58 protein-coding genes, 2 tRNA genes and 2 rRNA genes (1 of these 62 only partly in view) are annotated in these 44,412 nt (G+C 59.6%); 14 read left to right on the forward strand and 48 right to left on the reverse strand.

The window, feature by feature from the left end; genetic code table 11:
* The first annotated feature begins 396 nt into the window (after positions 1 to 396).
* Positions 397 to 1,017 (forward strand): DUF2939 domain-containing protein, encoded by a 621-nt coding sequence (locus QB905_RS07120; protein ID WP_282973960.1) that lies wholly within the window; start codon positions 397 to 399, stop codon positions 1,015 to 1,017.
* A 54-nt stretch (positions 1,018 to 1,071) separates the two neighbouring features.
* On the opposite strand, the gene QB905_RS07125 is transcribed toward QB905_RS07120, so the two are convergent.
* A complete protein-coding gene (locus QB905_RS07125) occupies positions 1,072 to 1,800 on the reverse strand; it encodes a glycine zipper 2TM domain-containing protein (protein ID WP_282973961.1) in 729 nt (242 codons plus the stop codon).
* 182 nt (positions 1,801 to 1,982) lie between these two features.
* Between QB905_RS07125 and QB905_RS07130 the strand changes: the two genes are divergently transcribed.
* Positions 1,983 to 2,600, forward strand: a complete 618-nt coding sequence (locus QB905_RS07130; RefSeq protein ID WP_282973963.1) for a hypothetical protein — start codon at positions 1,983 to 1,985, stop codon at positions 2,598 to 2,600.
* A 54-nt stretch (positions 2,601 to 2,654) separates the two neighbouring features.
* Positions 2,655 to 4,463: a diguanylate cyclase gene (locus tag QB905_RS07135; protein WP_282973965.1), complete on the forward strand. Its 1,809-nt coding sequence runs from the start codon at positions 2,655 to 2,657 to the stop codon at positions 4,461 to 4,463.
* A 128-nt stretch (positions 4,464 to 4,591) separates the two neighbouring features.
* Here the strand turns inward: QB905_RS07135 and QB905_RS07140 are convergent, their stop codons facing one another.
* The 4 genes from QB905_RS07140 to QB905_RS07155 all read right to left on the reverse strand — a co-directional run bounded on the left by QB905_RS07140 (position 4,592) and on the right by QB905_RS07155 (position 8,126).
* Complete coding sequence (locus QB905_RS07140; RefSeq protein WP_282973966.1) at positions 4,592 to 5,179, reverse strand: urea carboxylase-associated family protein; 588 nt, start codon at positions 5,177 to 5,179, stop codon at positions 4,592 to 4,594.
* Positions 5,180 to 5,293: 114 nt separating this feature from the next.
* Complete coding sequence (gene gntA / locus QB905_RS07145; protein ID WP_282973967.1) at positions 5,294 to 5,986, reverse strand: guanitoxin biosynthesis heme-dependent pre-guanitoxin N-hydroxylase GntA; 693 nt, start codon at positions 5,984 to 5,986, stop codon at positions 5,294 to 5,296.
* A gap of 105 nt (positions 5,987 to 6,091) precedes the next feature.
* Positions 6,092 to 7,060, reverse strand: coding sequence for an ATP-grasp domain-containing protein (locus tag QB905_RS07150; protein WP_282973968.1), 969 nt, complete (start codon positions 7,058 to 7,060; stop codon positions 6,092 to 6,094).
* Positions 7,061 to 7,181: 121 nt separating this feature from the next.
* Entirely contained in the window at positions 7,182 to 8,126 is a 945-nt protein-coding gene (locus tag QB905_RS07155) for a glucokinase (protein ID WP_282973969.1), read from the reverse strand.
* 102 nt (positions 8,127 to 8,228) lie between these two features.
* Between QB905_RS07155 and QB905_RS07160 the strand changes: the two genes are divergently transcribed.
* Complete coding sequence (locus QB905_RS07160) at positions 8,229 to 9,035, forward strand: NAD(P)H-hydrate dehydratase (protein ID WP_282973971.1); 807 nt, start codon at positions 8,229 to 8,231, stop codon at positions 9,033 to 9,035.
* Here QB905_RS07160 and msrA read toward each other — a convergent pair.
* The gene (gene msrA, locus QB905_RS07165; protein ID WP_282973972.1) at positions 9,028 to 9,666 is read right to left on the reverse strand and encodes a peptide-methionine (S)-S-oxide reductase MsrA; all 639 of its coding nucleotides are present in this window, start codon (positions 9,664 to 9,666) and stop codon (positions 9,028 to 9,030) included. The genes QB905_RS07160 and msrA overlap by 8 nt on opposite strands.
* A 165-nt stretch (positions 9,667 to 9,831) precedes the next feature.
* Here msrA and QB905_RS07170 point away from each other — a divergent pair.
* Positions 9,832 to 9,921: transfer RNA gene (locus QB905_RS07170), tRNA-Ser, on the forward strand.
* Positions 9,922 to 10,139: 218 nt separating this feature from the next.
* Entirely contained in the window at positions 10,140 to 10,949 is an 810-nt protein-coding gene (locus QB905_RS07175) for a hypothetical protein (protein ID WP_282973973.1), read from the forward strand.
* Here QB905_RS07175 and QB905_RS07180 read toward each other — a convergent pair.
* The gene (locus tag QB905_RS07180; RefSeq protein WP_282973974.1) at positions 10,946 to 12,094 is read right to left on the reverse strand and encodes a BaiN/RdsA family NAD(P)/FAD-dependent oxidoreductase; all 1,149 of its coding nucleotides are present in this window, start codon (positions 12,092 to 12,094) and stop codon (positions 10,946 to 10,948) included. The genes QB905_RS07175 and QB905_RS07180 overlap by 4 nt on opposite strands.
* 143 nt (positions 12,095 to 12,237) lie before the next feature.
* Between QB905_RS07180 and QB905_RS07185 the strand changes: the two genes are divergently transcribed.
* The 5 genes from QB905_RS07185 to QB905_RS07205 all read left to right on the forward strand — a co-directional run bounded on the left by QB905_RS07185 (position 12,238) and on the right by QB905_RS07205 (position 13,551).
* Positions 12,238 to 12,366 (forward strand): entericidin A/B family lipoprotein, encoded by a 129-nt coding sequence (locus QB905_RS07185; protein ID WP_282973975.1) that lies wholly within the window; start codon positions 12,238 to 12,240, stop codon positions 12,364 to 12,366.
* A gap of 141 nt (positions 12,367 to 12,507) precedes the next feature.
* On the forward strand, positions 12,508 to 12,633 hold the full coding sequence (locus QB905_RS07190) for an entericidin A/B family lipoprotein (RefSeq protein WP_282973977.1): 126 nt from the start codon (positions 12,508 to 12,510) through the stop codon (positions 12,631 to 12,633).
* A 44-nt stretch (positions 12,634 to 12,677) separates the two neighbouring features.
* Positions 12,678 to 12,935 (forward strand): hypothetical protein, encoded by a 258-nt coding sequence (locus QB905_RS07195; protein WP_282973978.1) that lies wholly within the window; start codon positions 12,678 to 12,680, stop codon positions 12,933 to 12,935.
* Positions 12,929 to 13,255 (forward strand): hypothetical protein, encoded by a 327-nt coding sequence (locus QB905_RS07200; protein ID WP_282973979.1) that lies wholly within the window; start codon positions 12,929 to 12,931, stop codon positions 13,253 to 13,255. Before QB905_RS07195 ends, QB905_RS07200 begins: the two co-directional genes overlap by 7 nt.
* Positions 13,256 to 13,380: 125 nt before the next feature.
* Positions 13,381 to 13,551, forward strand: a complete 171-nt coding sequence (locus QB905_RS07205) for a hypothetical protein (protein WP_282973980.1) — start codon at positions 13,381 to 13,383, stop codon at positions 13,549 to 13,551.
* 29 nt (positions 13,552 to 13,580) lie between these two features.
* Here the strand turns inward: QB905_RS07205 and QB905_RS07210 are convergent.
* The 32 genes from QB905_RS07210 to QB905_RS07365 form a co-directional block, all read right to left on the reverse strand.
* Positions 13,581 to 14,523 (reverse strand): IS630 family transposase gene (locus QB905_RS07210; RefSeq protein ID WP_282973982.1). Its coding sequence is split into 2 segments (ribosomal slippage): positions 13,581 to 14,180 and positions 14,182 to 14,523, totalling 942 coding nucleotides; the frame shifts between segments, so codons are not numbered across the junction.
* 91 nt (positions 14,524 to 14,614) lie between these two features.
* Positions 14,615 to 16,039: a Do family serine endopeptidase gene (locus tag QB905_RS07215; protein WP_282973984.1), complete on the reverse strand. Its 1,425-nt coding sequence runs from the start codon at positions 16,037 to 16,039 to the stop codon at positions 14,615 to 14,617.
* 165 nt (positions 16,040 to 16,204) lie between these two features.
* Positions 16,205 to 16,360: a hypothetical protein gene (locus QB905_RS07220; protein ID WP_282973987.1), complete on the reverse strand. Its 156-nt coding sequence runs from the start codon at positions 16,358 to 16,360 to the stop codon at positions 16,205 to 16,207.
* Between the two features lie 207 nt (positions 16,361 to 16,567).
* A complete protein-coding gene (gene rplQ, locus QB905_RS07225; RefSeq protein WP_282973989.1) occupies positions 16,568 to 16,981 on the reverse strand; it encodes a 50S ribosomal protein L17 in 414 nt (137 codons plus the stop codon).
* A 370-nt stretch (positions 16,982 to 17,351) separates the two neighbouring features.
* Entirely contained in the window at positions 17,352 to 18,368 is a 1,017-nt protein-coding gene (locus QB905_RS07230; RefSeq protein ID WP_282973991.1) for a DNA-directed RNA polymerase subunit alpha, read from the reverse strand.
* 69 nt (positions 18,369 to 18,437) lie between these two features.
* The gene (gene rpsK, locus QB905_RS07235) at positions 18,438 to 18,827 is read right to left on the reverse strand and encodes a 30S ribosomal protein S11 (protein WP_282973993.1); all 390 of its coding nucleotides are present in this window, start codon (positions 18,825 to 18,827) and stop codon (positions 18,438 to 18,440) included.
* Positions 18,828 to 18,839: 12 nt separating this feature from the next.
* Positions 18,840 to 19,208, reverse strand: a complete 369-nt coding sequence (gene rpsM, locus QB905_RS07240; RefSeq protein WP_282973994.1) for a 30S ribosomal protein S13 — start codon at positions 19,206 to 19,208, stop codon at positions 18,840 to 18,842.
* A 319-nt stretch (positions 19,209 to 19,527) separates the two neighbouring features.
* Positions 19,528 to 20,097 (reverse strand): adenylate kinase, encoded by a 570-nt coding sequence (locus tag QB905_RS07245; protein ID WP_282973996.1) that lies wholly within the window; start codon positions 20,095 to 20,097, stop codon positions 19,528 to 19,530.
* Positions 20,094 to 21,467, reverse strand: coding sequence for a preprotein translocase subunit SecY (secY, locus tag QB905_RS07250; RefSeq protein ID WP_282973998.1), 1,374 nt, complete (start codon positions 21,465 to 21,467; stop codon positions 20,094 to 20,096). The genes QB905_RS07245 and secY overlap by 4 nt, the downstream gene beginning before the upstream one ends.
* Before the next feature lie 173 nt (positions 21,468 to 21,640).
* On the reverse strand, positions 21,641 to 22,120 hold the full coding sequence (gene rplO, locus QB905_RS07255) for a 50S ribosomal protein L15 (protein WP_282974000.1): 480 nt from the start codon (positions 22,118 to 22,120) through the stop codon (positions 21,641 to 21,643).
* 219 nt (positions 22,121 to 22,339) lie between these two features.
* Complete coding sequence (gene rpmD / locus QB905_RS07260) at positions 22,340 to 22,543, reverse strand: 50S ribosomal protein L30 (RefSeq protein WP_282974002.1); 204 nt, start codon at positions 22,541 to 22,543, stop codon at positions 22,340 to 22,342.
* Positions 22,544 to 22,546: 3 nt separating this feature from the next.
* Positions 22,547 to 23,116 carry a 30S ribosomal protein S5 gene (gene rpsE / locus QB905_RS07265; RefSeq protein ID WP_282974004.1) on the reverse strand — a complete coding sequence of 190 codons (570 nt, stop codon included), beginning with the start codon at positions 23,114 to 23,116 and terminating at the stop codon, positions 22,547 to 22,549.
* Positions 23,117 to 23,127: 11 nt separating this feature from the next.
* A complete protein-coding gene (gene rplR / locus QB905_RS07270) occupies positions 23,128 to 23,484 on the reverse strand; it encodes a 50S ribosomal protein L18 (RefSeq protein ID WP_282974005.1) in 357 nt (118 codons plus the stop codon).
* A gap of 21 nt (positions 23,485 to 23,505) precedes the next feature.
* Entirely contained in the window at positions 23,506 to 24,039 is a 534-nt protein-coding gene (gene rplF / locus QB905_RS07275) for a 50S ribosomal protein L6 (RefSeq protein ID WP_282974007.1), read from the reverse strand.
* A gap of 43 nt (positions 24,040 to 24,082) precedes the next feature.
* Positions 24,083 to 24,481 (reverse strand): 30S ribosomal protein S8, encoded by a 399-nt coding sequence (gene rpsH, locus QB905_RS07280; protein WP_282974008.1) that lies wholly within the window; start codon positions 24,479 to 24,481, stop codon positions 24,083 to 24,085.
* A gap of 15 nt (positions 24,482 to 24,496) precedes the next feature.
* Positions 24,497 to 24,802: a 30S ribosomal protein S14 gene (gene rpsN / locus QB905_RS07285; protein ID WP_282974010.1), complete on the reverse strand. Its 306-nt coding sequence runs from the start codon at positions 24,800 to 24,802 to the stop codon at positions 24,497 to 24,499.
* 19 nt (positions 24,803 to 24,821) lie between these two features.
* Entirely contained in the window at positions 24,822 to 25,379 is a 558-nt protein-coding gene (gene rplE / locus QB905_RS07290; RefSeq protein ID WP_282974012.1) for a 50S ribosomal protein L5, read from the reverse strand.
* Positions 25,379 to 25,687: a 50S ribosomal protein L24 gene (gene rplX, locus QB905_RS07295; protein WP_282974013.1), complete on the reverse strand. Its 309-nt coding sequence runs from the start codon at positions 25,685 to 25,687 to the stop codon at positions 25,379 to 25,381. Before rplX ends, rplE begins: the two co-directional genes overlap by 1 nt.
* Positions 25,688 to 25,723: 36 nt before the next feature.
* A complete protein-coding gene (gene rplN / locus QB905_RS07300; RefSeq protein ID WP_006273901.1) occupies positions 25,724 to 26,092 on the reverse strand; it encodes a 50S ribosomal protein L14 in 369 nt (122 codons plus the stop codon).
* Between the two features lie 15 nt (positions 26,093 to 26,107).
* Entirely contained in the window at positions 26,108 to 26,350 is a 243-nt protein-coding gene (gene rpsQ / locus QB905_RS07305) for a 30S ribosomal protein S17 (protein WP_282974016.1), read from the reverse strand.
* A gap of 13 nt (positions 26,351 to 26,363) precedes the next feature.
* A complete protein-coding gene (rpmC, locus tag QB905_RS07310; protein WP_282974017.1) occupies positions 26,364 to 26,573 on the reverse strand; it encodes a 50S ribosomal protein L29 in 210 nt (69 codons plus the stop codon).
* A 5-nt stretch (positions 26,574 to 26,578) separates the two neighbouring features.
* Complete coding sequence (gene rplP / locus QB905_RS07315; RefSeq protein WP_282974019.1) at positions 26,579 to 27,013, reverse strand: 50S ribosomal protein L16; 435 nt, start codon at positions 27,011 to 27,013, stop codon at positions 26,579 to 26,581.
* A gap of 3 nt (positions 27,014 to 27,016) precedes the next feature.
* Positions 27,017 to 27,772: a 30S ribosomal protein S3 gene (rpsC, locus tag QB905_RS07320; RefSeq protein ID WP_282974020.1), complete on the reverse strand. Its 756-nt coding sequence runs from the start codon at positions 27,770 to 27,772 to the stop codon at positions 27,017 to 27,019.
* A complete protein-coding gene (gene rplV, locus QB905_RS07325; RefSeq protein ID WP_282974023.1) occupies positions 27,772 to 28,173 on the reverse strand; it encodes a 50S ribosomal protein L22 in 402 nt (133 codons plus the stop codon). The genes rpsC and rplV overlap by 1 nt, the downstream gene beginning before the upstream one ends.
* Positions 28,174 to 28,175: 2 nt before the next feature.
* On the reverse strand, positions 28,176 to 28,454 hold the full coding sequence (gene rpsS / locus QB905_RS07330; protein WP_282974025.1) for a 30S ribosomal protein S19: 279 nt from the start codon (positions 28,452 to 28,454) through the stop codon (positions 28,176 to 28,178).
* Between the two features lie 2 nt (positions 28,455 to 28,456).
* Complete coding sequence (gene rplB / locus QB905_RS07335) at positions 28,457 to 29,293, reverse strand: 50S ribosomal protein L2 (RefSeq protein ID WP_282974027.1); 837 nt, start codon at positions 29,291 to 29,293, stop codon at positions 28,457 to 28,459.
* A gap of 15 nt (positions 29,294 to 29,308) precedes the next feature.
* Positions 29,309 to 29,605 carry a 50S ribosomal protein L23 gene (locus QB905_RS07340; RefSeq protein WP_282974029.1) on the reverse strand — a complete coding sequence of 99 codons (297 nt, stop codon included), beginning with the start codon at positions 29,603 to 29,605 and terminating at the stop codon, positions 29,309 to 29,311.
* 7 nt (positions 29,606 to 29,612) lie between these two features.
* Positions 29,613 to 30,245, reverse strand: a complete 633-nt coding sequence (gene rplD, locus QB905_RS07345; protein ID WP_282974030.1) for a 50S ribosomal protein L4 — start codon at positions 30,243 to 30,245, stop codon at positions 29,613 to 29,615.
* A 2-nt stretch (positions 30,246 to 30,247) separates the two neighbouring features.
* The gene (gene rplC / locus QB905_RS07350) at positions 30,248 to 30,976 is read right to left on the reverse strand and encodes a 50S ribosomal protein L3 (RefSeq protein ID WP_282974031.1); all 729 of its coding nucleotides are present in this window, start codon (positions 30,974 to 30,976) and stop codon (positions 30,248 to 30,250) included.
* Positions 30,977 to 30,987: 11 nt separating this feature from the next.
* Positions 30,988 to 31,296 carry a 30S ribosomal protein S10 gene (gene rpsJ, locus QB905_RS07355; RefSeq protein WP_006273890.1) on the reverse strand — a complete coding sequence of 103 codons (309 nt, stop codon included), beginning with the start codon at positions 31,294 to 31,296 and terminating at the stop codon, positions 30,988 to 30,990.
* Between the two features lie 406 nt (positions 31,297 to 31,702).
* Positions 31,703 to 32,878 carry a GNAT family N-acetyltransferase gene (locus QB905_RS07360; RefSeq protein ID WP_282974035.1) on the reverse strand — a complete coding sequence of 392 codons (1,176 nt, stop codon included), beginning with the start codon at positions 32,876 to 32,878 and terminating at the stop codon, positions 31,703 to 31,705.
* 57 nt (positions 32,879 to 32,935) lie between these two features.
* The gene (locus QB905_RS07365) at positions 32,936 to 33,682 is read right to left on the reverse strand and encodes a glutathione S-transferase family protein (protein ID WP_282974036.1); all 747 of its coding nucleotides are present in this window, start codon (positions 33,680 to 33,682) and stop codon (positions 32,936 to 32,938) included.
* Between the two features lie 158 nt (positions 33,683 to 33,840).
* Here QB905_RS07365 and relB point away from each other — a divergent pair, with 158 nt between their 5' ends.
* Both relB and QB905_RS07375 read left to right on the forward strand, forming a co-directional pair.
* Positions 33,841 to 34,065, forward strand: coding sequence for a type II toxin-antitoxin system RelB family antitoxin (gene relB, locus QB905_RS07370; protein WP_282974037.1), 225 nt, complete (start codon positions 33,841 to 33,843; stop codon positions 34,063 to 34,065).
* Entirely contained in the window at positions 34,058 to 34,330 is a 273-nt protein-coding gene (locus tag QB905_RS07375; RefSeq protein ID WP_282974039.1) for a type II toxin-antitoxin system RelE family toxin, read from the forward strand. The genes relB and QB905_RS07375 overlap by 8 nt, the downstream gene beginning before the upstream one ends.
* 47 nt (positions 34,331 to 34,377) lie before the next feature.
* Here QB905_RS07375 and QB905_RS07380 read toward each other — a convergent pair whose 3' ends face one another.
* The 5 genes from QB905_RS07380 to rpsL form a co-directional block, all read right to left on the reverse strand.
* On the reverse strand, positions 34,378 to 34,836 hold the full coding sequence (locus QB905_RS07380; RefSeq protein WP_282974041.1) for a hypothetical protein: 459 nt from the start codon (positions 34,834 to 34,836) through the stop codon (positions 34,378 to 34,380).
* A 146-nt stretch (positions 34,837 to 34,982) separates the two neighbouring features.
* A complete protein-coding gene (tuf, locus tag QB905_RS07385) occupies positions 34,983 to 36,173 on the reverse strand; it encodes an elongation factor Tu (RefSeq protein ID WP_282973376.1) in 1,191 nt (396 codons plus the stop codon).
* A 107-nt stretch (positions 36,174 to 36,280) separates the two neighbouring features.
* Positions 36,281 to 38,359: an elongation factor G gene (gene fusA, locus QB905_RS07390; protein WP_282974043.1), complete on the reverse strand. Its 2,079-nt coding sequence runs from the start codon at positions 38,357 to 38,359 to the stop codon at positions 36,281 to 36,283.
* 131 nt (positions 38,360 to 38,490) lie between these two features.
* A complete protein-coding gene (gene rpsG, locus QB905_RS07395) occupies positions 38,491 to 38,964 on the reverse strand; it encodes a 30S ribosomal protein S7 (RefSeq protein WP_282974044.1) in 474 nt (157 codons plus the stop codon).
* A gap of 87 nt (positions 38,965 to 39,051) precedes the next feature.
* Positions 39,052 to 39,423, reverse strand: a complete 372-nt coding sequence (gene rpsL, locus QB905_RS07400; RefSeq protein ID WP_282974046.1) for a 30S ribosomal protein S12 — start codon at positions 39,421 to 39,423, stop codon at positions 39,052 to 39,054.
* Between the two features lie 308 nt (positions 39,424 to 39,731).
* Between rpsL and QB905_RS07405 the strand changes: the two genes are divergently transcribed.
* Positions 39,732 to 40,499 carry an SDR family oxidoreductase gene (locus tag QB905_RS07405; protein WP_282974048.1) on the forward strand — a complete coding sequence of 256 codons (768 nt, stop codon included), beginning with the start codon at positions 39,732 to 39,734 and terminating at the stop codon, positions 40,497 to 40,499.
* Here QB905_RS07405 and QB905_RS07410 read toward each other — a convergent pair.
* From QB905_RS07410 to QB905_RS07425, 4 genes are all read right to left on the reverse strand, one after another.
* On the reverse strand, positions 40,466 to 41,272 hold the full coding sequence (locus QB905_RS07410) for an SDR family NAD(P)-dependent oxidoreductase (RefSeq protein ID WP_282974050.1): 807 nt from the start codon (positions 41,270 to 41,272) through the stop codon (positions 40,466 to 40,468). The genes QB905_RS07405 and QB905_RS07410 overlap by 34 nt on opposite strands.
* Before the next feature lie 120 nt (positions 41,273 to 41,392).
* A tRNA-Met gene (locus QB905_RS07415) sits at positions 41,393 to 41,469 on the reverse strand.
* A gap of 148 nt (positions 41,470 to 41,617) precedes the next feature.
* Positions 41,618 to 41,732: ribosomal RNA gene (gene rrf, locus QB905_RS07420) — 5S ribosomal RNA — on the reverse strand.
* 221 nt (positions 41,733 to 41,953) lie between these two features.
* Positions 41,954 to 44,412: ribosomal RNA gene (locus QB905_RS07425) — 23S ribosomal RNA — on the reverse strand; it runs 421 nt beyond the window's last position.

A 44,412-nucleotide genomic window follows, 5' to 3' on the forward strand; every position in this document is an offset into this window, starting at 1 on the left:
CGATAAAAGAGTGCCAAAACAAAAAACCGGGCCGCGCATTTGCAGACCGATGGCTTTACCCGCGCCCTGTGCCATCACAATGCGGCCAAGCTGCGGCCATCAATGACAGAATACGCAACACACCGCAATTTCAGGCTGTGCACGCAGGAAAAGCCACCGGGCCGTTTGCTTCACGACCATGCTGGCAACTTAACGCGCGCCTCAGGCCATTCCGTCGCGGCATTTGCAAATCCGCTTTTGTGCGGCGCAAATACCACTCTTATATAGCCGACTTTGCCTGTGCGGACGCCTGTTTCACTGCCCGGCAGCACGGATGGCGCGCCCGACTTTGAAGGCGACAGAAGCGGCCCCGTCTGCTAGAACAGGGTTAACCGATAGGATGCGAGGGGTAGATCCGTGTCGAGACTATTGAGTTTTCTGCTGGTGGTGATCGTGGCGGGGGCGGCGGCGCTGTTCTATTTTGCTCCCACACTGGCTTTTTACGACATCCGCAGCGCCTGCAAGAGCCAGGACATTGGCTCCCTGGCCGAACTGGTCGATTTCGACGCCGTCCGCACCAGTCTGCGCATCCAGTTGGAGGCCGGACGCCAGGGCGTGGCCGCCCCTGCGCCCGATGCGCTTAATGATCCGGTCGGCGCCACCGGCAGCGCGCTGAAAAACGTCGCCGATTCCGTGGGCCGCGCCTTCAGCGACCTTGTCCATCCCGAAACGGCCAAGCCTGCGCCGCCGCCCATCGATCCCAATGCCTATCTGACGCCGCGCGCCCTGCTGGGCCTGACCTATGGCCAGGCTGAGGATGCCGACCGGTTCGATCCCGCCGGTTATGAGGCCAAACCCCCACGCCCGCATGTCGTTTTTTTCTCTCTCGAACACGTCCGGCTGACCGTCAGCGACGAGATACACGGCACCACCACCTTCACCTTCGAGCGCCACGGCCTCACCCACTGGCGGCTGGTGCATATCGGCCTGCCCCTGCCCGGCACGGACAGCGAAACCAGCGGATCACCCGCGGGCTGATCTATGGCTGAAATACGAAAGCGGGCGCTTCGTGGGAAGCGCCCGCTTTAAGCGTCAGTTATTGGGGGAATAGCCGGTATTCTGGTTGTTGTTTTCGACGTGCCAGGTGCCGCGTGAATCACGCCAGCCATAGGTGATATTGCCCGTGTGCCAGACGCCGTTATCGTCCTGCCAGCCAAAGGCGCGCGGCGCGCCGTAGTGCCACTGGCCCCGCGCGTCCTGAAAGCCTTCCTGACGCTGCCCGGGACGCTGATCACCATAGCGGCCGTTATTGTCATATTGGCTGTTATTGTTGCGATTCTGATAGTCGCTGTTGTCATTATAAGGCTGACTATTATAGGGCTGGCTGTGATCGCCATAGCCGCCGCTCGGCGCGGTGGGTGCCGAATTATAGACATGGTCATAATAGCCGGTGGTCGGGCGATCCTTGAAGTACAGAACCTCATAGCCATCGGGCGCGGCGGGCGGCGTATAGTAGCGGCCACTATAGCTGTAATAGGCACCGTTGTAGCACTTGACCGACGACTTGCCGATCTGCGAACCGACCACCCCGCCCAGCACAGCGCCACCGATCGCGCCCAGACCGCGTTCGTGCTTCGACACCTGCGATCCGGCCAGTCCACCGACCACGGCACCAAGCACCGCGCCATTGGTCTTGGCGTCAGACTTGCGTGCGTAACAATAGCCGTCATAGGCCTGGGTGGAATATTGGGCATGGGCCGCCAGCGGCGCGCCCAGGGCCAGAGCAGCCGTGGCGGCCATTAAAATTAGTTTCGAGGACATAGAGCGTCTCCTTCATGTGGCGTTTTCGCGCGTGACCGACAGGATGGGCAAGCGGGTATAAAATAGCAATGCGGGGGTAGTATGGTGCATCCGCCATGAACGCCTGATGAATGCAATATGGCGAAGGCTCGCCATAATTCGGTTACATCAAGGGTGCAGTCTTGACCTGCGGAGGTAGGGCCATGATTGCAACTCATCAGACTTTGGCAGCAAAGCTGGCGGCCATGATCGTGGCAGCGGGCCTGATATCCCTGCCCGCCATAGCTGCTGACGAAGAAGTGGTGTCCACGGCCCGGACGGCACCACCCGCCGTCCTTTCCGGCGATGCGGCGTCGTCGGGCACCACGTCCGCCAATGGCGGGACTGCGGGCAGTGCCTCTTATGTCCCGCTGCAAAAAGCCCCCACCGCGCTGAGCCTTGTGCATGGATCGGCAGGCGTCAGCATCGGCACGGGCGGCTATCGCAGCGCCTATGCCACCGCCGTCATGCCGGTGGGCGACAATGGCATACTGGGTCTGGCCGTCAGCCAGACCGATTACGGCAAAAACAGTGGTTATGGTTATGGGGGCTATGGCTATGGCGATTATGGCTATGGCGGCTATGGGCGCTATGGTTATGGCCGTCGCACAGGCACCTCCACCTCGGCGGCGGTGATGCTCGATCTGAGCCACAACCGCAATTCCGCCACCACGCCCGAAGGCTGCGCGCCCGGTTTCCGCGATGGTGATCGCTATATCGAACCCTTATGGGTCACGCGCCTGCGCGGCTCCGATAGCTGCGAAAGCACTAACGGACACTGAGTCTTTTCTCCGCCACTTAACGGGACGGAAAACATATCTCTGTAAGAGGGAGATATGAAACTCGCCACCATCACCAACTGGGCCTACGGGGCCACCCTTATCCTCACCCTGATGTCGGGCGGCACCATGCTGTTCGCCGCCAACGCCCAGGATAATGAACGGGCCGCCGTCGCCCAGCGTTACCAACTGGACGCCCTGACCGCGCAACTCGACGAAGACATGTACGCCCAGACCGGGCTGGCGCGCCAATATGTGATTACGGGCGCGCCCAATACGCTCATCGTCTATGATCAACAGGCGAAAGCCCTGCAATCGCTGGATGACAGAACCCGCCGCGTCAGGGATGCCGGTGCCAGTTTCAGCGAGTTGGCGGCTCTGAAGGACGCCATGCGCTGGAGCGACACTCTGCACGATGAGCAGATGGCCGCCATCGAAGCCTGGAAGCAGGGCGACCGCGATCGCGCCCGCACCCTTCTGTTCGGCCCGGAATATGAACGCGAGCTTGATCGCGTCAAGAACCAGTTCGAGCAGTTTCAAACCCAGCTCGACCAGCGCACCTCTGCCGAGGTCGATGCCGCCACGCGCATCGCCAAGGTCTGGCGCACGGTGTCCGAACTGACACTCGCCATCACCGCCCTGCTGTTTTTGTGCGTGCTCTATTTCGTGTTCAAACGGCGGGTTCTGCGCCCGGTTATCCGACTAAGCGACGTGATCGCCCGGCTGGCGGTGCAGGACTATGCCGCCGTGCCGCCTTCGCTGGGTCAGGTCGATGAAATCGGTGATATGGCCCAGGCTATCGGCATTTTCCGCGAAAACGGACTCGAACGGCAAAGGCTCGAACGCGAGCGCGACCTGGAATTTTCGATGCGCGACCTGATTGCGCGCATGACGCAGCGTATGCAGGGCTGCGACAGCCGCAAGGATCTGGAAGACGTGATCCAGCGCTTCGTGCCGGAAATTGCCCCCGCCCTCGCCGGTCGCCTCTATCTGATGGACGAAAAACGCGGTGCGATGGTGGAGGCCTGTTCGTGGCAGTCGCCCGTCCATTCGCGCAGCGAGTTTTCCCCGCTTGGCTGCTGGGCCCTGCGTCGCGGGGTTCCACACCGGCCATCGGGCCAGCAGATCGATATTCCGTGCGAACATGTTCAGTCTCAGGATGGCATACCCGTCGATTCAATCTGCCTGCCCCTGACCGCGCAACGCGAAACCCTCGGCCTGCTCTATCTGGAACCGCTGACGGAATCGGCGCTGGACGGCATACCCGAAACCTATCTTGTCATGCTGGCGGAAAATATCGGCCTGGCCTTCAGCAATCTGAAACTGCGCGAAACCCTGCGCGAAATGGCGATGGTCGATCCGCTGACAGGGCTGGCCAACCGGCGCTCGCTGGAAAACCGTCTGGCGGCGGCCGTGGCCGAAGCCGAACGGCTGGACAAGCCGCTGAGCTGCCTGATGGTCGATGTCGATCATTTCAAGCGCTTCAATGACGAGCATGGCCATGACGCCGGTGACGCCGTGCTGCGCGCGGTCGGCGAATCCCTGCTGGGCATTACCCGCGAACACGGCATGGCCTTCCGCTATGGCGGTGAGGAATTTGCCCTGCTGATGCCCGGCCTGACCAGCGCCCAGGCGCAGGAGCGTGCCGAAACCATCCGCCGGAGGATCGCCGCCCTCGCGGTTCGGCACGACAACAAAAATCTCGACGCCATATCGGTATCGCTGGGCCTTGCCACCACGCCCGAGCACGGCCCGCCGAACCGCCTGATCAAGCTGGCCGACGAAGCCCTGATCCGCGCCAAGGCCACCGGTCGCAATCGGGTTGTGGTATCGGATGGCAAGGATCGCAGGGAAAGTGCGGCATAAGCGCATCCCCAAAAGTGGAACCTATCGATGTGCAGGTTGGCATTATGCACTATTTGCAGCTCAAACGCCGCATGGCTCGTCGCATCCGCGACGACGGGCAGTCGCCCTTGGAATAGGACAGCGGCGCGTCAGCCGCCCTCGATCTCATAGTGAATCGGCTTGAAAGCGTAGTTGTTGGATTGCAGGGCCGAACAGGCGGTCAGGGCCACGATCAGATCCATATCGGCCTCGAACAGGATATGATCCCCGGCCTTGCTGAGCGGCGGATCCACCGTCAGAGCGCCGCTTTGCCCGTTGACCTGAACGTTCATGAAGATATTGAAAGCCACCGGAATCTGATCGGGCGTGATGCCGTAAGGCTGCAAGGCGTGCGACAGATTGCCGAAACAGCCCTGATGCGGATGGGTATCGCCATAGATGATGCGGAACGTATCTTTTGAGCACGGCGTCAGCAGGAAATCATGCCGTCCGACCGTATCTTCGACAATGCGCAGCATAATACGACTGCGGTTGGAATAGAGCGGATCGCCCGTCGTCAGAAACAGTTTCGAGGCATAGTCGAGCGTGCGGCCCGATGAAATTACCTCGGCGGTATCATCGGCGTTGAAGGCCAGCATATCGGATACCTGTTCGCCCTGCGGATCGATCACGCGCAGCCTCTGCCCCTTGTTCAAACGAAAGGCCGTCCCGCTGCGCGGCGCGATAATATGGGTCATAAGTCTGTTTTCCGATCAGGGTTTAGAGCATCATGCCAAAAAGTGGATGCCACTTTTTGGAAAAACATGATGCGTAAGCAAAGACTTAGAGCGAGATGACGAGTCTATCTAAAGTCATCTTGCTCTAAACGGGCATTGCCAGTCGGAACCGACATGACGGCCACTGTATTGGGCGGCTTCGGAAGTATCGCCAAACCGCGACAGCATGGGATTGGGCGCTCCGGCCAGGGCGATGTCACGGCCGATAATGCTGGCGCGCAACGTCTCATAACGGCCATCAGCGCGCAATTGCTGAAACTGGTCGTGGGCGTTGAAGACGACAGCGGGTGCCGAAAAGCGCCGCGCCGGACGGCTGGCGCCCGGATGAAGGCCTACCAGATAAAAGGCCTCGCCAGCGAAGCTCAATGAAAAATCGGATCTTGCCGGATCGCTGCCGACACGCCGGTCATAGGCATAGCCACGCGCCACATCCAGATCGTGCAGCGCCTGAATGCGCGCCCACAGGGCCTGCTCGAAAGCCTCTTCCGACAAGGCGTCGCCTGTAGCGAAGATCACGACGAAGGATTGAAACAGGTCGGGGCTGGCAGCAAAATCGGCAGCAAAACCGGCCAGTCTGTCGAAGATGGCGGCGTCGTCACGCGGACACCTTATATCTCCGGCTTCCATAATGTGCATGTGATGACGGGCCAGAGCCGATCTGGCTCCGACGCACGGAAAACTTTTCTCACGGATGAAGGCCCGGAACAGCTCGCTTACGCCTTCAACCGGCTTTGACAGGCTCTGCGGCCCGTCGATTGCGTCAAACATAGGGACTCCCTTGTATGGACAGGCACCATAACCATTCACGGATAAGAGTGCTGTCCGGAAGCCGTGGATGTCCGGCAAGCAGACGATAAGCCTTATGCCCCCGCCTCAGCGCGCCACCAACCGCCGCAAGGCGCGCGCCAGCCGGTTCATCGAACGGATTTTGTCACCCCAGGACAAGGCGATCAGCGGGCCCAGATCGGTCTTGTTGACATCAACGATATAGATGCGGCCGTCGGAGCGGTCGCGCAATATGTCGAGCCCGCCCCAGTCCAGCCCCATGCGTGCGGTAAATTGCCGGATCAGGGCCTGTTCCTTCGGCGTATAGGTCTGGGCCATATCGGCCAGATAGGCGCGGCGATTATGGATCGAAAACCGGCCCTGCGGCGTTTTCACTTTGACCCAGACCAACACGGCCTCGCCACCGGCGCAGGGCGTGCGCAGATCATGGCAGCAACCTTCGTCATCGCGTGTATCGATGAGGCGCTGATACACAAAACCGGGACGCGGCGCACAGGGCGCCGTGATAACGCGCCCGCCATGAACGCCGTTTGTCTCAGGCTTCTCGACAATCTCGCCCTGCGCTGTCAGCGGATCGAGCGCCAGCGGATAGCCGAACACATCTTTGAAAACCTGAGCGACATGGCTCTTGGAGATATTGGTACATGTGGCATTGAGGCTGGTCATGGCGGGAAAGGCCTGAGGCCCGCCTATCGTGCTGTCATCAAAATAGACGCAAGCATCGGCATTCCCGGCGCTTGTCGCCAGATCAATGCCACCCCACATAGCTGCCCCGCGTAACAGATACCAGGCGCGCGGACGATCAGGCGCAAACCACAGACGCGGGCGCGGGCGACCGTTCAGGCGCGTGGCGAAGGACATGATATTCAGCAGTCCCAGATAGATGGCCCAATTGAAAATTTCATTCAGAACCGGGCCATTCAGGCGAACTTCGATTCCGGTCTTGCGGATCACAATGCGTCCGTCGCGCCATATGAAGTCATTCAGCCAGGTTTTATGCGGCGCGGATGGGGCTTCAGGCGGCGCATCACGCATCAGGGCTTCAGCAGGCGGCATCGCCTCTCCAACTGTCGCCTTATGTCCGCGACCGGAAGGACATTATCCACATTGCCATAAGTGACGGATGGCGAATGCGCCGCCCAATATCAGGGCATGGTAAAGACCTGCCGCCTGCTGTCTACTCGAACAAGGTGGCCAGACCCGACAATTCCATATCGGCTGCCAGGGTGCGAAACACCGGAATTTCGCGCACATAGGCGGCGCGCGGCCCCTTATCGAGATAGTGGCGGCAGAACAGCTCGGTATCGAACTGATCACCGATCATATCCAGCAAAGCGCCGGTCAGATACACCCCGCCGCTGGCCCCCATGATCAGGGCGACATCTCCGGCCATGCCCGCCAGAAAGCCGGTCATGATATCGAGGGTTTCACGCGCCGTGGCCTCACCTCTGCGGGCGGCATCAAGGATGGCGGCGGGCGTCATATCGGGCGCGGGCCGCCCTTCCAGACGGTGCAGGGCCTGCCAGATGGCTTTCAGCCCGGCCACTGAAATGCACGATTCGCGCGACACATAACCTGTCTGCGCACGAACCGCCTCGATAATGCGCCATTCGCGCTCGGTCTTAACCGGCATATCGGAATGGCCGCCTTCACCATGCAGGGCCGTCCAGCCGCCGAAGCCGTCCGATACCAGAGCCGCCAGACCCAGACCGTGATGCGGCCCCATCACGACGAGCGCATGTTCATCATTGACCTCGCCGCCGCTGATCTGCTGTCTTTCATCACGGCGCAGGCGCGGCACGGCCAGGGCGCGCGCCACAAAATTATTGAGAAAATTAACGCGCTGTATGCCCAGCAGTTCGCGCATCATATCGCGGTCGATACGAAAATCGACCCCGACCAGATGCAGATCGCCTTTCTGTTCCCAGCCGCGCGCCGAAACGGCCGCCGCCATCAGTTCAGGATCGCCCTGCCCGGCGAGCCATGCCTTGACGGCGCTGGCGAAATCCGCCCAATTGGCGGCTTGAAAACGTTCTACGGTTTCCGGTCGCCGCCCCGGCACCGCCAGCGCCAAAGCTATATCCGGCGCTTGTGACAGGTCGCACAAAAGTGCCAATGTCATGGTTCACTCCCAACACGCGGCTTTTGTTTTATGTGCCGCTTGCCATCATCCTCCCCCGATTGTCATAATAATTTGCAAATCAAATATCGTTTCAGGCCCTCTATGGACAATTCCCCCGCCCTCTGGCGTCTGCCTGCCCACGGCCGCGACGGCAGCAAATACGACCGCGGCCATTGCGTGGTGCTGGGCGGTTCGGTGAGCCACACCGGCGCGGCGCGGCTGGCGGCGCGCGCGGCCTTACGCATCGGGGCGGGCCTCGTCACTGTGGCCTGTGATCCGGCCAGCCTGATCGTTTACGCCACGGCGCTGGAAGCGGTGATGACGAAGGTGGTGAAGGATGCTGCGGCCTTTGCCGCCCTGCTGGAGGACGCGCGCATCACCTCGCTGGTGCTGGGCCCGGCGGCGGGCGTCAATGACCGCACGAAGGCGATGGTGCTGGCGGCGCTGCAAACAGGCAAGGCCTGTGTGCTCGACGCCGACGCCCTGACGGTTTTCCGCGAGGCGCCGCAGGCGCTTTTCGCGGCCATAGAGGGTGAAGTCTTGCTCACCCCCCACGAAGGTGAGTTCAAACGGCTGTTCGGTGAGGTGACGGACCGTGAGGCCGATGCGATGCGCGCCGCGAAAACATCCGGCGCGGTGGTGTTGCTGAAGGGGGCCGACACGGTGATCGCCGCCCCCGATGGCCGACTGGTGATCAACCGCGACGCACCGTCAAGCCTGGCCACAGCCGGTTCGGGCGATGTGCTGTCGGGGCTGGCGGGCGGGCTGCTGGCCCAGGGCATGACGGCCTTCGACGCGGCCTGCGCCGCCGCCTTCATTCACGCCGAAGCGGCCCGCCTGTTCGGCCCCGGCCTGATCTCCGAAGATTTGAGTGAAAAGGTGCCCGAAGTCCTGCGCAAACTCAGATAACGCAGACCGCGCCCGTGCCCTTCATAGCGCAATATCCGCCAGGATTCTTGTCGAGATAGCCCTGATGATAGCCCTCGGCAAAGTAAAACAGCGGCTGGCTGGCGGCGGGGACGATCTCGGTGGTGATCGGCCCCATGCCTTTTGCGCTGAGCGCCTTCTGGAATTCGGCGGCACTGGTCATGGCGGCCTCATACTGCGCATCGGTGGATGGATAGATGGCCGAGCGGTATTGTGTGCCGATGTCATTGCCCTGACGATGGCCCTGCGTGGGATCGTGATTCTCCCAAAACACCTTCAGGAGTTGGCCAAAGCTGATTTTCTGCGGATCATGGACCACCAGCACGCCTTCGGTGTGGCCGGTGCGGCCGGAGCAAACCTCCTCATAGGTCGGGTTGGGCGTATAACCGCCCACATAACCGGCGGCGGTGACATAAACCCCTGGCTGCTGCCAGAACTTGCGCTCCACGCCCCAGAAACAGCCCATAGCGAAGACCACGCTCTCCATACCCGCCGGATAAGGCCCTTTCAGCGGCCTGTGCAGCACCGTATGTTGCGCATCGGTGGCGAGCGGGTCGGGCCGTCCCGGCAGGGCGTCGGCAGGGGCAATCATCTCGGCTTTGCGACCAAACATGGTTTTGACCTTATCAATCTGGCGGATGGGAAGCGTAACTACGCCTTTGCCCCTCATATGGTTACAAAAAAAGCGTGTTGAAGAGGCCGATGAGGGATTGCGTCTTCGTGCGGCATGGGTATAAAGACCGCCTTCCGACAGGCGGCCAGTACGCCCGTAGTGAATGGACAGGTGGCGGAGTGGTCGATCGCGCACGCTTGGAAAGCGTGTGTACGTGCAAGCGTACCGAGGGTTCGAATCCCTCCCTGTCCGCCACTTTATAGCCCTCAAACCCGTTTTACACAAGGCGATGGCGATTTCCGAATCGCTTCGTACCCCCAAACTGACCCCAGAATAATATTCTAGCCAGTCTGGCTGGTCATGCACGAAGAAGTGCGCAGCCATGCCCGCATCCGCCGCGTTGCCGATGCTTTGTCCGAACGCCTGTCCGACTGGCTGAACACGCATTGACCTGGCCGCCGGAAGTGTCCACCATGACGGACGCGGCTGGGATCAGCACACCGGAGATCATGATGAACCTGCACAGGACATGGGCCGCGAACACTCTTGCCGGACTGGCCATGTTCGGGCTGTCCGCCTGCCAGGCCGCCAAGACAGATGCGCCACAAAACGCCGCTTCCAGCGCAAGTCCTGAGGCCAGCGAGGTTACATCCGCCCCCGCTAGCCTGTCGGCATCCTCCTCCAGCCTGTCCGCCCTGTCCCTGTCGCCGTCCGCCGGGCCCATTTCCTGTGCGGCCGAGATCGGTAAGGCCGCCGCCGAAAAGCGTGCGCACATCTGCCGCTCGGTGTCGCCCGCCACCCATCCGCCGTGCAATGCCGCCAATAGCTGCGCGATGATCGATAACGAAATCGCCCGTAGCTGCGCCCTGTTCGCTGATAAGGCCCCGGCCGATTGCCAGCCTGCGCCCAAGAGCCAGGCCGCCGCCGTGGCGGTGGTGAAACGTTATTATGCCGCCCTCAATGCCCGCGATTACGCCACGGCCTGGCAGCAATGGGGCGATAATGGCCCGCCCAACCAGAGCCTCAGCAAATTCGCCGCAGGCTTTGCCCATACGCGCTCCACCCAGGTCACCATCGGCCAGCTCGAACCCGCCGAGGGCGGCGCGGGTTCGATCTACCAGACGGTGCCCGTGACGGTCGAGGCCACACTCGACAACGGCCAGAGCCAGCGTTTTACCGGCGACTATATCGTGCGGCGCGTCAATGGCGTCGATGGTGCCACGCCTGCACAACTGCGCTGGCATATTGACATGGCCCATCTGAAGGCCGCGCCCACTGGCTAGGCCAGTATGGCGCGGGCGGCCACCACGGCGGTCGAGAAACAGGCCTGCAACAGATAGCCGCCGGTGGGGGCTTCCCAGTCGAGCATTTCGCCGACGCAATAGACGCCGGGCAGGGCGTTCAGCTCGAAATGGTTCGTCAGGCTGTCGAAAGCCACGCCGCCCGCGCTCGAAATGGCGCGCTCCAGCCCCTGCATAGCGGTCAGGCGCACCGTGACGGCCTTGGCATCAGTAGCGCCGGTTTCAAACATCAGGGCGATGGCGGCGGGGCTCAGGCCCAGCGCCTTGCGCAGGCGATTGCTGTGGCTGTCCTTGGGCGAGGCGCGGCCCAGCTTCGAGATCACCTGACCGGCACTGAGATCAGGCTTGAGATCGATCAGCAGGTCGGCGTGGCCGTGACGCGCGATGGCCTCACGCAAAGACCCGCTCAAGGCATAGACGGCCCCGCCTTCCAGTCCAAAGCGCGTCAGCATCAATTCGCCCCTGAGGGTGCGCCCGTCAAAGGTGACGGCGATGGTTTTGAGCGGCTGACCGGCGAAACGCTGCATCCCCTCAGACCAGCCGACCGAAAAACCGGCATTGGCGGGCTGAAAAGGCGCGACCATCACGCCGCGATCACGCAGCAGCCCCGCCCAGCCGCCATCGCCGCCCAAGCGCGGCCAACTGGCCCCGCCGAGCGCCAGTACGGTGGCATCTGCCACCACAGCCGCGCCATTGATCAGCAGGCGGCCCTGATCGTCCCAGCCCTGCCAGTCGCTGCGCATCTTAAGCCTGACGCCTTGCGCCTCCAGCCGCTGCAACCAGGCGCGCAACAGGGGTGAGGCCTTCATCGCCTTTGGGAAGACGCGCCCCGAACTGCCGGTGAAGGTCTGCGCGCCTAAGCCATCGGCCCAGGCGCGCAGGGCTGAGGGCGGGAAGGCTTCGAGGGCCGGACGCAGATGGGGCTTGCGTTTGCCATAGCGCGTGACGAAGCGCTCAAAGGCTTCGGAATGGGTCAGGTTAAGCCCGCCGCGCCCGGCCATCAGGAACTTGCGCGCCGGTGACGGCATTCGGTCATAGACCGTGACCCGGCAGCCAGAGGCGCTTAAAATCTCGGCCGCCATGAGCCCAGAAGGCCCGGCACCGATAATAGCGATGGTCTTGTTCATGCCGCGCTCAATAACCTTTTCAAGGTGTCATGACTACAGGCCCTGATGTTTTTGACCCTTGCGCCTCATTGAATCCTTATGCGGTATCACGGAAGCTGTGAACTCATGGCGAGCGGACGCCATTTCCACGAAAGGGATAAAACATGAAGCGCATCATTCTCGTTTCCATCATGGCCATGCTGCCTTTGCTCGCTGCCTGCCACACGGTTCAGGGCGCAGGCAAGGACATCAGCGCTGTTGGTCATGGCGTGACCGAAACCGGCGAACAATAGATTTTTCTTCGCTGACAAAAAGACGCCGTGGCCACAGGCTGCGGCGTCTTTTTGCTGTCTTGCCACAGGCCGGGCTTAAGCCTAGACATACCGTCATCGGAGATGAGTCTCCGCTCATTGTCTTCGTCCGGGAAAGCCACCATGAAACGCATCGTCATCGTCTCGCTTCTGGCCATGATTCCGCTGCTCGCCGCCTGCCATACCGTGCAGGGCGTGGGGCAGGACATCACCGCCGTCGGCAAGGGCATGGAACGCGCCACGCATTAAAAACCCGGACAGGGCGGGGCCGGGGGATCGCTTAAAGGATCGCCATGAGCTTTACGCGCTTCATAAGCTGGGTCGCTGAAAAGCTGATCGAACTGGTGCTGGCGGCGGCCCTGCTGCTGGTCGTGAAGTTTGCGCTGCCGCAGGAGGGGACCAGCTATGGCTCGCCCGCCGCCTTTCTGGCCGGGCTGCGTGACGCCTGGGCGGCCAATAGCGATGAGGCGGCCTTTCTGACCCACAGCTTTTTCGGCGGCCAGTGGTGGCGCTATGGCCTGCATGTCATGGCGGCGCGCTATGGGTGGTGATCGATTATTTTTACGTGGCGGCGCTGTATGGCCTGTTATCGCTATGGGCGCGGCTGGTCAGCGGTGCCGATTACCGTCGCCATGCCCTGATGGCCTTTGCGGCGGCCTTCATCCTGTTTTGTTTGAGATTTATCCCCGTTTATGACGCGCAAAATCTGCGTCTGGCCGTGGCCCTGCTGGCGGGTGGACTGCTGGTGTCTGCATTAAGCGCGGCGCTCGGCCAGGCGATCTGGCGCGGCCTGCGACCCGATGAGCCACCGCCACGCCCACGCAAGAGCGCTGCGTCAACCGGCCGTACACGGCTGCATTTCAGCGAATAAACGGGTTGCGTCGCCACAAAAGCATGGAATCGCAATGGGTATGACCTGACCGGACAATGGCTTTCTTATCATAGCCACGTTTTTATAGGCCTTCATCCGGTCTATGACATGAAAAGGACAGCGATATGCCGACAACACACGATCCGAGGGGCGGTTCCAGGGGACGCCGCCGTCTTCTGCTCATCGTGGTGACGATTGCGGTATTGGCCGTGATCGGTGGTCTGGCGATCATGATCGTCACGCCTGCCGCCATGCATGGCGAAAGGGTCAATTCCGCCGTCATCCAGAGTCAATGATTGCGCTCTAGACTCTTTTGTGATTAGGTTTACGCATACCCTGAGTTTCTGAGATAATTGGCACATTCTTGTTGAGAGAAGAGGTCGAGCAACTTGCCGATCCTGTTCCACAGTGTTTCGACCGTGCGTTCGGCGGCTTTTCGCAAGAGGGTTTTGAGCTTGGCGAAGACCTGTTCGATAGGGTTGAGATCAGGCGAGTAAGGCGGCAGGAACAGCAGGTGGACTTTGGCCTTGCGGAAGGCGCTTCGCACCGCCTTGCCTTTATGGCTTCCCAGATTGTCGAGGATAACAATGTCACCAGGTGAAAGCGTCGGGATCAAAACCTGCTCGACATAGGCTTTGAAGATGTCGCCATTGATGGCGCCATCGACGACGAAAGGTGCGTCGATGCGGTTGTGGCGCAAGGCGGCAAGGAAAGTGGTGGTTTTCCAGTGACCGAAGGGCGCTTTGGCCCGTAGCCGCCGACCTTTGCGGCATCGGCCGTGGGTGCGGGTCATGTTGGTCTTGGCCCAGGTTTCATCGATGAAGACAAGCCGCCTGGGATCAAGCCGGTTCTGATACTTGCGCCAACGTTCCCGTTTGCGCGCCACATCCGGCCGATCCTGCTCGCTGGGCAGCACGCTTTTTTTTGAAGCTGATCCCTTCTTCACGAAAGAAACGCGACAGCATACCGGTGTCCACCTTCACGCCGCGCTCGGCCAAAAGCTGGTCGCACAGCGCCTGTAAGGTAAGGTCAGCCACCTCGTCGATCCGGCGCAAAAGCCAGACACGTTCCGGCTTTACCTTCGAGGGACGGTGCCCGCCCGTGCCAGCAGGGCGACGGTCAGCCAAACGCTCATAACGCTGCAACCATTTAACAGCCGAAGCGTCACTCACGCCAAAATGTCGGGCGGCGGCACGCCGGCTCAAACCTTTATGCAAAACAGCGTTGATTACACGGTCACGCAAATCCTGAGAATAAGCCTTCGCCATCGGAACCGGCCTCCTAAATCCGGTCCCTATCTTGAATCATTATTCGACCGATTTGGGAATCCCCCGCGATTCAACCTCATCGCGGAACGCTCTAGCCGAAACTCGCCGTAATCGTCTGGTCGCCGCGCTGAATCGTCACCTGCCAGCGATGCGCCCTGCCTTGCGTGGCGGCCTGCACATCGGCGGTGGTGTTGATCGTCTTGCCGTTGATCGAACGGATGATGTCGCCGGGACGCAGGCCCACATTGGCGGCGTAACCGCCATCGACCTGGGAAATCATCACCCCCTTCGGCGCATCGAACGGATCAATGCCCAGATCATCAGCCACGGCGGGCGACAGATTGACGACATGGGCGCCGGCAAACGGGTTTTCGCCCTTCAGCACAATCTCATCGCGCGGCGGATTGCCGGAAGGCACCTCCGCCTTGAGATGCACATCGATCGGCTTGCCAGAGCGCAGCCCCTTGACCTCGACCGTATCGCCCGGTGACATCAGATTGATGCGGTATTTCAGCGAGGCCTCGTCATTGACTGCCTGACCGTCAAGCGAGATGATCACATCGCCGGTTTTCAGACCCGCCTTATCGGCGGGGCCTCCCGGATAGACATCGGACACCAGAACGCCTTCGGGACGATCCATGCCCAGACTGCTGGCAATATCGCCGGTGATGGTATTGCCCTTCAGGCCCAGCCACGGATGCGACAAATGGGTGGCCCCGCCCACCGCCGAATCGATCACCCGCTTGACCAGAGGGGCGGGAATGGCAAAACCGACGCCGGAGGATTGCCCCGCGCCAGACAGAATCATCGAATTGATACCGATCAGCCGTCCGTTCATATCGACCAGCGCCCCGCCCGAATTGCCGGGATTGATGGCGGCGTCGGTCTGGATATAGCTGCCGTCGCCCTGCCCCACATCGGTGCGGTCGAGCGCCGAAATAATGCCGTTGGTGACGGTCTGGCCGACGCCGAACGGATTGCCGATGGCCAGAACCAGATCGCCGACCTCCAGGTCGCGGTCGTTATCGAGCGCGATGGTCGGCAGGTTTTCGCCCTTGGTGTCAATCTGCAAAATGGCCAGATCGGTGCGCGGATCGGCCAGCAGCACCTTGGCCGGAAATTGTCTGCGGTCATTGAGCACCACCATAAAGGAGGTGCCACCGGCGATGACGTGATTATTGGTGACGATAATGCCGTCTTTACGCACAATCACGCCGGAACCGAGCGATTCCTGGGCGCGTGCCTGCGGCTGCATCCCCGAAAACATCTGCCAGAACGGATCGACCTGCTGGCGCACCACGCTCTTGGCATAGACATTGACGACGGCGGGCGCCACGGCCTTGACCACCGGCGCGAACGACGCCTTCATGCCGAGTGCACTCGACGGCACCTGACGCGGCTGGCCGGTATTGAAGGCGTCGCTGGAAAACTTATTCGCGTTTTGCGAATGGCTGGGCGAACAGGCCACCAGCAGGGCGGCAACAGAAAGATAAAGCGGGGCGCGCAGTCTGATCATGGCAATTTCCCTGAAGCGTATCGTTTCGCAGGGTTTCACCTTAAAAATCAATGCGGCCTTATCATGACGAGGGCCGATTATGTGGCAGGGAAATTATGCTGCCACGCATAAAAAAACCTCCGGCAGAGGCCCGGAGGTTTTCAATATAAAAAGCAACCCGGCTGATCAGTCGCTGGTGCGGATGCGATCCAGCACGGGGGCCGCGTAAACATCATGGTCTTCAAAGGCCATTTCGCCCGTGAAATCCATAGTTTCGGCAGGCTGTTCGGAAGACGCATTGCGCGCCATCTCGGCGGGGTCAATAAGGCTGGTATCAGTCATGTGGACCTCCTGTTTGCGAATGGAAGACGACGACCTGGGCACACAGGGCCTGTCACCGTCAGCTTAACCTAAACGCAGCCGCGCCAAACAGGAAATAACGCTTGATACCTTTTTGATCACACCTGCGTTAACAGAGGTAAAGAACAGGTAAAGAAAAAGGCCCCCGCACAGCAGGAGCCTTTGTCCGTACAGGCTTGGAAACCCGTCCTATTCTTCGCCTGCAGCTTCGAACACCGGGCCCGAATCCTTGCCCTTTTCGTTTTCGTCGCGGTCAACGAACTCGATAATGGCCATAGGGGCATTGTCGCCGTGGCGGAAACCGGCCTTCATGATGCGGATATAGCCACCGTTACGCTCGGCATAGCGCGGGCCAAGCACGGCGAACAGCTTGCCGACCTGCGGAATGTCGCGGACGCGCGAAAGGGCGATGCGGCGGTCGTGCAGCGTGCCCGACTTGGCCAGCGTGACCAGCTTTTCGACGAAGGGACGCAGTTCCTTGGCCTTCGGCAGGGTGGTGACGATCTGTTCGTGCTTGATGAGCGAGGCCGACATGTTGGCGAACATGGCGATACGGTGCGAAGTGGTGCGACCGAGTTTGCGATAGCCGGAGCCGTGACGCATGATAAATTCTCCAAAAGACCGGCGCCACGCAGGCGTCACGATCTCCCAAAAACGAGCCCGAAAACAAAGGTCAAAGGCCGACCGGCCCGTGCCCGCTCCGAACGTCCGCCTCAAAAAAGAAGCGGAAATTACCGGGACAAGGTTTTGGTCTTTCCCGGTAAGTTGAAGAAGCCTTCAGTATGCCCCCTCCCCCGCTTCGCGGTCCCCCTCCCCCGTGAACGGGGGAGGAGAAGGAAGGAAAATCCTGAATATCTTCTCCTATAAAAAGGGAAAGCCGGAAGCGAATTCACTTCGCTTCCGGCTTTCTCGATCTTCATACACATAAAAAGTACACTGAGGCGACAGCCGAAGGACTTTTTATGTGAGACTCTTAGATCTGGTCTTCGAACTTCTTGGCCAGATCTTCGACGTTTTCCGGCGGCCAGTTCGGCACATCCATGCCGAGCGACAGGCCCATAGATTGCAGAACTTCCTTGATTTCGTTGAGCGACTTGCGGCCGAAGTTCGGTGTGCGCAGCATTTCGCTTTCGGTCTTCAGGATCAGGTCGCCGATATAGACGATATTGTCGTTCTTCAGGCAGTTGGCCGAACGGACGCTGAGTTCCAGTTCGTCAACCTTCTTGAGCAGGGCCGGGTTGAACGGCAGCTCAGGCTTGCCTTCTTCAACAACCGGTGCCTTTGGCTCTTCGAAGGTGATGAAGATTTGCAACTGGTCTTGCAGGATACGCGCCGCGAAAGCGACGGCGTCCACCGGCGTGACGGCGGCATTGGTTTCAACATCGAGGATCAGCTTGTCGTAATCGAGCGATTGACCCTGACGGGTCGGCTCGACGCGGTAAGCCACCTTCTTGACCGGCGAATAGAGCGCATCGACGGCGATCAGGCCGATCGGGGCGTCTTCGGGACGCAGGCGGTCGGCGGGCACATAGCCCTTGCCGTTCTGGATGGTGAATTCCATACGCACCGAAGCGCCTTCGTCCAGCGTACAGATGACGTGGTCGGGATTGAGCACTTCGATGTCGGCCGGAGCGTCGATCTGGCCAGCGGTGACCGGGCCAGCGCCCGTGGCGCGCAACACCATGCGCTTCGGGCCTTCCGCGTGCATACGCAGGGCCAGTTGCTTGATGTTGAGGATGATGTCGACGACGTCTTCGCGGACGCCTTCGATGGACGAGAATTCATGCACAACGCCGTCGATCTGTACCGATGTGACAGCGGCGCCTTGCAGCGAGGAGAGGAGCACGCGGCGCAGGGCATTACCCAGCGTCACGCCGAAACCGCGTTCCAGCGGCTCGGCGACGAGACGCATCTTACGCGAGGGGTCGGAACCCGCTTCGACTTGTGGCTTCTCAGGACGAATAAGCTGTTGCCAGTTTCTTTCGATCATTGCGTCCCTCAAGACAGGAATGGTCGCCCCGCCAGGAGCGGAGCGACTGAAAATTTAGGGAAAAATATATTAAACGCGACGACGCTTAGGCGGACGGCAGCCATTGTGCGGGATCGGCGTCACATCACGGATCGTGGTGATGGTGAAACCGACCGCTTGCAAGGCGCGCAGAGCCGATTCACGTCCGGAACCGGGGCCAGCCACGCTGACTTCCAGAGTCTTGACGCCATGCTCGATGGCCTTTTTACCGGCGTCTTCAGCCGCCACCTGGGCCGCATAAGGAGTCGACTTACGCGAACCCTTGAAGCCCATAGCACCGGCCGACGACCACGACACGGCATTACCCTGCGCGTCGGTGATCGTGATCATGGTGTTGTTGAACGAGGCGTTGACGTGCGCCACGCCCGACGTGATATTCTTGCGCTCGCGCTTTTTGACGCGGGAAGCTTCCTTGGCCATCAGTGCCTATCCTTACTTCTTCTTGCCGGCGATCGGCTTGGCCGGGCCCTTGCGGGTGCGGGCATTGGTGTGTGTGCGCTGGCCGCGAACGGGCAGGCCCTTACGGTGACGCAGGCCGCGATAGCAGGCCAGATCCATCAGGCGCTTGATGTTCATCGAAACTTCGCGGCGCAGATCGCCCTCAACCGTATAGTCGCGGTCGATGGTTTCGCGGATCTGCAAGACTTCAGCGTCGGTCAGTTGATTGACGCGGCGTGCGTCTTCGATGCCGACTTTCTGAACGATTTCTTCGGCGTGTTTCGCGCCGATGCCGTGAATATACTGGAGCGCGATGATCACGCGCTTATTGGTCGGGATGTTGACGCCTGCAATACGGGCCACGGTAGTCTCCTGCAACGCGCCACTTCAGAGCGCATCTCTTAAAACGAAAGATGACACGTATACGACTCCAGTCACACCGAATCCGATCGGCTGGAGGCCCATACGCGTGATTTCGCGGAAGCTGCCCCTTATAGAAGGGTTTTAGCTCCCGTCAATGGCTAAGTTTCAAAAAAAGCAAGGCCAAATCGCTTTGGTCACGCTTTCTTAACGATAGTCCGGGGCTTCGGCGTTTGATACCGCCTCGCCCGTCGTGGTAGCAGGGCCGAAACCCTTGCCGTGAAAGCCTTTCAGCCCCACGGCGAATAGTCTTGCCAAAGCCTCAGGCCGTTTCGGTCAGGGCTTCGTCGATACGTTCGGCGATGGCGTCCACCGCCCCCATGCCGTCAACCTCGAACAACTTGCCCTGCGCCGCGTAATAGGGCAGCAGAGGCGCTGTCTGGGCATTATAGGCGGCGAGGCGCACCTTATAGGATTCAGGATTGTCGTCGGGACGGCCTTCTTCGACGAAGCGCTTTTCGATGCGCGCCACAAGCGCCGCCTCATCGACCTTCAGCCGCACCACCTTGTCGATGCGCGCGCCCCGCTCGGCCAGCATTTTGTCGAGCGCCTCGGCCTGGGCCACGGTGCGCGGAAATCCGTCGAAAATCGCGCCGCCAGCCTTCTCCGCCGCCGGCAGATTGGCCCTGATCAGGTCGATGACGATCTCGTCCGAAACAAGTGCGCCTTGCGCCAGTATGTCCTTGACCTTCAGGCCCAGCTCCGTGCCCGCCGCAATGGCGGCGCGCAGCATATCACCGGTTGAAAGCTGCACCATGCCGCGCCCGGCCACCAGGCGCTTGGCCTGGGTGCCCTTGCCCGCCGCCGGCGGGCCAAACAGAATAATATTCATCGCAGCGCCCCCCGGGTGGCGGCACCGCGGCCGCCTTTCATTTTCGATTTCTTGATCAGTCCGTCATACTGGTGCGCCAGCAGATGTGACTGAATCTGGGCCACGGTGTCCATCGTCACGGTAACGACGATCAGGATCGAGGTGCCGCCGAAATAGAAGCTGTTGCCGAGGTCGGAAATCAGGAATTCCGGCAGCAGACAGACGATGGTGATATAGGCCGCGCCGATGACGGTGATGCGCGACAGCACATAGTCGAGATATTCCGCCGTGCGCTTGCCTGGCCGGATGCCGGGCAGAAAGCCGCCGTATTTACGCAGGTTTTCGGCAGTTTCATCCGGGTTGAACACGAGCGAGGTGTACAGGAAGGTGAAGAAGATGATCATGACCGCATAGAGGGCCATGAAGACCGGCTGGCCGTGCTGGAGCATGGCCGTCAGATTGGGCAGCCAGCCCATCCAGGTCGGGATCTTGTCGGGATTCTTACCCACGAACGTCAGGATCGAGGTCGGCATCAGCAGCAGGGAAGAGGCAAAGATCGGCGGAATAACGCCCGCCGTATTGACCTTCAGCGGCATGAAGGACGATTCGCCGCCCATGATCTTGTTGCCGACCTGGCGCTTCGGATACTGCACCAGCAGGCGGCGCTGGGCGCGCTCCATGAAAACGATGAAGATCACCGCGCCGATCAGCACGGCCAGGATCAGCACGAGCACCGCCGGATTGATGTCGCCGGTCGACGACATCGACATCAGATTGCCGAGCGTATTCGGCAACACGGCCACGATACCGGCGAAAATGATCAGCGACGAGCCATTGCCAACGCCGCGCGACGTCACCTGCTCACCGAGCCACATCAGAAACAAGGTGCCGCCGGTCAGGGTCACCATAGCCGTGATAATAAAGAAGGGGCCGGGATTGATGGCCATGCCGCCCGCCTGCATGGCGGCGGCGATACCAAACGACTGGATCAGGCCCAGGATCACAGTCAGATAGCGCGTATATTGGTTAAGCTGCTTGCGACCGGCTTCGCCACCCTCTTTGCGCAACTTTTCCCAAGGCGCATAGACTGAGCCCATCAACTGGATGATGATCGAGGCCGAAATATAGGGCATCAGGTTGAGCGCGAACACCGCCATACGCTGCACAGCACCGCCGGAGAACATGTTCATCATGCCGAAAATGCCTTTCGACTGATCGGCGAAGGCATGATCGAAGGCCACCATATTGATACCCGGCAGCGGGATATAGGTGCCCAGCCGGTACACGATCAGCGCGCCCAGCGTAAACAGCAGGCGCTTGTGCAGGTCGGTGGCCTTGGCGAAGGCCCCGAAATTCATATTGGCGGCGAGTTGTTCTGCGGCTGAAGCCATTACTGTCCTCGAAAGCGCGGGCGTTTCATGCCCTTATTATGACATCCCTGCGGGCCGATGGCCCGGTGGAACGGAAGCGCGACTCTGCCGTCGCAACCCCTGCCCGCACCATATGGGACACATCAACCAAAAGGTCAAATCCGCAGGCGGCAAAACCGCCTGCGAAAACGGGATTACGCTTCGGTCTTCACCGGACGCTTTTGCGTCAGCTTGCCACCGGCGGCTTCAACGGCCTTGACCGCCGAGGCGCTGGCCGAATAGACGCTCAGCTCAACCTTGGCCTTCAGTTCGCCTTCGCCGAGCAGGCGCACGCCGTCCAGTTCGCGGCGGATGACACCGGCGGCCTTCAGGGCAGCCGCGTCGATCGGTTGTTTGGCATCGAGCTTGCCAGCGTCGATGGCGTCTTGCAGACGCCACAGATTCACTTCGGCGAATTTCAGAGCGAACGGATTGTTGAAGCCGCGCTTAGGCATACGCATATACAGCGGCATCTGGCCGCCTTCGAAGCCCAGCAGGCTGACGCCGCTGCGCGACTTCTGGCCCTTGACGCCGCGACCGGCGGTCTTGCCCTTGCCCGAACCGGGGCCGCGGCCAACACGCATACGGCCCTTGGTGGCGCCTTCATTATCGCGGATTTCATTCAACTTGGTCATTTTGCCTGTTCCTTTTTGGCTTTGCCCTAACGCTTCGCGTCAGGGCTGACATGCGCAAGGCGCGCTCACGCGCCCTACTCGGCTTTAAATTTGAGCGGCCTCTTTACAGAGGAAATGCTCATTGCACAAGCCCCGCCTGAAGACAGACACGACTCATAAAAAGCAGAAATGCCCGAAACCTTCCAGTTTCGGGCATTTCCATATAACCGGAAAGATCGACTATTCGACGATCGCCAGCAAGTGGGCGACCTTGGCGATCATGCCGCGCACCGAAGGCGTATCTTCGAGCGTGGAGACGCGGCCCATCTTGTTGAGGCCGAGGCCAGCGAGCGTGGCGCGCTGATCCTTGGTGCGGCGGATCGGCGAACCGGTCTGCTTGACGGTGACAGTCGCCTTTTCAGCGGCCTTAGGAGCTTTCGCCATGACTTAGCCCTCCAGAGATTCAGGCGACGAGGCGCCATCGGCACGTGACTTCAGCAGATCGCCGACCTTCTTACCGCGCTTGGCAGCAATCTGGCGGGGCGAGGACTGAACCTTCAGGGCCTCAAAAGTGGCGCGCACCATGTTATAGGGGTTCGAAGAGCCCAGCGACTTGGCGACAACGTCCGAAACACCGAGGGTTTCGAGAACAGCGCGCATCGGACCGCCGGCGATGACGCCCGTGCCCGGAGGGGCCGCGCGCATCTGGATCTTGCCCGCGCCCCAGCGGCCGTAGCCGTCGTGGTGCAGGGTGCGGCTTTCGCGTAAAGGCACGCGAACCAGGGACTTCTTGGCTTCTTCGGTGGCCTTGCGGATGGCTTCGGGCACTTCGCGCGCCTTGCCATGACCGTAGCCGACGCGGCCCTTCTGGTCACCAACGACCATCAGTGCTGCGAACGAGAAGCGGCGACCACCCTTGACGGTGGCGGCGACGCGGTTGATAGCGACCAGCTTTTCGACGAACTCAGAAGGTTCCTCGTTACGGTCACGATTGCGGTTTTCGCTAGGACGGGCCATGAACGATTCCCTTAGAAGTTGAGGCCGGCGGCGCGGGCAGCTTCCGCCAGCGCCTTCACCCGACCGTGATAGATGTAACCGCCACGATCAAACACGACGTCCTTGACGCCTTTTTCAATCGCGCGCTGAGCCAGCAGCTTGCCGACTTCTGTGGCGGCAGCCTGATTGGTGCCCGACTTGCCCTTGCCGCCTTCCAGCGACGAGGCCGAGGCCAGGGTTACGCCGGAATCATCATCGATGACCTGGGCGTAGATGTTCTTGTCCGAACGGAAGACCGACAGACGCGGGCGACCATTGGAGAGCTTGCGAAGGCGCGAACGGTTACGTTGCGCGCGGCGAGCCATGAGTTCACGAGGAGACAGAGCCATAATTCTTTTCCCAAGAAGGTTTTACTTCTTCTTGCCTTCCTTGCGACGGACGGTTTCACCAGCATACTTCACGCCCTTGCCCTTATAGGGTTCAGGCGGACGGATCTTGCGGATCTTAGCAGCGGTTTCACCAACCAGTTGCTTATCGATGCCGCTGATGCGAACTTCGGTTTGCTTCGGCACCGTAAAGGTGATGCCTTCCGGCGGCGTGATGACGACCGGGTGCGAGAAACCGAGCTGCATTTCCAGCTTGGTGCCTTGCAGGGCGGCGCGGTAACCGACGCCGACCAGTTCGAGCGACACTTCGTAACCGTCGGTGACACCCTTGACCATATTGGCGATCAGGGTGCGCGACAGGCCCCACATGGCGCGGTGGCGCTGGGTTTCGCCACGCGGGGAGACGTTCAGATTGGCGCCCTCCTGCTTGACTTCGATTTCTTCAACAACCGTCCAGCCGAGCTGCCCCTTGGGGCCCTTGACCGAAACGTCCTGACCGTTGAGCGTGATGACCACACCCGACGGAACTGCGATGGCTTTTTTACCAATCCGAGACATTTTAAAACCTTATGTGCCTTAAATGGCCCCTGCCGTGCTTACCTTAGTAAACGCGGCAGAGAACCTCACCACCCACGTTATTTTCGCGGGCAGCATTGTCAGACATGACGCCCTTCGGCGTCGACAGGATCGAGATACCCAGGCCGTTCTTGATCGGCTTTAAGTCCTTGATCGACGAATAGACACGGCGGCCCGGCTTGGACACGCGGGCGATTTCCGCGATGACCGGCTGACCGTCGAAATATTTCAGTTCGATTTCGAACTGCGGGAATTCACCCGGCGTTTCCACCACTTCGTAGTTGCGGATGTAGCCTTCGTCCTTGAGGACGTCGAGCACATGGGCGCGCAGCTTGGAGGCGGGGGTGCGCAGGCTGGAACGCTTGCGCATGGCCGCGTTCTTGATGCGAGCGATCATATCGCTGAGGGGATCATTGACGAACATCTGTAATCTCCTCTCTTACCAGCTAGCCTTGGTCAGGCCGGGAATTTGGCCTTCATTGCCAATTTTCCGCAGCGCGATCCGGCTCATATGGAACTTACGATAATAGGCGCGCGGGCGACCGGTCAGTTCGCAGCGATTGCGAATGCGGTTCGGCGCCGAATTGCGCGGCAACTTGGCCAGCTTCAGGCGAGCGGCGAAGCGCTCTTCCAGAGGCAGGCTTTCGTCATTGGCGATCGCCTTGAGCGCTTCGCGCTTGGGGGCGTATTGCGCCACCAGCTTCTTGACCATCTCGTTGCGGTTGATAGCGGATTTTTTTGCCATTTTATCTCTCTACCCGCCCTTATGCCGTGAACGGGAACTGGAAGTGCTTCAGGAGAGCCTTGGCTTCCTTATCGCTCTTCGCCGTGGTGCAGACAACGATGTCCATGCCCCACATCTGATCGATCTGGTCGTAATTGATCTCCGGGAACACGATGTGCTCCTTCAGACCCATTGCGTAATTGCCGCGACCGTCGAACGACTTACCGTTCAGGCCACGGAAATCCTTCACGCGCGGCAGGGCGATCGTGATCAGGCGGTCGAGGAATTCGTACATACGATCCTTGCGCAGCGTCACCTTGGCACCAACCACCATGCCTTCGCGCAGCTTGAAGCCGGCGATGGACTGACGGGCCTTGGTGGGCGCAGGCTTCTGACCGGTGATGGCCGCCAGATCCTTGATGGCCGCATTGACCTTCTTGGAGTCGGCTGTCGCCTCGCCGATACCCATGTTCACGACGATCTTGTCGAGCTTGGGCACCTGCATTTCGTTCGTATAGCCGAACTCTTCCTTCATCGCGGCGCGGATCGTATCGAGATAGACCTGCTTGGCGCGGGGTGTGTACTTCGTATCAGCCATTAGATGACCTCGCCCGACGTCTTGGCGTAACGCACCTTCTTGTCGCCTTCCACGCGGAAACCGACGCGGGTCGGCTTACCGTTGGAATCGACGTGCGCAACGTTGGAAACGTGAATGGTCGCTTCCTTGTTGATGATGCCGCCGTTCGGGTTGCCCTGAGACGGACGGGTGTGGCGGTGGACAATATTGATGCCCTGGACGATCAGGCGGTCTGCCTCCGGCAGAACCTTCAGGACGGTGCCCTTGCGGCCCTTGTCCTTACCCGTCGTGACGACAACATTGTCGCCCTTTTTAATCTTGGCAGCCATCAGATGACCTTCCTATTAGCAAGCATCGAGGTCATCTCAGATAACCTCGGGCGCGAGCGAGATGATCTTCATGTGGTTCTTGGCGCGAAGCTCGCGCGGAACCGGCCCGAAGATGCGCGTGCCGATCGGCTCGCTCGACTTGTTGACGATGACGGCGGCATTGGTGTCAAAGCGGATCACCGAGCCGTCCTTGCGCTGGATGTCCTTCGACGTCCGCACGACGATGGCGCGTAAGACGTCGCCCTTCTTCACGCGGCCGCGCGGAATGGCTTCCTTCACGGACACAACGATCAGGTCACCCACCGAGGCGTAGCGGCGCTTCGAGCCGCCCAGCACCTTGATGCACATGACCCGGCGCGCGCCGGAATTGTCGGCCACTTCCAGGTTAGTTTGCATCTGAATCATGGTTCAAACTTCCCTTTAGTTAGCGGCTTCGCGCGGGAGGACTTCCCACGTTTTCAGTTTCGACTTCGGCGCGCATTCGATGATACGAATGGATTCGCCGGCCTTGTAGGTGTTTTGTTCGTCATGAGCGTGGTAGCGCTTCGACTTACGCACCGTCTTTTTCAGGACGGGGTGCAGAATCGTGCGTTCCACCTTCACAACCACAGTCTTGTCGCCCTTGTCGGAAACGACCAGACCTTCGAGAATGCGCTTGGGCATGGTTGGTCTTCCTTTATGCGGCCGACTTTGCGGCGGCCTTCTGGGCCGTCAGCAAGGTCTGGATGCGGGCGATGGTCTTGCGAATCTCGTTGACGCGGTGCGTTTTTTCAAACTGGCCGGTCGCCTTCTGAAAGCGCAGATTGAACTGCTCCTTCTTGAGCTTCAGGAGCTCTTCGTGGAGCTGGTCGGAGGTTAAACTCCGCAGGGCTTCGATTTTGCTCATGGCTCTTACTCCGCCGCTACGGCAACGCCGGCATCGAGACGAGTCACGACGCGGGTGGACACCGGCAGCTTGGCGGCACCAAGACGCAGCGCTTCACGCGCTACATCGTCGGGCACGCCGTCGATTTCAAACAGGATACGACCAGGAGCCACGCGGGCAGCCCAATGGTCAACAGCGCCTTTGCCCTTACCCATACGCACTTCGGCAGGCTTGCCGGTGACGGGGAGATCGGGGAAGATACGGATCCAGACGCGGCCCTGACGCTTCATTTGACGCGTAATGGCACGACGGCAGGCTTCGATCTGACGCGCGGTGATGCGTTCCGGCTCAACGGTCTTCAGACCATAGGAACCGAAGTTCAGCGTGTAGCCGCCCTTGGCGTTGCCGTGGATACGACCCTTGAACGCCTTGCGGTACTTGGTGCGCTTAGGAAGCATCATGGTTTAGGCCTCCTTCTGGTTACGGTCGCGACGCGGGCCGCGGGGGCCGCGGTCGGAACGCTCCGGACGATCATTCGACGACGGGCCGGACGCTTCGGCAGCCCAGCGCTTGTCCTGGGCCATCGGATCGTGCTCCAGCACTTCACCCTTGAAAATCCACACCTTGACACCGATGATGCCGTAGGTGGTCAGGGCTTCGGCGAAACCCGTATCGATGTCGGCACGCAGGGTATGCAACGGCACGCGGCCTTCGCGATACCATTCCATGCGGGCGATTTCCGCACCGCCGAGACGACCCGACAGGTTCATGCGGATGCCCTTGGCACCGAGACGCATGGCCGACTGGATCGAACGCTTCATGGCGCGGCGGAAAGCCACACGGCGTTCCAGTTGCTGGGCGATCGATTCCGCCACGAGCTGGGCGTCCACTTCGGGCTTGCGCACTTCAACCAGGTTGAGGAACACTTCGCCTTCGGTCAGTTGCCCGACATCCTTGCGCAGCTTGTCGATGTCAGCGCCCTTCTTGCCGATCACGACACCCGGACGGGCGGCATAGATCGTCACGCGGCACTTCTTGTGCGGACGCTCGATGATGATGCGCGAAACGCCGGCAGCGTTCAGCTTTTCCTTCAGCATCTTGCGGATCTTGATGTCCTGATGCAGCAGCTTGGCGTATTCCTGACGGGCCGCGAACCAGCGCGAATCCCAGGTACGGTTCACGCCCAGGCGCAGGCCGATGGGGTTGGCTTTCTGACCCATTATGCAGCCTCTTTTTGGTTGGAAGTTTCAGCGCCAAGCTCACGAACGACGATGGTCAGTTCGGAGAAGGGCTTCATGATGCGCGACGAACGGCCACGGGCCCGCGAGGCGAAGCGCTTCATGACGAGGCCCTTGCCCACATAGGCTTCGGCAACGACAAGCGCGTCGATGTCGAGATTGTGGTTGTTTTCGGCATTCGAGATCGCCGAATAGAGCGCCTTGCGGACGTCCTTGGCGATACGCTTGCGCGAGAATTCGAGCTCGTTGAGCGCGCGCTGCACCTTCATGCCGCGGATCGAGGCGGCGACGAGGTTCAGCTTCTGCGGCGAAATACGCACCGAAACCAGCTTAACGCGGGCTTCATTGGCGTTGACGCGGCGAGGATTAGCCTTTTGCGACATGATTACTTCCTCTTCGCCTTCTTGTCAGCGGCGTGGCCGGGGAAGTTGCGCGTAGGCGAAAACTCACCGAACTTCATGCCGACCATGTCTTCCGACACCAGCACCGGCACGTGCTTCTGACCATTATAAACGCCGAACGTCAGGCCAACAAATTGCGGCATGATGGTTGAGCGGCGCGACCAGGTCTTGATGACCTCTTTGCGACCCGAATTGAGCGCGACGTCCGCCTTCTTCAGAAGGTGGCCATCCACGAACGGGCCTTTCCATACGGAGCGTGCCATGATTAGCGAGCCTTCTTAACGTGACGCGAACGAATGATGTACTTGTTCGTCGTCTTGTTGGTACGAGTCTTGCGGCCCTTGGTGGGAACGCCCCACGGGGTCACAGGGTTACGGCCGCCAGAGGTCTTGCCTTCACCACCACCATGCGGGTGATCGACCGGGTTCATGGCGACGCCGCGAACGTGCGGACGGAAGCCCTGATGGCGCGAACGACCGGCCTTGCCGGAGTTCTGGTTCATGTGGTCCTGGTTGGACACCGCACCGACGGTTGCCATGCAGGTGTCGAGCACCATGCGCAGTTCACCTGAACCGAGACGGATCTGAGCGTAACCGGCGTCACGACCGACGAGCTGGGCATAGGCACCGGCCGAACGGGCCAGTTGCCCGCCTTTTTGCGGCTTCAGCTCGACATTGTGGATGATCGTGCCGATGGGCAGGCTGCGCAGCGGCGCGGCATTGCCCGGCTTCACGTCCACCTTGTCGGCGGCGACGATGCTGTCACCGGCCTTCAGGCGTTGCGGGGCCAGGATATAGGCCTTTTCGCCGTCAGCATAGGTGATCAGCGCAATAAAGGCCGAGCGGTTCGGATCATATTCCAGACGCTCGACGGTGGCGGGAACATCCCACTTGCGGCGCTTGAAATCGATGATGCGATAGAGGCGCTTGGCGCCGCCGCCACGAAAACGGACAGCGATGCGGCCTTGCGCGCCACGGCCGCCGGACTTGGTCAGACCTTCGACCAGCGACTTTTCGGGCTTGCCCTTGTGCAGTTCCGAGCGATCGACCAGAACGAGCTGGCGACGCGCGGGCGAGGTCGGGTTGAAATGCTTCAAAGCCATGAGTTCAATCCTCCCTTACAGACCGGTTGTGATATCGATCGACTGGCCTTCGGCCAGGGTCACGATAGCTTTTTTCATGTCGTTGCGACGGCCCTTGATGCCCTTGAAACGCTTGGTCTTGCCCTTGGTGACAATCGTGTTCACCTTGGTGACCTTGACGTTGTAGATGGCTTCAACGGCGGAGGCGACTTCGTCCTTCGAGGCGTCGAGCGCGATCTTGAAAACGACCTTGTTCTGCTCGGAAAGCAGGGTGGCCTTTTCAGTGATGTGCGGCGACAGAAGAACGTCGAAATTACGGATGGTAGCGGCCATGATACTCTTAAGCCTCCACAGCAAAGCGGGCTTCGATCGCCTCAACCGCCGACTTCGTCAGAACCAGCGTGTGGCGGCGCAGAATGTCATAGACATTCAGGCCTGCCGTCGGCAGGACGTCGATATTCGGAATGTTGCGCGAAGCCATAGCGAAATTGGCGTCAACCTCGGCGCCCGTGATGAACAGGGCATTCTTCAGGCCAAGCTTTTCGAACGAAGCACGCAGCGCCGCCGTCTTGGGGGCGTCGAGAACGGCCTGATCGAGGACGATCAGCGAGCCATCGCGCACCTTGGACGACAGAGCATGACGCAGGCCCAGGGCGCGAACCTTCTTTTGCAGGTCGAAGCCGTGGTCGCGGACGACCGGGCCGAAAGCGCGCGAGCCGCCGACGAATTGCGGGGCACGGCGCGAACCGTGACGAGCGCCGCCGGAGCCCTTTTGCTTGTACATCTTCTTGCCCGTACGAGAATTCTCGTTGCGGGTCTGCACCTTGTGCGTACCGGCGCGGCGCTTGGCCAACTGCCAGTTGACGACGCGGGCCAGGATGTCGGCACGGATGTTTTCAATCCCGAATACGAGATCGGAAACGTCCACCGAACCAGCCTTGGAGGCGTCGAGCTTAATGACGTCGAGTTTCATAATTATTCAGCCCCTTCTTGCGCAGGAGCTTCCTCAGCGGCAGCGGGAGCTGCCTTGGCCGACTTAATCGCACCGGGATATTGCAGACCGGCAGGTGCCGGGCGCTTCACCGCGTCGCGGATCTTGACATAGGAGCCTTCGGCACCCGGAACCGCGCCACGGATGAAGAGCAGACCGCGTTCCGCATCGATGCGGGCGATTTGCAGGCTCATGGTCGTGACGGTTTCGACACCGTAATGACCGGCCATCTTCTTGCCGGGGAAGGTGCGGCCCGGATCCTGGCGGTTACCGGTCGAACCATGCGAACGGTGCGACACCGAAACGCCGTGGGTGGCACGAAGACCACCGAAGTTCCAGCGCTTCATGGCGCCGGCAAAACCCTTACCGATCGTCGTGCCCTGAATATCGACGCGCTGACCTTCGAGGAAGTGATCGGCGCTCAGCTCAGCGCCGACCTCGATCAGGTTCTCTTCGGAAACGCGGAATTCTGTCAGGATGACCTTGGGTTCAACCTGCGCCTTGGCGAAGCGAACACGCTCAGGATTGGAAGTATTCTTGGCCTTGGCCTTGCCCGCGCCCAGTTGCAGGGCGGTATAGCCGTCTCGCGTTTGGGTGCGCTGCGCCACGACCTGGCAGCCGTCCAGCGACAGCACGGTCACCGGCACATGCTGGCCGGTAGAGTCGAAGAAGCGGGTCATGCCCAGCTTTTTAGCGATCAAACCAGTTCTCATCGGATCGCCCCTTAAATCTTGATCTCGACATCGACACCGGCCGACAGGTCGAGCTTCATCAGCGCGTCCACGGTTTGCGGGGTCGGATCGACGATATCAAGCACGCGCTTGTGCGTACGGATTTCAAACTGCTCGCGCGACTTCTTATCGACGTGCGGCGAACGGTTGACGGTGAAACGCTCGATCAGCGTCGGCAAGGGGATCGGGCCCCGGACGGTAGCACCAGTGCGCTTGGCCGTATTGACGATCTCGCGGGTGGAATGATCCAGTACGCGGTGATCGAAGGCCTTGAGCCTGATGCGGATATTCTGACGATCCATATCGCTCGTATTCCTGTTAGGGTTGCGATTAACGCGTTCCGTGAACCATTTCAAAGACCGGCTTCGCCCTCACCGGAGTGAGCACGAACACATTATCCGCAAAAACAAAGCCCTCGCGGTTGACGCCGCGCGGGCCATTGAACAAATCCACCAATTCCTTTTAAAAAAGGCCGCCGGTAAATCTGGCTTTATGCTTGCAGACCGCGTTTGGCGCTTATGACAACGCCACAGCCGATCTAACAGAGCGCGCTATATGCCCAAACGACTCAGGTTCGTCAAGGACTGATTGCGAAAAAGGCGGATAAAATAAGCCTTCTGCGAGGACAGACTGGATAGCCCGCGCGATTCAGTGGATCACGCCGCCGGAACTGCGAGGATTCACCTGTCTTACAGTATGAAGACCTGATCAGGCTGCCGAATGCGGCTTTACGCGCAGCAGAGCCCGGCGCATCAGACCACTCAGCGCCCGCGCCCAGCCCTTCAGCCCGGTTTCGGTGGCGCGGATGATGTTGACACGCCGCTTGAGGCTGAGGCGCGTCCTGTCGAATTCGGGCCGCCCTATCGGTAGGGCCTTCGCCGTCATGTCGAGCATCTGTGATCCCAGGCGCGGCGCATATTTGAGATTGCCTTCGAGACATTCACCGGCCTCGGTGGTCAGGGGCGATTTGTAATCCTCGCCCCCCGTGCCGAAATCGAAGCTTTTGACACCCAGCGGTGCCAGATGGCGGATGATGGCCACGGTCAGCAGGATACCGAGCGAATAGCGGTAATAGGCCGGATCATAGGCCGGGAACCACAGATGGACGTGCTGGCCATCACTCAAGGCAATTTCCGCCGCCACGATTCGCCCCGCATGGCGGAAAACCCCGGCGCGCAGACCGAAATCCTGATCGTCGCTCGTCGCCAGCGCCGACAGCATGGCGTAGGTCCAGCCGCAGTCAAAAACATCGTGCATACCCGTCTTGCGATATTGCTGGCGCTTGAGATCGATCACCCAGTCAAGCACATCGGGCGTCACACACTCCCAGCTAAAGGCGAAGCCGCCAAAGTCTTTTTCGACATTGCGCTCGCAGCGTCCGATATTTTTGAAAAACTTGTGATGACCGGCATTCCGGGTCTGCCACCAGTGCTCAAAGCCCAGGCGCGTATCGGCCTGACGGCGACGCAGGGACAGACTTTTCGCCGCCCCGCACATCGGCCCTACCCAGCCCTGAAACTCGAGCCGCTTCGCCCCCGTGGCCGCCAGCAGTTCGGCAAACGGCATGTCAAATCCCGGTGCGGCGATCATGCCGTGATAATCACTGAGCGGCGCGCCCAAAGGCTGCAAGGCACCGGAACGGATCTGATACGGAAAATAGCCGACAATCCGGTCGCCGTGGCGGAAACGCGCCACGCAGGCATGCGGCACGCTGGCCCCAATCGCCTTCACATAGCGCATGTCGAAATAAGGGCCTTCCAGTTCCGGGCGCTGGGCCAGAAACGCCTGCCAGTGCACAGCATCATCGGCCGACAAATCCTGCGCGTGAAGATGATCGATACGAAGTGCCGGACGCGCGGCGGAGATGTCGCTGTGCTGGTTCATGTCAAGCTTGTAACATGACGCGGTTTCCAGACGGCTAAATGGTATGGTTAAGCGGGCTTAAGCTTGCGGCCCACAAAACGGTTGCTGGATCGCCTTGAACGCCTCCAGTTCCTCACATTGCGCGCTGTGGAACATAAGCGCCGGCCAGCGCGATCCATCGATAGCCTTGCCATGCGCCTCACAGGCATGACGCAGCGCGCAGCCCAGCGCTATATCGGCGTGGTTCATTTCCGCCCCCATCAGCCACAGGCTTTTCGCCCCGGCGCGGATGGCTTCGAGTGTGTCGAGCACAGAGGCAAGCTGGCCCTGACAGCGCTCCAGCCAGACAGGTGAATGCACCTCATGCAGCACTTTTTCGTAATAGAGCGCCACCGCCTTGTCGGCCAGTCCTGTCGCAAGCGCACTATAATAGAGGGCCTTCTGGCGCTCAGGCCCAGATGCGGCGATCAGGGGTCTGGTGCCCGCCTCGCCTTCGCGCACCTGCTCATCGAGCCAGTCCAGTATATAAGCGCTTTCGATGATCACCCGGCCATCATCGAGGATCAGGGTGGGCACACGGCTCAGGGGGTTATGGCGGGCGATCTTGGCGGCCTCGCCAAAGGTGGACCAGGGCCGATGCTTGAAGGCAAAACCGTACAGCGTCATAGCGATGGCCACGCGGCGCACAAAGGGCGAGTCATACTGGCCGATCAGGATCATGGCTGCGCCGCCCGCAGCGCGCCCACCCCGCCACCGCCATACCACTGGCCATGCGCCCCGGCGCAACCGCTGCACATCAAGACCATCGAAAGGAGGATAAGGCACCGCATGAGACACTCCGCATTCAGCCCGCGCCTATGAGTTCACATGGCTTTACGCCTGTCAAAACAAAAGGCGATAAAGAGATGGATGCAACACATAGCCTATGCACAACAGCCATTGTGTGATACATTGAATACATGCAGTCACTAAAGGCTTTCGATATGCCCACCTCTATCCGACTCAATGCCCAAACCGAAGAACGCCTTAATCAATTGTCCGCCCTCACCGGGCGCACCAAGGCTTTTTACCTGCGCGAACTGGTGGAACGCGGGCTGGATGACATGGAAGATTATTATCTCGCCTCTCAAACCTTAGCGCGCGTCAAAGGCGGCCTTGAACCCACCTTCTCGCTCGATGAAGTGCGCGAAGAGATCAATCGTGACTAAGTGGTCGGTGCGTCTGTCGGACACGGCGAGGAAGCAGTTAAAGAAACTCGATAGGCAGACGGCCAACCGAATTATCGCTTTTCTGGGCGACCGTATTGCCATCGCAGACGACCCAAGATCGCTTGGCAAGGCTTTAACTGGCCCGAACCTGGGAAAATTTTGGCGTTACCGCGTCGGGGATTATCGCCTTATTTGCGATATTCAGGATGGCGAATTGTGCGTTCTGGTCGTTGAGGTGGGCAATCGAAGAGAAGTTTACAGGTAAATGGATCTTGTCGATGGCGTATCTACCAGAACAGAAGGTCCGGTATCCTACTCAGGTGCAGTTCGAGTCCATTTGATATTTGCCGCATTTAACCGTGCAAAAATATCGCCGCCTAAAACCCATTCCTTCGGCATAATTTGGCGAAGCCCGTGTTCACGACCATCAAGTCGCTCCTGCTCTTCCTTAGAGATTAAGACAACTTTCACATGGTCACGAATGAATGTGGCAATCTCATCATCACTTTTGCCACACGCAAGCATTTCGTGGCATTCTTCAATAACGACTTTGCAAGGTATGACGTGCTCCCTTCGCCCTGTCCCTAAATAGTTCAGCGAACGGCCCACGACTGTAAATTCGTCTGGTAAGAATAAGCCTTCCAGAAGCCGCGAATTCGAACGGCCCTTTTCCTCCCAAAGACCACGAATGTGCATGGCGGCGCGCAAACAGGCCCGTTCATAGCGCTCTTCGTGTGTGTAAGTACGCCGTGCCGGATTATCGACAATCATAAGCCCCTCCCCTTCATCCAAACGTTAATTGACGTTGAGATAGGGTTAAAGTCCAGTAAAAACCCCGCCGGTTTGCACCGACGGGGTTTGTTTTAGCTTTGTCGCGTTATGGGGTGTGGGGTCTGTGACCCCACGACCTTGCCCCCTTACTCGACGATCTTGGCCACAACACCGGCGCCGACGGTACGGCCGCCTTCGCGGATAGCGAAGCGCAGCTTTTCTTCCATGGCGATCGGGGTGATCAGTTCCACGTCCAGCTCGGCATTATCGCCCGGCATGATCATTTCCACGCCTTCGCGCAGGCGGATGATGCCCGTCACGTCGGTGGTGCGGAAGTAGAATTGCGGCCGGTAGTTGGTGAAGAACGGCGTATGGCGGCCGCCTTCTTCCTTGGTCAGGATATAGGCTTCGGCCACAAACTTGGTGTGCGGCGTGATCGAGCCGGGCTTGCAGAGAACCTGGCCGCGCTCAACGTCTTCGCGCTTGGTGCCGCGCAGCAGAACGCCGACATTATCGCCAGCCTGGCCCTGGTCGAGCAGCTTGCGGAACATTTCAACGCCCGTGCAGGTCGTCTTTTGCACCGGACGGATGCCGACGATTTCGACTTCTTCGCCGACCTTGACAATGCCGCGCTCAACGCGACCGGTCACGACCGTACCACGGCCCGAGATCGAGAACACGTCTTCCACCGGCATCAGGAACGGCAGATCCACCGGACGCTCCGGCTGCGGGATATAGGCGTCAACCTGGGTCATCAGTTCCAGAACGCGGTCCTGACCGATGGCCGGGTCGCGGTCTTCAACGGCGGCCAGAGCCGAACCCTTGACGATGGGGATGTCGTCGCCGGGGAACTGGTAGGAAGACAGCAGCTCGCGCACTTCCATTTCGACCAGTTCGAGCAGTTCTTCGTCGTCGACCATGTCCACCTTGTTCATGAACACGACCAGAGCCGGAACGCCGACCTGACGGGCCAGCAGAATGTGCTCTCTAGTTTGCGGCATCGGGCCGTCAGCAGCCGAAACCACCAGGATCGCGCCGTCCATCTGCGCCGCACCGGTGATCATGTTCTTCACATAGTCGGCGTGGCCCGGGCAATCGACGTGGGCATAGTGGCGGTTCGCCGTTTCATATTCGACGTGCGCCGTGTTGATCGTGATGCCGCGTGCCTTTTCTTCGGGCGCCGCGTCGATGTCGGCATAGTTCTTTGCCGTCGCGCCGCCGGTCTTGGCCAGCGTGATCGTGATCGCCGCCGTCAAAGTCGTCTTGCCGTGGTCAACGTGACCAATCGTGCCGATGTTGCAGTGCGGCTTATTACGGTTGAATTTTTCCTTGGCCATATTTCGTCCCCGCGTGAGCGGGCCTTCAGTCGGTTAGGGGTTGATTTCTAAGGTTGGGCGGCCCGTAGCACACAATGCGCGACGGGCCAAGTTTTTCTTGGCAGCGCTTAGGCGTATTTCTTGATCACTTCGTCGGCGACGTGCTGCGGCACCGGCTCATAGTGGTCATAAACCATGCTGAACTGGGCGCGGCCTTGCGACATGCCGCGCAGCGTGTTCACATAGCCGAACATATTGGCCAGCGGCACGAAGGCGTCCACGACGATGGCGTTGCCGCGCATGTCCTGCCCCTGAATCATGCCACGGCGGCCATTGAGATCGCCGATAACCGAACCGAGATATTCTTCGGGGGTCACGACCTCGACCTTCATGATCGGTTCGAGCAGCTTCGGCGACGCCTTTTCGCGCAGTTCCTTGAAGGCGGCGCGGGCGGCGATTTCGAAGGCGAGAACCGAGGAGTCGACGTCGTGGTAGGCGCCGTCGATCAGGGTTACCTTGAAGTCGATCAGCGGGAAGCCGGCCAGCAGACCGTTTTCCTTGGCCGATTCAAAGCCCTTGACCACGCCCGGAATATATTCCTTGGGCACGTTGCCGCCGACGATGGCCGATTCAAACACGAAGCCCGTACCCGGCTCGCCCGGCTCGACGATCAGCTTGATGCGCGCGAACTGGCCGGTGCCACCGGTCTGCTTCTTGTGGGTGTAGTCGATTTCGGCCTTGCGCGTGATGGATTCGCGGTAAGCCACCTGCGGCGCGCCGATATTGGCTTCCACCTTGTAGGTGCGCTTCAGGATGTCGATCTTGATGTCGAGGTGCAGTTCGCCCATGCCCTTCAGGATCGTCTGGCCCGACTCGTGATCGGTGGAGACGGTGAAGGACGGATCTTCGGACGCCAGCTTGGCCAGGGCCACGCCCAGCTTTTCCTGATCGGCCTTCGACTTCGGCTCGACGGCGATTTCGATCACCGGGGCCGGGAATTCCATGCGCTCCAGGATCACCGGCGACTTGGCCGGGTCACACAGGGTATCGCCGGTGCGGGTATCTTTCAGGCCCGCCAGAGCGACGATGTCGCCGGCATAGGCTTCCTTGATGTCCTGACGGTCATTGGAGTGCATGAGCAACATGCGGCCAACGCGCTCTTTCTTTTCGCGCGTCGTGTTGAGCAGGCCCTGACCGGTTTCCAGCTTGCCCGAATAGAGGCGGCAGAAGGTCAGGCTGCCGACGAACGGGTCATCCATGATCTTGAAAGCGAGCATGGACAGAGGCTCGTCATCGGAGGCGATACGCACAACCTCTTCTTCGGTCTTGTAATCAATACCGTGGGTCGGCGGCACATCGACCGGCGACGGCAGGTAATCGACAACGGCGTCGAGCAGGGTCTGCACGCCCTTGTTCTTGAAGGCCGAACCGCAGAGGATCGGATAGAAGGTGGCGTTGAGCACGGCCTTACGGATGCACTTCTTCAGCACGGCTTCCGAAGGCTCATTGCCTTCCAGATAGGCTTCCATCGCCTCGTCGTCGCATTCCACGGCGTTGTCGATCAGGTACTGGCGGGCCTCAACGGCCTTATCCATCAGATCGGCGGGGATTTCCTCGTCGCGGTAATTGGCGCCCAGGGCGTCATTGTCCCAGACAACGGCCTTCATGCGCACCAGATCAACCAGACCTGACAGGGTGTTTTCCGAACCGATCGGGAACTGGATCGGCACGGCCTTGGCACCGAGACGATCACGGATCGACTGCACCGACTTATCAAAGTCAGCACCGATCTTGTCCATCTTGTTGACGAAAACGATGCGCGGCACGGAATATTTGTCAGCCTGACGCCAGACGGTTTCGGTTTGCGGCTCAACACCGGCATTGCCGTCGAGCACGGCCACCGCGCCATCGAGGACGCGCAGATTGCGCTCAACTTCGATGGTGAAGTCAACGTGGCCCGGCGTGTCGATGATGTTCAGGCGCTTGTTTTGCCAGAAGGTGGTGGTGGCAGCCGAGGTGATCGTGATGCCACGCTCCTGCTCCTGCTCCATCCAGTCCATCGTGGCCGCGCCATCGTGAACTTCGCCGATCTTGTGGCTCTTGCCCGTATAATACAGGATGCGCTCGGTCGTGGTGGTCTTGCCGGCATCGATGTGGGCCATGATGCCGAAGTTGCGGTAGTCTTCAATCTTGTGACTGCGGGGCATGGGAGAGCCTCAAACTTTCGGTCGAATTCGAATAAGGGGTTTTATTGACATGCGGCGCGGGCGGTTTAGACCAAACCACCCGCGCCTGCAAAGCCATATTTTTGCGACAGCCGGAGCGGCCGCCTCAGCGCTTACCAGCGGTAGTGCGAGAAGGCGCGGTTGGCTTCGGCCATCTTGTGCGTGTCTTCGCGCTTCTTGACGGCGGTGCCGCGGTTGTTGGCGGCGTCGAGCAGCTCGGCGGCCAGCTTTTCGGTCATGGTGTTTTCACCACGCTTGCGCGCGGCATTGACCAGCCAGCGGATGGCCAGGGCGCGACGGCGATCGGGACGAACCTCGACCGGCACCTGATAGGTGGCGCCGCCGACGCGGCGCGAACGCACTTCGATGGACGGGGCCACATTATCGAGGGCCGCGTGGAAGGTTTCAACCGGGGTTGCGTCCTTCTTCTTGGCTTCGAGGATGTCGAAAGCGCCATAGATGATGTTTTCAGCGACGGCCTTTTTGCCTTCGTACATGACATAGTTCATGAACTTGGTGACAATCAGATCGCCGAACTTGGGATCGGGCAGAACTTCACGCTTCTCTGCGCGGTGACGACGGGACATAGGATATTCCTTGTTGGGCTAACGCTTCGCTCCTTGAGCGCGGCGTCTGATGCGAAAGCTGCGCTGCCTGGAAACAGCGGCGGCTGATTACTTCGGACGCTTCGCGCCGTAGTGCGAACGGCGTTGCTTGCGGTTCTTGACGCCTTGCGTATCGAGCACGCCGCGCAGGATGTGGTAACGCACGCCGGGCAAATCCTTGACGCGGCCGCCACGGATCAGAACAACGGAGTGTTCCTGAAGATTGTGGCCTTCACCGGGGATATAGCACACGGCTTCGATGCCGGAGGTCAGGCGCACCTTGGCGACCTTACGCAGAGCCGAGTTCGGCTTCTTCGGCGTGGTGGTGTAAACGCGCGTGCAGACGCCGCGGCGCTGCGGGCAGCCCTTCAGGGCCGGAACCTTGTTACGGACCGGCTTGGGTTGGCGCGGCTTACGGATCAACTGGTTGATTGTGGGCATAGAGAGATCAACTTCTGTAGTTTGAAGCCTGTGCCGTTTGGCCGGAGGGCTTCGGTGAACCCCGAAGGGCATGTGTTTGAATTTTCAAAGCCCGATCCAGACAAACACAAAAGCCGCAACCTGCGCTATGGAGGTTACGGCGGGGACTGAGCCCCTTGCGAAAGCGATGGATCGAACGGCCTTTACGGGGCCTGTTCCGAAAATGATCGCTGGGCTATATAGCAGCTCAGCAGGGCGGTCAAGGTATTGCGTGCCGATTCCGTTAACGCCCGCGAAGATGCCCCTCTTATCCATAGCAGGAAACCGCCATGACACCGTCTCTTTTTGATCTGACAGGCCGCACCGCCCTGGTCACCGGCTCCAGTCAGGGCATCGGACAGGCCATCGCTGCGGCCCTGGCGGGCGCGGGCGCGCGCATCATTCTGAATGGCCGTGACGAGGCCCGTCTCGAAGCGGCGGCGATAACTTTGCGCCAAACCGGGGCCGATGTCATGACCGCCCTGTTTGATGTCACCGATCCCGCAGCGGTCGCCAAGGCCGTCAATGATCTTGAGGATGGCGGAACAACCATTGAGATTCTGGTCAATAATGCCGGCATTCAGCGCCGCTGTCCGCTGGAAGATTTCACGCTCGACGACTGGCAAGACATCATGCGCAGCAATCTCGACAGCGTCTTCTACGTCGGTCAGGCTGTGGCGCGCCACATGATCAAACGCGGGCATGGCAAGATCATCAACATCGCCAGCGTGCAATCCGAACTGGCCCGTCCGACCATCGCGCCCTATACGGCCTCCAAGGGCGCGGTGAAAAACCTGACCCGCGGCATGTGCGCCGACTGGGCGCGCCACGGCCTGCAAATCAACGCCATCGGCCCCGGCTATTTCGCCACCCCGCTCAACAGGCCGCTTTACGAAGACGCCGAATTTGATGGCTGGCTGAAGAAACGCACTCCTGCTGCGCGCTGGGGCAAGCTTGAAGACCTGCACGGCGCGGCCATCTTCCTCGCCTCATCCGCTTCCGATTTCATCAATGGCCAGATACTCTATGTCGATGGCGGGCTCACAGTTTCTGTCTGAGCATAACCCTCTTCCGGCCAGTTGGTCTGAGTAAAGACGCCGCCATCAACGCGCAGGGTCTGGCCGGTGATAAAGCCGGCCCCCGGTCCTGCCAGAAAACAGACCGCGTCGGCCACGTCTTCGGGCGTACCGATGCGGCGCAAAGGCGTAATGCGTGACCAGTCGCGCGCATAGTTGGGCGCCTCGCGGCGGGTGCGCTCCGTCTCGATCGAGCCGGGGGCCACGCCATTGACCGTAATGCCATAGGGCCCAAGCTCGACCGCCGCCACCCTGGTCAGCATCTCGATGCCGCCCTTGGAGGCCGTGTAATCGACCAGATTGCGAAATGGCGTCTGGTTGCAGCCCGAACCGATATTGATGATCCGACCGGGGCGTTTTTCCGCCACCATCAACCGCGCCGCCGCCTGGGTATGCAGGAAACAACCCTTCAGATTGGTGCGGATCACCCGATCCCAGTCGTCTTCGGCCAGATCGAGCAGAGACGACCAGGTTTGCACCCCGACATTATTGACCAGCAGATCGGGCGCATGGCCGGTCTGATCGTGAAAGGCGCGGTAGAAGCGATCGACATCGGCCTTGAGGCCATTATCGCAGGCCAAGGCCACCGCCTTGCGCCCCAAAGCGGTTACCTCATCGAGGACATGGCGGCACTCAGCGTCGCTTTCCAGATAGGTGACGAAAATATCCCAGCCGCCTTCGGCCAGCGCGCGGCACATGGCCGTGCCGAGATAACCGCCGCCGCCCGTGATGATGGCTGTTTTTGCCTGCGCCATTGTCGTCTCTCCTCATACGACCCCGTAACCGGGCCTTTAAGACAGATTAGGCGCGATTCGGGCCTATGCGGCGTTTTTCCGGCACAAAAAAGCCGCCCAAAGAGGGCGGCGATTTTGATTTGGTTGCGGGGAGAGGATTTGAACCTCTGACCTTCAGGTTATGAGCCTGACGAGCTACCGGGCTGCTCCACCCCGCGTCACCAAGAATGTCGGGCGTATGAGCGCAGCCCGGATTGTTTTTGCATGTGTTTAAGTCACATACAGATACTAAAAAACCGGGCGGGCAATGGGAGCCTGCCCGGTTTTTTGTGATGTAATTGAAGGGTATTTTCTTCTTCTCTGTAGACCTGGCGACGACCTACTCTCCCGCGCCTTAAGACGAAGTACCATCGGCCCAGGAAGGCTTAACGACCGAGTTCGGAATGGGATCGGGTGGGGACCTTCCGGCATAGCCACCAGGTCAACAGAGAAGAAGTGAGAAGACAAAGCTGACATGCGCGCCTATGAGCGCGCTGAACGACATGTCATCTTTGATCGAAGAACCGCTTCGAGATCAAAGATGTCGATATGGCCCATCATCAAAGTACACTGAGCGCCGCTCTCAAAGAGCGAAGCGTTAGAGCAACGCTTCTCGGCGCGAAGGACTTTGATGATGAGTATTATCATGAGTTTTATTGAGGAACGATCAAGCCTATCGGATTATTAGTACCGGTTAGCTTCGCAAGTCACCCTGCTTCCACACCCGGCCTATCAACGTGGTAGTCTACCACGATCCTCAGCGAGACCTTGTTTTGAGGTTAGTTTCCCGCTTAGATGCTTTCAGCGGTTATCTATTCCATACTTAGCTACCCTGCTGCGCGGCTGGCGCCACGACAGGTCCACCAGAGGTATGTCCATCCCGGTCCTCTCGTACTAGGGACAGATCCTCTCAAGTCTCGAACACCCACGGCAGATAGGGACCAAACTGTCTCACGACGTTCTGAACCCAGCTCACGTACCTCTTTAAATGGCGAACAGCCATACCCTTGGGACCTGCTCCAGCCCCAGGATGAGATGAGCCGACATCGAGGTGCCAAACTTTGCCGTCGATATGGACTCTTGGGCAAAATCAGCCTGTTATCCCTAGAGTACCTTTTATCCGTTGAGCGATGGCCCGTCCACGAAGGACCACCGGATCACTATGGCCGACTTTCGTCTCTGCTCGACTTGTCAGTCTCGCAGTCAGGCGGGCTTATGCCATTGCACTCGTCGAACGATTTCCGACCGTTCTGAGCCCACCATCGCGCGCCTCCGTTACACTTTGGGAGGCGACCGCCCCAGTCAAACTACCCACCACGCCATGTCCCGGATCCGGATAACGGACCTCGGTTAGACGTCAGCAACAATAAGGGTGGTATTTCAAGGATGGCTCCACGGGAACTGGCGCCCCCGCTTCATAGCCTCCCACCTATCCTACACATGTTGATGCTAACGCCAAGGCGAAGCTATAGTAAAGGTTCATAGGGTCTTTCCGTCTGACCGCGGGAACCCCGCATCTTCACGGGGAATTCAATTTCGCTGAGCCTATGCTGGAGACAGTGGGGAAGTCGTTACGCCATTCGTGCAGGTCGGAACTTACCCGACAAGGAATTTCGCTACCTTAGGACCGTTATAGTTACGGCCGCCGTTTACCGGGGCTTCAATTCGCAGCTCTCACCACTCCTTTTAACCTTCCGGCACCGGGCAGGCGTCAGACCCTATACGTCGCTTTACAGCTTCGCAGAGCCCTGTGTTTTTGATAAACAGTCGCTACCCCCTAGCCTGTGCCACTTGTTTCTGGTTGCCCAGAGCAAGTCACGCTTATCCCGAAGTTACGCGTGTAATTTGCCGAGTTCCTTCAGCATAGTTCTCTCAAGCGCCTTGGTATACTCTACCTGACCACCTGTGTCGGTTTCGGGTACAGTCTCTGTGTGAGTTATTTCCAGGGACAACGCCCCTGCAAGGACAATCCAATAAGCCCTTACAAGTTATGCCATCCGTCACTTCACACTGGCCCAGGAATATTTACCTGGTTCCCATCGACTACGCCTTTCGGCCTCGCCTTAGGGGCTGGCTAACCCTACGCAGATTAGCTTTACGTAGGAACCCTTGGTCTTTCGGCGAGAGTGTCTCTCACACTCTTTATCGCTACTCATGTCAGCATTCTCACTTCCGATACCTCCAGCCAACCTCACAGTTGACCTTCTCAGGCTTACGGAACGCTCCGCTACCGCTTGCAGTAAACTGCAAACCCATATCTTCGGCGTATGGCTTGAGCCCCGTTACATTTTCCGCGCAGGATCGCTTGATCAGTGAGCTGTTACGCTTTCTTTAAAGGATGGCTGCTTCTAAGCCAACCTCCTGATTGTCAAAGCAATCCCACATCGTTTCCCACTTAGCCATAACTTGGGGGCCTTAGATGATGGTTAGGGTTGTTTCCCTCTTCACGACGGACGTTAGCACCCGCCGTGTGTCTGCCGGACAGTTCTCCTGGGTATTCGGAGTTTGGTTAGAATTGGTACAGCTCGCGCCGCCCGCATCCATCCAGTGCTCTACCCCCCAGGGAATACATCCGACGCTCTACCTAAATAGATTTCGCGGAGAACCAGCTATGTCTAGGTTTGATTGGCCTTTCACCCCTATCCACAAGTCATCCCAGAATTTTTCAACATTCACGGGTTCGGACCTCCAGTACATGTTACTGTACCTTCATCCTGCTCATGGATAGATCACCTAGTTTCGGGTCGTCATGCAACGAACTTAACGCTCTATTCAAACTCGCTTTCGCTACGCCTACACCTATCGGCTTAAGCTTGCTCGGCACATGAAGTCGCTGACCCATTATACAAAAGGTACGCCGTCACCCCGCTGGGGGGCTCCGACTGCTTGTAGGCTTCCGATTTCAGGATCTGTTTCACTCCCCTTGTCGGGGTGCTTTTCACCTTTCCCTCACGGTACTTGTTCACTATCGGTCGTAGAGGAGTACTTAGGCTTGGAGGGTGGTCCCCCCGTGTTCAGACAGGATTGCACGTGTCCCGCCCTACTCGAGTCTCTTGCTATTTGATGCCTACGGGACTGTCACCCGCTATGGTCAGCCTTTCCAGACTGTTCGGCTTTATTTC

Source organism: Asticcacaulis sp. EMRT-3, assembly GCF_030027245.1.
Taxonomy (GTDB): domain Bacteria; phylum Pseudomonadota; class Alphaproteobacteria; order Caulobacterales; family Caulobacteraceae; genus Asticcacaulis.

Coding starts and splice junctions, on each gene's coding strand:
- rplV (WP_282974023.1), bottom strand. CDS start 28,173: ATGTCGCAAAAGGCTAATCCTCGCCGCGTCAACGCCAATGAAGCCCGC.
- rpmC (WP_282974017.1), bottom strand. CDS start 26,573: ATGAGCAAAATCGAAGCCCTGCGGAGTTTAACCTCCGACCAGCTCCAC.
- QB905_RS07340 (WP_282974029.1), bottom strand. CDS start 29,605: ATGGCCGCTACCATCCGTAATTTCGACGTTCTTCTGTCGCCGCACATC.
- rpmD (WP_282974002.1), bottom strand. CDS start 22,543: ATGGCGAAAGCTCCTAAGGCCGCTGAAAAGGCGACTGTCACCGTCAAG.
- rpsQ (WP_282974016.1), bottom strand. CDS start 26,350: ATGCCCAAGCGCATTCTCGAAGGTCTGGTCGTTTCCGACAAGGGCGAC.
- rplD (WP_282974030.1), bottom strand. CDS start 30,245: ATGAAACTCGACGTCATTAAGCTCGACGCCTCCAAGGCTGGTTCGGTG.
- rpsH (WP_282974008.1), bottom strand. CDS start 24,481: ATGTTCGTCAATGATCCCCTCAGCGATATGATCGCTCGCATCAAGAAC.
- rpsK (WP_282973993.1), bottom strand. CDS start 18,827: ATGGCCAAGGAAGCTTCCCGCGTCAAAAAGCGCGAGCGCAAGAATATC.
- QB905_RS07230 (WP_282973991.1), bottom strand. CDS start 18,368: ATGATCGAAAGAAACTGGCAACAGCTTATTCGTCCTGAGAAGCCACAA.
- fusA (WP_282974043.1), bottom strand. CDS start 38,359: ATGCCCCGCAGTCACAAGATTGAAGACTACCGCAACTTCGGCATCATG.
- secY (WP_282973998.1), bottom strand. CDS start 21,467: ATGGCTTCAGCCGCAGAACAACTCGCCGCCAATATGAATTTCGGGGCC.
- rplB (WP_282974027.1), bottom strand. CDS start 29,293: ATGGCTTTGAAGCATTTCAACCCGACCTCGCCCGCGCGTCGCCAGCTC.
- rpsC (WP_282974020.1), bottom strand. CDS start 27,772: ATGGGTCAGAAAGCCAACCCCATCGGCCTGCGCCTGGGCGTGAACCGT.
- rpsE (WP_282974004.1), bottom strand. CDS start 23,116: ATGGCCCGTCCTAGCGAAAACCGCAATCGTGACCGTAACGAGGAACCT.
- QB905_RS07140 (WP_282973966.1), bottom strand. CDS start 5,179: ATGACCCATATTATCGCGCCGCGCAGCGGGACGGCCTTTCGTTTGAAC.
- QB905_RS07160 (WP_282973971.1), top strand. CDS start 8,229: ATGGACAATTCCCCCGCCCTCTGGCGTCTGCCTGCCCACGGCCGCGAC.
- gntA (WP_282973967.1), bottom strand. CDS start 5,986: ATGTTTGACGCAATCGACGGGCCGCAGAGCCTGTCAAAGCCGGTTGAA.
- rpsJ (WP_006273890.1), bottom strand. CDS start 31,296: ATGGATCGTCAGAATATCCGCATCAGGCTCAAGGCCTTCGATCACCGC.
- QB905_RS07360 (WP_282974035.1), bottom strand. CDS start 32,878: ATGAACCAGCACAGCGACATCTCCGCCGCGCGTCCGGCACTTCGTATC.
- QB905_RS07195 (WP_282973978.1), top strand. CDS start 12,678: ATGAGCTTTACGCGCTTCATAAGCTGGGTCGCTGAAAAGCTGATCGAA.
- rpsL (WP_282974046.1), bottom strand. CDS start 39,423: ATGCCCACAATCAACCAGTTGATCCGTAAGCCGCGCCAACCCAAGCCG.
- QB905_RS07175 (WP_282973973.1), top strand. CDS start 10,140: ATGACGGACGCGGCTGGGATCAGCACACCGGAGATCATGATGAACCTG.
- QB905_RS07150 (WP_282973968.1), bottom strand. CDS start 7,060: ATGCCGCCTGCTGAAGCCCTGATGCGTGATGCGCCGCCTGAAGCCCCA.
- rplE (WP_282974012.1), bottom strand. CDS start 25,379: ATGGCTGATACGAAGTACACACCCCGCGCCAAGCAGGTCTATCTCGAT.
- rplQ (WP_282973989.1), bottom strand. CDS start 16,981: ATGCGTCACGGCTCCGGCTATCGCAAACTCGGTCGCACCACTTCGCAC.
- QB905_RS07180 (WP_282973974.1), bottom strand. CDS start 12,094: ATGAACAAGACCATCGCTATTATCGGTGCCGGGCCTTCTGGGCTCATG.
- QB905_RS07205 (WP_282973980.1), top strand. CDS start 13,381: ATGCCGACAACACACGATCCGAGGGGCGGTTCCAGGGGACGCCGCCGT.
- rplO (WP_282974000.1), bottom strand. CDS start 22,120: ATGACCAAGTTGAATGAAATCCGCGATAATGAAGGCGCCACCAAGGGC.
- rpsG (WP_282974044.1), bottom strand. CDS start 38,964: ATGTCCCGTCGTCACCGCGCAGAGAAGCGTGAAGTTCTGCCCGATCCC.
- rplR (WP_282974005.1), bottom strand. CDS start 23,484: ATGGCTCTGTCTCCTCGTGAACTCATGGCTCGCCGCGCGCAACGTAAC.
- QB905_RS07135 (WP_282973965.1), top strand. CDS start 2,655: ATGAAACTCGCCACCATCACCAACTGGGCCTACGGGGCCACCCTTATC.
- QB905_RS07185 (WP_282973975.1), top strand. CDS start 12,238: ATGAAGCGCATCATTCTCGTTTCCATCATGGCCATGCTGCCTTTGCTC.
- tuf (WP_282973376.1), bottom strand. CDS start 36,173: ATGGCCAAGGAAAAATTCAACCGTAATAAGCCGCACTGCAACATCGGC.
- rplX (WP_282974013.1), bottom strand. CDS start 25,687: ATGGCTGCCAAGATTAAAAAGGGCGACAATGTTGTCGTCACGACGGGT.
- rpsN (WP_282974010.1), bottom strand. CDS start 24,802: ATGGCAAAAAAATCCGCTATCAACCGCAACGAGATGGTCAAGAAGCTG.
- QB905_RS07245 (WP_282973996.1), bottom strand. CDS start 20,097: ATGAATATTATTCTGTTTGGCCCGCCGGCGGCGGGCAAGGGCACCCAG.
- QB905_RS07380 (WP_282974041.1), bottom strand. CDS start 34,836: ATGATTGTCGATAATCCGGCACGGCGTACTTACACACACGAAGAGCGC.
- msrA (WP_282973972.1), bottom strand. CDS start 9,666: ATGTTTGGTCGCAAAGCCGAGATGATTGCCCCTGCCGACGCCCTGCCG.
- QB905_RS07410 (WP_282974050.1), bottom strand. CDS start 41,272: ATGGCGCAGGCAAAAACAGCCATCATCACGGGCGGCGGCGGTTATCTC.
- rplN (WP_006273901.1), bottom strand. CDS start 26,092: ATGATTCAGATGCAAACTAACCTGGAAGTGGCCGACAATTCCGGCGCG.
- QB905_RS07130 (WP_282973963.1), top strand. CDS start 1,983: ATGATTGCAACTCATCAGACTTTGGCAGCAAAGCTGGCGGCCATGATC.
- rplF (WP_282974007.1), bottom strand. CDS start 24,039: ATGTCTCGGATTGGTAAAAAAGCCATCGCAGTTCCGTCGGGTGTGGTC.
- rplC (WP_282974031.1), bottom strand. CDS start 30,976: ATGAGAACTGGTTTGATCGCTAAAAAGCTGGGCATGACCCGCTTCTTC.
- QB905_RS07190 (WP_282973977.1), top strand. CDS start 12,508: ATGAAACGCATCGTCATCGTCTCGCTTCTGGCCATGATTCCGCTGCTC.
- QB905_RS07405 (WP_282974048.1), top strand. CDS start 39,732: ATGACACCGTCTCTTTTTGATCTGACAGGCCGCACCGCCCTGGTCACC.
- rplP (WP_282974019.1), bottom strand. CDS start 27,013: ATGATGCTTCCTAAGCGCACCAAGTACCGCAAGGCGTTCAAGGGTCGT.
- relB (WP_282974037.1), top strand. CDS start 33,841: ATGCCCACCTCTATCCGACTCAATGCCCAAACCGAAGAACGCCTTAAT.
- rpsS (WP_282974025.1), bottom strand. CDS start 28,454: ATGGCACGCTCCGTATGGAAAGGCCCGTTCGTGGATGGCCACCTTCTG.
- QB905_RS07125 (WP_282973961.1), bottom strand. CDS start 1,800: ATGTCCTCGAAACTAATTTTAATGGCCGCCACGGCTGCTCTGGCCCTG.
- QB905_RS07155 (WP_282973969.1), bottom strand. CDS start 8,126: ATGACATTGGCACTTTTGTGCGACCTGTCACAAGCGCCGGATATAGCT.
- QB905_RS07220 (WP_282973987.1), bottom strand. CDS start 16,360: ATGACTGATACCAGCCTTATTGACCCCGCCGAGATGGCGCGCAATGCG.
- QB905_RS07215 (WP_282973984.1), bottom strand. CDS start 16,039: ATGATCAGACTGCGCGCCCCGCTTTATCTTTCTGTTGCCGCCCTGCTG.